43 protein-coding genes, 1 tRNA gene and 1 pseudogene are annotated in these 57,671 nt (G+C 41.4%); 29 read left to right on the top strand and 16 right to left on the bottom strand.

The features are described 5' to 3' along the window. Positions 1 to 524: 524 nt before the first annotated feature. Positions 525 to 1,025, top strand: coding sequence for a hypothetical protein (locus RMZ42_RS00390; protein WP_322669527.1), 501 nt, complete (start codon positions 525 to 527; stop codon positions 1,023 to 1,025). A gap of 557 nt (positions 1,026 to 1,582) precedes the next feature. Here RMZ42_RS00390 and RMZ42_RS00385 read toward each other — a convergent pair. The 5 genes from RMZ42_RS00385 to lepA form a co-directional block, all read right to left on the bottom strand. After that, positions 1,583 to 2,632, bottom strand: a complete 1,050-nt coding sequence (locus RMZ42_RS00385) for a cyanophycinase (protein ID WP_322669526.1) — start codon at positions 2,630 to 2,632, stop codon at positions 1,583 to 1,585. 331 nt (positions 2,633 to 2,963) lie between these two features. Continuing rightward, positions 2,964 to 4,829 (bottom strand): alpha-amylase family glycosyl hydrolase, encoded by a 1,866-nt coding sequence (locus RMZ42_RS00380; protein ID WP_322669525.1) that lies wholly within the window; start codon positions 4,827 to 4,829, stop codon positions 2,964 to 2,966. A 425-nt stretch (positions 4,830 to 5,254) separates the two neighbouring features. After that, a complete protein-coding gene (locus RMZ42_RS00375) occupies positions 5,255 to 6,442 on the bottom strand; it encodes a glycosyltransferase family 4 protein (protein ID WP_322669524.1) in 1,188 nt (395 codons plus the stop codon). A 216-nt stretch (positions 6,443 to 6,658) separates the two neighbouring features. Beyond that, positions 6,659 to 9,334, bottom strand: coding sequence for a PAS domain S-box protein (locus RMZ42_RS00370; protein ID WP_322669523.1), 2,676 nt, complete (start codon positions 9,332 to 9,334; stop codon positions 6,659 to 6,661). 342 nt (positions 9,335 to 9,676) lie between these two features. Beyond that, positions 9,677 to 11,488: a translation elongation factor 4 gene (gene lepA, locus RMZ42_RS00365; protein WP_322669522.1), complete on the bottom strand. Its 1,812-nt coding sequence runs from the start codon at positions 11,486 to 11,488 to the stop codon at positions 9,677 to 9,679. 627 nt (positions 11,489 to 12,115) lie between these two features. Between lepA and RMZ42_RS00360 the strand changes: the two genes are divergently transcribed. The 4 genes from RMZ42_RS00360 to RMZ42_RS00345 all read left to right on the top strand — a co-directional run bounded on the left by RMZ42_RS00360 (position 12,116) and on the right by RMZ42_RS00345 (position 17,290). After that, positions 12,116 to 12,352, top strand: a complete 237-nt coding sequence (locus tag RMZ42_RS00360; RefSeq protein ID WP_094353260.1) for a hypothetical protein — start codon at positions 12,116 to 12,118, stop codon at positions 12,350 to 12,352. Between the two features lie 179 nt (positions 12,353 to 12,531). Continuing rightward, entirely contained in the window at positions 12,532 to 14,307 is a 1,776-nt protein-coding gene (locus tag RMZ42_RS00355; protein WP_322669521.1) for a sensor histidine kinase, read from the top strand. 440 nt (positions 14,308 to 14,747) lie between these two features. Continuing rightward, entirely contained in the window at positions 14,748 to 14,978 is a 231-nt protein-coding gene (locus tag RMZ42_RS00350; protein WP_012408256.1) for a NifU family protein, read from the top strand. 77 nt (positions 14,979 to 15,055) lie between these two features. Continuing rightward, complete coding sequence (locus RMZ42_RS00345; RefSeq protein ID WP_322669520.1) at positions 15,056 to 17,290, top strand: glycoside hydrolase; 2,235 nt, start codon at positions 15,056 to 15,058, stop codon at positions 17,288 to 17,290. Positions 17,291 to 17,469: 179 nt separating this feature from the next. Here the strand turns inward: RMZ42_RS00345 and RMZ42_RS00340 are convergent. Continuing rightward, positions 17,470 to 17,554 (bottom strand) — tRNA-Ser (locus RMZ42_RS00340). 105 nt (positions 17,555 to 17,659) lie between these two features. On the opposite strand from RMZ42_RS00340, the gene RMZ42_RS00335 reads away from it, so the two are divergent. The 8 genes and pseudogenes from RMZ42_RS00335 to RMZ42_RS00300 all read left to right on the top strand — a co-directional run. After that, on the top strand, positions 17,660 to 18,028 hold the full coding sequence (locus RMZ42_RS00335) for a 2Fe-2S iron-sulfur cluster-binding protein (RefSeq protein WP_194041586.1): 369 nt from the start codon (positions 17,660 to 17,662) through the stop codon (positions 18,026 to 18,028). Positions 18,029 to 18,133: 105 nt separating this feature from the next. Further along, entirely contained in the window at positions 18,134 to 18,679 is a 546-nt protein-coding gene (locus RMZ42_RS00330; RefSeq protein ID WP_322669519.1) for a thermonuclease family protein, read from the top strand. Between the two features lie 112 nt (positions 18,680 to 18,791). Continuing rightward, the gene (locus tag RMZ42_RS00325; protein ID WP_322669518.1) at positions 18,792 to 19,604 is read left to right on the top strand and encodes an inositol monophosphatase family protein; all 813 of its coding nucleotides are present in this window, start codon (positions 18,792 to 18,794) and stop codon (positions 19,602 to 19,604) included. A gap of 74 nt (positions 19,605 to 19,678) precedes the next feature. Next, positions 19,679 to 20,635 carry a J domain-containing protein gene (locus RMZ42_RS00320; protein ID WP_322669517.1) on the top strand — a complete coding sequence of 319 codons (957 nt, stop codon included), beginning with the start codon at positions 19,679 to 19,681 and terminating at the stop codon, positions 20,633 to 20,635. Then, on the top strand, positions 20,635 to 21,849 hold the full coding sequence (locus RMZ42_RS00315) for an ATP phosphoribosyltransferase regulatory subunit (protein ID WP_322669516.1): 1,215 nt from the start codon (positions 20,635 to 20,637) through the stop codon (positions 21,847 to 21,849). Before RMZ42_RS00320 ends, RMZ42_RS00315 begins: the two co-directional genes overlap by 1 nt. A gap of 213 nt (positions 21,850 to 22,062) precedes the next feature. Then, positions 22,063 to 22,290 carry a ferredoxin family protein gene (locus RMZ42_RS00310; RefSeq protein WP_322660386.1) on the top strand — a complete coding sequence of 76 codons (228 nt, stop codon included), beginning with the start codon at positions 22,063 to 22,065 and terminating at the stop codon, positions 22,288 to 22,290. Positions 22,291 to 22,529: 239 nt separating this feature from the next. After that, the gene (locus tag RMZ42_RS00305) at positions 22,530 to 23,258 is read left to right on the top strand and encodes an ABC transporter ATP-binding protein (RefSeq protein WP_322669515.1); all 729 of its coding nucleotides are present in this window, start codon (positions 22,530 to 22,532) and stop codon (positions 23,256 to 23,258) included. 739 nt (positions 23,259 to 23,997) lie between these two features. Further along, positions 23,998 to 24,230: pseudogene (locus tag RMZ42_RS00300) on the top strand (IS4 family transposase); the annotation flags it as partial. Positions 24,231 to 24,296: 66 nt separating this feature from the next. Here the strand turns inward: RMZ42_RS00300 and RMZ42_RS00295 are convergent. After that, complete coding sequence (locus RMZ42_RS00295) at positions 24,297 to 25,829, bottom strand: SagB/ThcOx family dehydrogenase (protein WP_322669852.1); 1,533 nt, start codon at positions 25,827 to 25,829, stop codon at positions 24,297 to 24,299. A 374-nt stretch (positions 25,830 to 26,203) separates the two neighbouring features. On the opposite strand from RMZ42_RS00295, the gene RMZ42_RS00290 reads away from it, so the two are divergent. The 3 genes from RMZ42_RS00290 (at position 26,204) to RMZ42_RS00280 (ending at position 29,498) form a co-directional block, all read left to right on the top strand. Then, a complete protein-coding gene (locus RMZ42_RS00290; protein ID WP_322669851.1) occupies positions 26,204 to 27,040 on the top strand; it encodes an alpha/beta hydrolase in 837 nt (278 codons plus the stop codon). Positions 27,041 to 27,265: 225 nt separating this feature from the next. Beyond that, positions 27,266 to 28,984 carry a serine/threonine-protein kinase gene (locus RMZ42_RS00285; RefSeq protein WP_322669514.1) on the top strand — a complete coding sequence of 573 codons (1,719 nt, stop codon included), beginning with the start codon at positions 27,266 to 27,268 and terminating at the stop codon, positions 28,982 to 28,984. 193 nt (positions 28,985 to 29,177) lie between these two features. After that, positions 29,178 to 29,498, top strand: a complete 321-nt coding sequence (locus RMZ42_RS00280) for a YkvA family protein (protein WP_322669513.1) — start codon at positions 29,178 to 29,180, stop codon at positions 29,496 to 29,498. Between the two features lie 124 nt (positions 29,499 to 29,622). On the opposite strand, the gene RMZ42_RS00275 is transcribed toward RMZ42_RS00280, so the two are convergent. Beyond that, positions 29,623 to 30,000: a GxxExxY protein gene (locus RMZ42_RS00275; RefSeq protein ID WP_194047259.1), complete on the bottom strand. Its 378-nt coding sequence runs from the start codon at positions 29,998 to 30,000 to the stop codon at positions 29,623 to 29,625. Positions 30,001 to 30,041: 41 nt separating this feature from the next. Continuing rightward, positions 30,042 to 33,248 (bottom strand): glycoside hydrolase family 15 protein, encoded by a 3,207-nt coding sequence (locus tag RMZ42_RS00270; protein ID WP_322669512.1) that lies wholly within the window; start codon positions 33,246 to 33,248, stop codon positions 30,042 to 30,044. A gap of 975 nt (positions 33,249 to 34,223) precedes the next feature. On the opposite strand from RMZ42_RS00270, the gene RMZ42_RS00265 reads away from it, so the two are divergent. From RMZ42_RS00265 to RMZ42_RS00250, 4 genes are all read left to right on the top strand, one after another. Continuing rightward, positions 34,224 to 35,345: a glycosyltransferase gene (locus RMZ42_RS00265; protein ID WP_322669511.1), complete on the top strand. Its 1,122-nt coding sequence runs from the start codon at positions 34,224 to 34,226 to the stop codon at positions 35,343 to 35,345. A gap of 447 nt (positions 35,346 to 35,792) precedes the next feature. Next, positions 35,793 to 37,145, top strand: coding sequence for a magnesium transporter (gene mgtE / locus RMZ42_RS00260; protein ID WP_322669510.1), 1,353 nt, complete (start codon positions 35,793 to 35,795; stop codon positions 37,143 to 37,145). Between the two features lie 288 nt (positions 37,146 to 37,433). After that, positions 37,434 to 38,447 carry an aspartate carbamoyltransferase catalytic subunit gene (locus tag RMZ42_RS00255; protein WP_322669509.1) on the top strand — a complete coding sequence of 338 codons (1,014 nt, stop codon included), beginning with the start codon at positions 37,434 to 37,436 and terminating at the stop codon, positions 38,445 to 38,447. A 172-nt stretch (positions 38,448 to 38,619) separates the two neighbouring features. After that, positions 38,620 to 39,060 carry a pentapeptide repeat-containing protein gene (locus RMZ42_RS00250; RefSeq protein WP_322669508.1) on the top strand — a complete coding sequence of 147 codons (441 nt, stop codon included), beginning with the start codon at positions 38,620 to 38,622 and terminating at the stop codon, positions 39,058 to 39,060. A gap of 65 nt (positions 39,061 to 39,125) precedes the next feature. On the opposite strand, the gene RMZ42_RS00245 is transcribed toward RMZ42_RS00250, so the two are convergent. The 6 genes from RMZ42_RS00245 to RMZ42_RS00220 form a co-directional block, all read right to left on the bottom strand. Next, positions 39,126 to 40,466: a TldD/PmbA family protein gene (locus RMZ42_RS00245; RefSeq protein WP_322669507.1), complete on the bottom strand. Its 1,341-nt coding sequence runs from the start codon at positions 40,464 to 40,466 to the stop codon at positions 39,126 to 39,128. A 231-nt stretch (positions 40,467 to 40,697) separates the two neighbouring features. Continuing rightward, complete coding sequence (locus RMZ42_RS00240) at positions 40,698 to 42,170, bottom strand: TldD/PmbA family protein (protein ID WP_322669506.1); 1,473 nt, start codon at positions 42,168 to 42,170, stop codon at positions 40,698 to 40,700. A 309-nt stretch (positions 42,171 to 42,479) separates the two neighbouring features. Beyond that, entirely contained in the window at positions 42,480 to 43,304 is an 825-nt protein-coding gene (locus RMZ42_RS00235; protein WP_322669505.1) for a glycosyltransferase family 2 protein, read from the bottom strand. Between the two features lie 45 nt (positions 43,305 to 43,349). Then, positions 43,350 to 44,654 carry an NAD(P)/FAD-dependent oxidoreductase gene (locus RMZ42_RS00230; protein WP_322669504.1) on the bottom strand — a complete coding sequence of 435 codons (1,305 nt, stop codon included), beginning with the start codon at positions 44,652 to 44,654 and terminating at the stop codon, positions 43,350 to 43,352. A gap of 82 nt (positions 44,655 to 44,736) precedes the next feature. After that, positions 44,737 to 45,093, bottom strand: coding sequence for an EamA family transporter (locus RMZ42_RS00225; RefSeq protein WP_322669503.1), 357 nt, complete (start codon positions 45,091 to 45,093; stop codon positions 44,737 to 44,739). Between the two features lie 18 nt (positions 45,094 to 45,111). Then, positions 45,112 to 45,492: an EamA family transporter gene (locus tag RMZ42_RS00220; protein ID WP_322669850.1), complete on the bottom strand. Its 381-nt coding sequence runs from the start codon at positions 45,490 to 45,492 to the stop codon at positions 45,112 to 45,114. On the opposite strand from RMZ42_RS00220, the gene RMZ42_RS00215 reads away from it, so the two are divergent. The 5 genes from RMZ42_RS00215 to RMZ42_RS00195 all read left to right on the top strand — a co-directional run bounded on the left by RMZ42_RS00215 (position 45,491) and on the right by RMZ42_RS00195 (position 51,636). Then, on the top strand, positions 45,491 to 45,757 hold the full coding sequence (locus tag RMZ42_RS00215) for a hypothetical protein (protein WP_322669502.1): 267 nt from the start codon (positions 45,491 to 45,493) through the stop codon (positions 45,755 to 45,757). The two genes, RMZ42_RS00220 and RMZ42_RS00215, sit on opposite strands and share 2 nt — an antisense overlap. Before the next feature lie 2,302 nt (positions 45,758 to 48,059). Then, entirely contained in the window at positions 48,060 to 50,219 is a 2,160-nt protein-coding gene (locus RMZ42_RS00210) for a Tex family protein (protein ID WP_322669501.1), read from the top strand. A gap of 13 nt (positions 50,220 to 50,232) precedes the next feature. Continuing rightward, a complete protein-coding gene (locus RMZ42_RS00205) occupies positions 50,233 to 50,574 on the top strand; it encodes a 2Fe-2S iron-sulfur cluster-binding protein (protein WP_322669500.1) in 342 nt (113 codons plus the stop codon). Positions 50,575 to 50,916: 342 nt separating this feature from the next. Beyond that, a complete protein-coding gene (locus tag RMZ42_RS00200) occupies positions 50,917 to 51,318 on the top strand; it encodes a phage holin family protein (RefSeq protein WP_322669499.1) in 402 nt (133 codons plus the stop codon). Positions 51,319 to 51,444: 126 nt separating this feature from the next. Continuing rightward, positions 51,445 to 51,636 (top strand): YqaE/Pmp3 family membrane protein, encoded by a 192-nt coding sequence (locus RMZ42_RS00195; RefSeq protein ID WP_322669498.1) that lies wholly within the window; start codon positions 51,445 to 51,447, stop codon positions 51,634 to 51,636. Positions 51,637 to 51,837: 201 nt separating this feature from the next. Here RMZ42_RS00195 and RMZ42_RS00190 read toward each other — a convergent pair whose 3' ends face one another. Next, positions 51,838 to 52,638, bottom strand: a complete 801-nt coding sequence (locus RMZ42_RS00190; protein WP_322669497.1) for a histidine kinase — start codon at positions 52,636 to 52,638, stop codon at positions 51,838 to 51,840. Between the two features lie 191 nt (positions 52,639 to 52,829). Between RMZ42_RS00190 and RMZ42_RS00185 the strand changes: the two genes are divergently transcribed. The 4 genes from RMZ42_RS00185 to RMZ42_RS00170 form a co-directional block, all read left to right on the top strand. Further along, complete coding sequence (locus RMZ42_RS00185; RefSeq protein WP_322669496.1) at positions 52,830 to 53,054, top strand: hypothetical protein; 225 nt, start codon at positions 52,830 to 52,832, stop codon at positions 53,052 to 53,054. 55 nt (positions 53,055 to 53,109) lie between these two features. Continuing rightward, complete coding sequence (gene petJ, locus RMZ42_RS00180; protein ID WP_322669495.1) at positions 53,110 to 53,445, top strand: cytochrome c6 PetJ; 336 nt, start codon at positions 53,110 to 53,112, stop codon at positions 53,443 to 53,445. A gap of 111 nt (positions 53,446 to 53,556) precedes the next feature. Continuing rightward, complete coding sequence (locus tag RMZ42_RS00175) at positions 53,557 to 54,576, top strand: aldo/keto reductase (protein ID WP_322669494.1); 1,020 nt, start codon at positions 53,557 to 53,559, stop codon at positions 54,574 to 54,576. Between the two features lie 58 nt (positions 54,577 to 54,634). Next, positions 54,635 to 57,671 (top strand): tetratricopeptide repeat protein (locus tag RMZ42_RS00170; RefSeq protein ID WP_322669493.1); only part of this gene is annotated, 3,037 nt, incomplete at its 3' end.

The following is a 57,671-nucleotide window of genomic DNA, read 5'->3' as shown; positions in this document are numbered from 1 at the left end:
ATCCCTCCCCAAATGGCTGATTGAAAAGACATTGTGACGCGGTTAACTCTTGCTGTAGGGGGTTTACTGCTGTAGATAACTGGTGTTAGCGTGAAGCAAAGTTATAGGGCGATCGCAAAAGAAGGCTGACATGGAAAACCTAATGTTTAAGTAGGGGTGCATTTGAAAACTGTTATAACTTTTGCCACTTGCTAACATTTACTGTTAGACTTTTACTGAATATTTTTTTTACTATTAAATTAAAAAAATTACTTAATTGTTAGCAGAGGCAAAAATTTATGAAAATCCAGTGATAATGCAATTGTTAATTCTTCGTATGTCCCCTGTTGCAGACCTTGTGTTGATATTCTCTTTACATTCTCCCTAAATTGTGAACATGAGATAATGCACCATCTGCTTGTTCGTTATATAATGCTTAATATTACAGAAAAAGTCATCAAAGTTACCCAATTAACACTTTTGAATAAAAATTAATAGGGTAGAATCACTGAATATGCTTGAAAATCAAAAGAAGGGTGTTTTTCATGATCGGCTTAACCAATTCAGAAAACGGCACAGTTAGCAGCACAGCAGCTACTAAGAGACTGGCAAGGGCGATGATGGTTTCTGGCGGACAGTTTTCACTGTTATTGGCTTGTTGTAACTGTGTTCAAAAGCAGCAGCAAGTGTTGAATTTGCTAACAGAATTTTCATCAGCAGATATCCACGAAATTTTACTCTCCCCTACTGATGATAAATTATACACAGCTATTACAAGTGAAATTGGTACTACTCAACCCGAAGCTTTGATGGTACGAGGCTTAGAATCTGTAGTGGCAATTAACCAACTGATTATTAGTACCAATATCATGCGAGATGAGTTTCGGAAACAGTTTCAGTTTCCCTTGGTATTGTGGGTCAATGATGAAATTCTGCGTAAGCTAGTCTGGCTAGCACCCGATTTCAAAGACTGGGCAGCTAGTACTATTAGATTTGATGTACCGAATAATCAGTTAATTGAATCTGAACAACCTATCAGCGCTTAATATTGCCCGAAATTACTTTCAAAATCTTATATATGCTAAGTTGAGCCGAGCAAAACCGAAGCTCAAATTCTGTCAAATTATTTTCTAAAATTACTTTTATTTAACCTCTCTGACACAAGTCAGCTAAAAGCTGGTGGAAGCTATTTTCAAAATTAGAATATAGTAAAAATTAAGGGTTATAACAATTAAAAATTAGACCTCTTGCATAAATCAAAAATAAAGAACTCCACCCCGCATTTGCTAAGGCAACCCCTCCCCTGCCCAAAGCATCGGGGAAGGGTTGGGGCAATACAGTTCGGTTAAAGAGAAAAAGGAAAATGACCAATGACAACTCTCACGCTTAAATTGATGCGCGTCTAGATTGTACATTTTTGCATTCAGACTGTCCTAAGTCAATTGGTCATCTGTCCTTTGAAATACAAATGACTAATGACCAATGACCAATGACAACTCTCACGAGTAAATATACAAATTAAATGCGTAACAGCTTACTTACAATTTTCTCGCTAACCATTTTGACAAATCCTGTTTGAAATAGGCTGAATCAGCCCTCCCACTCAATAGGGATTTGAATCAATCCGTCCCCTTTTGACACTCCTGAGATAGTACCCAGAAGTTGGTCTATTTCTTAAGTTGAAGGTGTCGCCACTGCGGACTTTCCAAATTTTGTAATTGGAAAAGGTCAAAGGCTTTCGGGGTTCGCATACTTCTGGCAGATGATTGCCAAGTACAAAGTATGCCGCACCCCTACCCATAACTTTCACCAAACCGTTTTTATCCACAAGAACCGATGTACTTTCACTAACCGCTATACCTAAAACACTGCTAGATACACCATCCTTAATTTGACGGGCAATGAAAGTCATAATTCGACCCATTCTTTCCCGTCTGTCAAAGTGTGTATCTACGATAGTTCCCTTCAAATTACTCCAATTGAAAAAATTGTAAGTAAAAGTAATGTCTCGGTAGGGATCTTCGAGTGCGTCTCTAGTTTCAATGCCTTTTTCGGAAGAAGCGCAAGCATCATAGACACAATCGCTTTGGATCATTGCACCTGCACTAGTGCCACCAATACCACCCCCCTTAAGATAAACTGACTTAACAGCAGCCTCAAGCTTGGTATCTTTCCAGTTGCGGATATATTGACATTGATCCCCGCCAGCAAAGAAAACTACATCAGCATTTCGGATTTTTTCATAAATCTCAGCTTTGTTTGCCTCTTGTCTATCCCTAACCAGAAGAGTTTCCACAAAATTTACGCCCTTCATGGCATAAATTAGCCGATTGTAATCGTGATTACCATTAGTGCGGAGAACTACAACATTAACTTTAGTGCTGGAGTTACTACCTCCCCTAACTTGGTTAATCATCCACTGGATAGCATCATCGACATCAGGGCCTCCCCCACCCAAACTCAGAACTGGGCCCGCTAAGGAAGGACGGACATCAAAGGAGGGAGTGGAGGGGGGGTAAACATCAACAGTATCACCCAGGAAGAAGCGTTTCCAGCTTGCAATAAAACGGGTTATTAGGAAGGTTCCCATCTTCAACAACTTGATTCCTGTACTTTTCAAGCGCCTTGCTATGCTTGGGAATGCCTTTGTCATACTAAACTTCTAGAGCAAACTGCAATTATTGCTAGGCTGTGACGCATTTTAATTGCTTATTTATTCGTGAAATTTGTCCTTTGTCATTAGTCATTTATCAGTTGTTGTGAATAACCAATTGACTTAGGACAGTCTTAACGAAAAATGTGCAATTTAGACGCGCACTAGCTTAACTGTGGCACTAGATCGGGTAGAATTTCCAGCGTACAGGTCTTGTACTGTTTGTTAACGCAAAATAACGCAGAGCGATCGTTAATTCTCTGCGTTACTGTGCAAAAATCTCTACATTGCTTGTAGCGTTTAATTCTGGCCAGATCGAACCTAAAATAGATTAGGTATTGGTTGTCACTGTCCAGATCCTTCCGTAGTTACTGGGAATAGTTACCCAATATTCTGAATAACTGGGAACGTCGATTAAATTGTTTTCACCATTTAGTTCTTCCTGATAATTGCCAGCAATTGGGAACCAGAAGGGTACATTTCGATCGCGATCGCTAAAGTTAAGTGCTACTAGGCTAAACTTGTTACCATGTTTGCGCGAGAATAGCAGCACATTTTTGGAATGATAGCGGTCATAATCGTTGTAAAAGAAATGGTCGCCTTCCGTAAACTGCGGTTGCTGACTACGCAGTTTAATCAATTTGCGTACTAAGGAAAGTACGCTCTTACCAATGGGGTCATAAAAATAATCCCATCGTACAGGTCGAAGCAACATCACTCTACCAAAACCTTGTTCTGGCAGGAAATAGTTTTCACCAAATTCCTGACCTTGCCACAGTAGCGGAATCCCTTTACCAGTGAAAATCCCAATTAGGTAAGGCTGGACTTTATACCATAAGTCACGATTACCTTCTTTTAATAAATCATTCTCGCGGGCGATCGTATCAAAGTTACAAACAAAGCGGGAGTGGTCATGATTTTCTATATATTGCAGTGCTGTTTTAGCAATTTTGTCACCATTGTTTGTAATCTCTGAAGGATAGCCATCTAAACCAAGTTTAAAGCCAAGATTAGCTAAATCACCTTTATTTCCACGAGCTACACTTTCAGCTACACCAAAAGTTTCATTTTGCCAAGTAGAGTTGGTATAAGTTTGTTCGAGAATCTCTTTTGGGCCTTCTAATTGTTCAGCACACTGAATCAAATTGATCGTGTCATCGCTTGTGTCATTGTTAAAGAATCTCTGCCAATACTCGCCAGCTTGTCTCTTTTCTTTGACTGTTTTGTAAGTGTTAAAAACTAAGTTAGCGTAACCAACTCCTGTAGAACCATCCCAATAATTGGGTACGCAGTCATAGCGAAAACCATCGACATGATAAACATCTAGCCAGTGATAGTTGACTGTATAGAAAAAGTCTTGGGTAAACTTGCGATTATAGTCTGTGCTTTCGCCAAAATAATCTTTAGCAAATGCCCCCATAAAAGGATTCTCACGATACCCTAGTTTTCTGTAAACATAAGAGTATGGAAAACTATCGCCAGTGTGACCATAAACGGCATCTACAATTACAGCAATGTTGTTTTGATGTGCCGCATCAATTAAACCTTGTAAATCTTTTCTTTTACCAAATCGTTCATCTACACCAAAATAGCCAATTGGTAAAAAACCCCAATCTACTGTTAAGGCTACATTGGAAAGTGGCATAATTTCCAGACAATTAACTCCTAAATCGGCTAAATAGCCGAGTTTGTCAATTGTTCCATCAATATTGCCGCCGAATTCATCAATCATCAATTCGTAGAGAACAATATCTTTTAAGTTTGGAGTTTTCCAAGTTTTTTCCTTCTGGCTCCACTCATATTGTTGATAGCCGAGTGTGAAGGCTGATAATTTCCCTACACCAAATTCTCTGGCAAAAGGGTCAATAATCCAATCTATTTCTCCCCGATCGGGATTTTGCAAGCAATAGCGGTAAACATATCTACCTGGTTCTCCCCATGCAGATTTGGCACTGGGTTTTGATTGAGTTTTGATATCTATTTGAGTTGACCAATAATCACCATACTCTGAGTCGATAGAATGCTTGAGTTCAAATTCTAAGGGCTGAATATCTTGGAGAAATTGATCTTTTTCGTGGATAATTTTAATTATTAGCCGATTTCCATCCTTTTGAGAAACCCAAGGTAGAAATAGTCCAAAATCAACAATACCGTTGGCTTCTCTAGCTCCTAGTTTATCCAAAGGAAGCAGTTTCATATAGTCATCCTTGATGAATTAGCTTTTTCTCGTGTTATATCATGTCCGCCAAATTACCCATAATAAAAGAACCCCACCCCCAACCCCTCCCCGCCTGCGGGAAGGGGAGACAAAGCACAGCTTTGGCGGGGTGGGGTTCTTCGAGTTTAATAAGCAATCAAGCGGACATGATATTACTGATTTCGGAATTCCAAAAATACAGCATAGTTCAGGAGTAAAACATGCTTTATACCTGAGTAACAGATTTAGCTTGTGTACCTTACCAACTTGAACTATGCTGTAATATCTAAAACCAGATTAAATTTGCACTACTCCAGAAATTGCAGCAGTACCAGCTATAAACTTATCAAAGGTTGATTAAGGATTTATGCAAGTTCAAATAAAATTTTAGCTCCCCAACTTCTTAAAGAAATCGGGGAGCTATCTTACCACGATATTTGCGATCGCTCTTGCACAACTTGCTGATATACTTGCTCAGTTTGCTTGGCGAGTTTCGGCCAGCTAAAGCGGCGCTCTAAATCCTCATAAGCGTTATCCACCAGCCATTGACGATAACCTGGATTTTTCAACACTTCCAAAATTCCCCAAGCTAAAGAATCGGGATTATTCACCCAAGTCACAATGCCTGTTTTGGTATGTTGCACCACTTCTGGAAAACCACCAGTATCAGAAACTACTACAGGTACACGAGAAGCAAAGCTTTCTAAAGCCACAATTCCAAAGGGTTCGTAAAGACTCGGAAAAACTGCGCAGTCTGCGACAGTTTGAAATTTATCTAAGTATTCATCGGAGAGAAAACCGGTAAAATAGCAATGATGCCAAATTCCTAAATCCCAGGCTTGGCGCTTGAGATGGTCAGTATTGCCGCCACCAACAATTACAAATTTCACGTTACCTCCCATTTCTGAAAGGATTTTGGGTGCGGCATTAAGTAATATAGGTATACCTTTTTCGTAGGTCATACGACCGAGGTAGTAAACTATTTTCTCTTCGTCTGCGGCAAATTGGCGGCGAAAATCCAGAGCATGAAAATCTGTATGATGCTGTTTCTTTTCGGCTCGGATACCGTTATAAATGACATCGATTTTATCCCAAGGAGTGTAGAGCGCTCGTTCTACTTCTTGGCGCATATATTCGCTACAAACAATAATCCGCCAAGCATTGTAAGCTAGCAAGGTTTCTTTGCCATTTATATAACCTTGAATCTCTGTGTGAATACCGTTGTATCGTCCGTATTCAGTAGCATGAATTGTGGCAATTAGTGGTATTTTAAAATTATGCTTGAGAGCGATCGCCGCATCTCCGACTAACCAATCATGGGCATGAATTAAATCAAAGGGCCCTTCTTCTAAAATCAATTTACCACCGTGATCTCCCATACTCAAATTGAGATTCACTACCCAGTGGAAAAAGTCGTTACTGTATGCCACTGGCACTCGATGTATCTTTACTCCTTCAACAACCTCATACATCGATGCGTGACCAAACTCAGCTGTAATCAGGTGAATTTCATGTCCTAGCTTTACCAGCTCCGGGTACAACTCCGCCACATGTCGCGCAATTCCCCCAATAATCCTTGGTGGAAACTCCCAACTCAGTACCAGTATCTTCATCTACTAGACTCCCCAACACTTTATAAATATCTAACAAACTACATTTACCTAAAAATACAAGTCTGGCGAATGCAGTGAGTACTTTTACTAAAATTTTTAGATTTTTTAACAGTGATTTTGTTAAAGGTTATCAACTGTGTAGGCTAAGGAGAGAAAGCAAGGTATAGTAATAATTCGTAATCAGAACAATTGAGCCTCCCCTTCACAACTCACTTGTCAAGAAGGGGTAACGACGGAAACGGCATGAACTCGATCGCGTCCTTGCTGTTTGGCTACATAAAGTGCTTTGTCTGCTGCATTAATCAAGTCTGGCGGCGAAATTTCGGAATTTGGCACAATGCTAACAACACCTAGACTAACGGTAACACGATCGCACACGCGAGACTGAGCATGGGGAATGGCTAAGTCGCGCACTGCTTGTCGAATAGTTTGAGCTACATAGATTGCTCCTTGAATCTCTGTATTAGGCAGAATGATAGCAAATTCTTCTCCACCGTAACGAGCGACTAAATCGGCTGGACGCTTAACAATATTTTTGAGGGCATTTGCTAATTGCCGCAAACAATCATCCCCTCCTAAATGACCATAAGTATCATTGTAGAGTTTAAAAAAATCGACATCTAACAAAATTAAAGACAGTGAAAGTTGCTCGCGTTTGAGTCGTTGCCACTCAGCTTCCAGATATTGATCGAATCGGCGGCGATTGGCTATTTGAGTCAAGCCATCTAGAGTAGCTAATCTTTGTAATTCTTCATTGGCAGCTTGCACTTGCTGGTAAAGTACTGATTGATGAATTGCGATCGCTACTTGACTAGCCAATTGCTGCAACAAATTCACTTCAAACGCTTGCCAATAACGAGGTGCGGTACACTGGTGAACAATGAGTAAACCCCAGAGATGCTCTTCATTCAAAATCGGCACTATTATAGCCGCTTTAACTCGATAGAGTTGTAATAACTCAAAAACCTCGGCTGAAAAATCAGATTCCTGAATATTATGGAAGACTTTAGGTAATCCCTGGTAATAGTCGCTAAAATCTTGTTTGAGCGAAAATGGGTGCATTGTCAGTTCTAATCTCTGAGGATAGTTATCACCCACTGATTTTGCCGCAAAATTCCCACTTCCGTCAGATTGTAACTGGTAGATAGCTACGGAATCTGAACCTAAACACTGGCGAATACTATTTACTGTTGTATTCAGAACCTCCTCCAAATTCAGTGATTGCCGAATCTGTTGAGTGACTTCAGTAATTAACCGTTCTCCCTCTGCTTGCTGTCGCAACATCACTTCAGCTTCTTTACGAGTGCTAATGTCTTCTACCGAGCCAAGAATCTGCGTTGGAGTGCCGTTAGCATCTCTGGCAAATACGACTTCTCGTGTATTTAGCCAACGCCACTCTCCATTTTTGTGTCGGAATCGGTATTCAGTGGAAAGTACTTCATTGTCGTTCAGGTTGACAAAGCGATTCGGTATGTCATAGCAGAGGTATCGATCGTCTGGATGAAAGCAATTCATTAGCCACTGCGGATCTGCGTTACAAAATTCTTCTGGAGAGTAGCCTAAAATAGCCACACTTTTCTGATTAAGATAGATACTTGTTCCTTGTAAGAGGTCAAACAAATACAAAATATGCGGTATAGTATTAGCAACCTTTTGCAGAAAGTCTTGACTGGAGCGCAATGCCTCTTCAGCTTTGTGGCGTTTCTGAAGCGCGACTTTATATTCAGTAATATCTCGTCCTTCAAAGATCAGTAGGGTAATATGCCCGGTTCGATCGAGTATAGGACGCAGTGAGAAATCAATCGCGATCGCTTGACGATCTCGACCTAAAATCTCAACTTCATAGCGAATAGATTCACCCTTAGCAGCAGCTGCGATCGCAGTTTTTAATTGCTCTTGAGTATTTAGAGAAATTGTCCACCACTTTGCTTCCCAAAAAGGCTTGCCAACTACTTCTTCTCGATTAATCCCAGCAAAGTCTAGTGCTGTTTGGTTGGCTTCTAATACAATTCCATTCGGCTGAAGCAATCCGATAAACTGAATGGTTTGATTGAAAATCGCCCGGAATTTTTGTTCATTTTCACTTAAAGCTTGTTCTACCAGTTTGCGATCGGTAATATCTCGTCCAACAGATTGAAGTTCTACAATCGCACCTTGGTCATCAAATATCCCTCGAACAATCCACTGCGTCCACCGCACTCCTTGGCAAGCTACAACGCGATTTTCAATGGTGATAACGGGATTTTCTAAGCTAATGGAATTTACCAGACTAAAAACACGTTCTTGGTCTTCCTCAAACACAACAGGTTTGTAGTGCTGACCGATAATTTTGTCTCGCTCCAGTCCAAAAAATCGACAGTAAGCTTCATTGATAAAGGTAAAAGTGCCATCTGGTAAGCCTCTAGCAATCAATTCTGTTTGGTCTTCGAGGATGGTACGATAAAGTTCTTCGCTCTCTTGTGCTTGTTTGCGTAAACAAAATTCGTCATAGACATCGCTAATATCCAATACTAAACCCTGAAGTAGCTGAGTTTGTCCATCGGCACAAAAAACGAGATTGGCTTGGTTTCGTACCCAAATTGTTCTGCCATCGCGCCTAATCATCCGATACTCAATCCTCAAAGGCTCTCCGGTAGCGATTGTAGTGTTTACAGCTTGCCAAAGGCGATCGCGATCGTTTGGATGAGTGTAATCTAACCAACTATTGAATAAACCAGAATTCCAATCTTCGGGAGCAATGCCCAATAATTGTTGCAGTTGCGGACTAATATAGGCTTCATTTGCAGTGGTATTAATCGGTGAGATATATACAACGCCCGGAATTTGTTCTACGAGAGTGCGATATTTTCGCTCTGCCTCAGAGAGTTTTTCTTGGGCCTGGTTGCGACTCATGATATTTTGGGTAGTGGTATAAAAGTAGTGATTTTTCTCTTTTCAGTCCTTATATAGCAAGGGTTTCAGTTTCTGCTATCACTATATATTTACCACTACCTTAGAAAATATACCAACAGCAAGTTACCACTATTTCTGAAAAGATGCTGGAATTTTTCACTTTCTTTGTGGTCTGGGGAATGGGTTTGCGGGTAAAGGATGTATTCAAAACCTTTCCCCTTTACCCTTTCCCCTTTAACCGAAGCGTATTGAGGGTATTTTTCTCCTGAATTCTGCTGTATGTTTTTTCCGGTTGAGATGTAGGCGCAAGTAGCCAATTGTTTTTGGATAAACACTCTTAAATTAGCTTTGATCCAAGCGCAGTACTGCCATAAAGGCTTCCTGGGGTACATCTACAGTACCTACAGATTTCATCCGCTTTTTACCTTTTGCTTGCTTCTGCAAAAGTTTTTTCTTGCGACTGATGTCACCACCGTAGCATTTGGCTAACACATCTTTGCGCAAAGCAGGGATGTGTTCGCTGGCAATAACTTTACTGCCAATAGATGCCTGAATTGGCACTTTGAATTGATGGCGGGGAATTAGTTCCTTGAGTTTTTCTGCCATTGCCCGCCCGACGTTGTAAGCTTTATCTCGATGCACAATCATCGCCAAGGAATCGACGGGATCGCCGTTAATCATGATATCCAACTTCACCAGAGGATTTTCACGGTAGCCAATAATGTGATATTCCATACTGGCGTAACCGCGCGATCGCGATTTCATCTGGTCAAAAAAGTCAGTTACAACTTCCGCCAAAGGTAGCTCATAAGTGAGGGTGGTTCGTCCTTGGGCAAGATATTTCATATCTTTGAAGATGCCCCGACGATTTTGTGACAACTCCATCAAGGTGCCAACATAAGTTTCCGGGGTAATCATCTCTACTTGGACGTAGGGTTCTTCAATTCTTTCGCGATCGTTGGGAGAAGGTAAACGGCTAGGATTATCGATGTACAGTTCCTCACCTTTGATGGTAATCACCTTATAAACCACCGAGGGGGCTGTAATGATTAAATCCAGGTTATACTCCCGCTCTAGACGTTCTTGGACAATTTCCATGTGCAGCAAACCCAAGAACCCGCAACGGAAACCAAACCCCATCGCGCTCGAAGTTTCTGGTTCGTAATGCAGCGCTGCATCGTTGAGTTCCAGCTTTTCCAAGGCTTCCCGCAAATCTTCAAATTGATCGGCATCAATGGGGAACATCCCACAAAAAACCATCGGGTTCGCTTCTGCGTAACCTGGTAAGGGTGCCTCAGCTTTCGCTTTACTGAGGGTAATTGTGTCTCCTACCCGTGCATCAGCTACAGCTTTAATTGCCGCTCCCAAATAGCCTACTTCCCCAGCGTGCAGTTCATCAACTTGCTTTTGAGTGGGAGAAAGAACGCCTAACTCATCAATTTCAAATTCTTTACCCGATGCCATTAAATGGATGCGATCGCCTTTTTTCACGGTGCCATCCATCACCCGGAAATACACAATTACTCCCCGGTAACTGTCATAATAGCTATCAAATATTAACGCTCGTAAGCGTTCATTTATCGTATTTGGCGGTGGCGGTATCCGCTCGACAACTGCTTCTAAAATCTCATCAATCCCAATTCCTTCTTTAGCAGAAGCTAGAATTGCCCCACTGCAATCTAGACCGATAATTTCTTCAATTTCGCCAATTACCCGTTCTGGTTCAGCCCCCGGCAAATCAATTTTATTCAAAACCGGGATAATTTCCAGGTTATTCTCTAACGCTAAATATACATTAGCCAAAGTTTGCGCCTCCACACCTTGGGACGCATCTACTACCAATAGCGCTCCTTCACAAGCAACAAGAGAGCGGGAGACTTCATAAGAGAAATCCACGTGTCCCGGAGTATCAATCAAGTTCAGCACATACTGCTGACCATCCTTAGCTGTGTAGTTCATCCGGGCAGCTTGCAGCTTAATCGTAATGCCGCGCTCCCGTTCCAAATCCATATTGTCGAGAAACTGTTCCTTCATCTGTCGGTCTTCAACAGTGCCAGTAGCTTGTAGCAAGCGATCGGCGAGGGTTGATTTCCCGTGGTCGATGTGAGCAATAATACAAAAATTGCGAATGCGAACTGCGGGAACGTCAGTCATATACTATCTTTGCCTTAGCAGCAACCAAAGTTAAAAGGGCAATTTACTTAATGTATTTTAATGCTTTCTTTGCCAAGACGCTGCTTTTACTGGGGACTGGGGACTGGGGACTGGGTATTGGGTATTGGGTATTGGGTTTTGGGTATTGGGTATTGGGTTTTGGGGACTGGGGATTGGATAGTAGAAAAATTATTTCCCAGTTCCCAGTCCCCAGTTCCCAGTCCCCAATCCCCAGTCCCCTCTTCACCCCATCTTGAACTTTCGATCTAAATAGGTGGACATTTAAGAATATTATGAAGGTCTATTTGTCGCTGCTAGTATTCAACAGTTAGGAGCGTACAATAAATGTAAATAAGTACATCTAGGGATCGTGTCGGGAGCGTGGGCAATTGCGACTGCTAGTTGCCCGTAATCGCTGATTTATCAGCAAAATTTATAAAGCCATTGTCTAGTCAGTTATATGAAAAATGCGATTTAAAACTTAAAGCTGTTACTTTGGTGCTATTTCAGGGAATTATTGAACTGTGCCCTTGAAAATTTTTCAGCGAATTAGCCCAAATAATGAATATAACTACTTTACAAAGCTTTAGACAAAACCAATTCAAAGAATTCAGAGTATATAAACCTATGAATATGAGAGAGAAAACTACCAAAGCGGAAAATACACCAGCCGATAAGGTAGAAATTGCTGTCCGCCTAGACTCCGAGTTACTAGAGCAAATTCAGCATCTCACCAATGACCCAAGTAAAGTAATTGAGGTGGCGATTCGCCAGTGGTTACGGGGTGAACTCCTCAGAGATGACGAACTAACGCGCACGCCTGTGCGTACTCCTGTTCCTCCTCGCGGTGAATGGAACGATTAACGCCATTGCCATTATTTAACTGTCAATGCAAGTTAAAAAAAGTAAAGTTTGCCAATCTGGTTTTCAGAACAATAAAAAATACCCCATCAAACACAAAAAAGCTGTAAAAATTTATGTATAAATTTCAGCGGCTTTAGTAAAATTACGGTCGGATACCCTTTGTCTATCCAACTCAATTAATGACTATTACTGCCAATTCCCAATTGTCAAATGTATTTTCCCAAAATCTGGAATCTATTACCAGTAAGACTGATGGCTCATTACCAACTCTAGGAGCCGAGTTAGTTTATACGCAAGATGGGGCAGGGCGCTATCTGACCTTTTGTTGGCAGTACAGCGAACTCCTGGGGTTAAATACTGAAAAAATAGTTGACGAGCTGAACCAGACTCAAACCTTTGCCCCAGTGGATAAGGTTAGTTATTTGGAACGATTGCACCGAATTTTGACAAGTTTGGTGCCAGAAAGGTTTCAATGTTGGTTTAGCTATCAGAAAGAATTATTTGAGTTGGACTTAGCGATCAGTCCGATTATGCCGAGTTTGGGAACCACTGCCACTACCGTTTTAGTGATGGGACGCTTAATACAAGCGACACTCAACAAAAAACAACCGCGCGTGGCATCAAAAACGCCCACACAAATAGAGTTGGCTTTGCGATCGCAGCAACACCAAAAATTGGTAAATCGCATTACCAGAAATATTCGCCGGACATTAGATTTAGATATTATTTGGCAGCAAACAGTTGACAGTTTGGGGAAAGCACTGCGGCTAGAACGCTGCATTATTTGTCCTTATCAGCCCTCAAGCTCAAAAGTGCAGGTGAAGGCTGAGTATCGCCAGCCAGAACTCAAATCAATGCTTGGCTTGGATATAGATATAGCTTCTGAGCCTGCCTTTGCTCAAGCCTTGGCAACCCTAGAACCAGTTACGATGGAAGTGCCTGGATACAAAGAGTCTGGGCGGCAGAAAACTTTAGTAGTTGCGACTTGCTATCAAGACCAAGCCAATGGATTGGTTGCCTTGAATTGGCAGGATGAATGCTATACATTAACAGAATCGGAATTAGAACTGGCAAAAGAAGCAGCAGATCAATTGGGAACTGCGATCGCTCATGCTACTTTATATGAAGAATTAGAAATAGCGCGTCAAAAAGCCGAAGAAGCTTCCCGCCTCAAAAGTGAGTTTCTAGCTAATGTATCCCATGAAATTCGTACCCCCCTCAACGGTATGATTGGCTTTTTAAAGCTGATTTTGGAAGGGATGGCAGACGATCCAGAAGAACAAAATCAGTTTTTAGCAGAAGCTCACCACTTATCGATACATCTGCTGAATATCATCAACGATATTTTGGACATTGCCAAAATCGAAGCTGGTAAAATGGAGCTAGCTTACGCTCCAGTTAAGCTAGATGAGCTATTCAGTCATGTAGAAGGTTTCATGCGTCCCCAAGCAGAAATGAGAAACCTCAGCTTTCAGATGCAAATGCCTGCTACCTCTGATGAAATCATTGTCCAAAGCAACTACCAACGGTTGCTACAAGTGATGCTCAATTTGGTAGGTAATGCCATTAAATTTACTCATGAGGGTGGCGTCACTGTCAGCGCTGATTTAGTACTCAAAAAGGCGAATTTTCAGGTGAACTTTCAAGAGCAGCAATTTCCTGGCATGGTGAGAGTACGTGTGGCAGACACTGGTATTGGTGTTTCCTTAGATAAACAAGATAAATTGTTTCAATTATTCTCTCAGGTGGATGGCTCCCGGACTCGCCAGTACGGCGGCACAGGTTTGGGACTGGCAATATCCCAAAAGCTAGTGGAGGCTATGGGCGGTGAAGTACATTTTTATAGTTTGGGCGAAGGACTTGGCTCAACAGTCACATTCACCGTGCCACTATATCAACAACCAGTCATGGTTTCGTCTAATGATAGCGACTCAACAAGTAGTGCTGAATGTTAGTCATTGGTCATTAGTCATTTGGAAGATTACCAGTACTGGGTTTTGAGTTTTAAACTTGAAAGTTTTTTAGTAATTATTATTTAATAACCATATTGGGCATGGGGATTGGGAAAAAACCTTCCTTATCCGTCACCTCCTGGCGTTCTCTTCAGGACTTTAACCGCTAAAGTAGAGTAGGAGGGCTTGCACGACAAATTGTTCAGCTAATCTAATATCAAGTTGCTAAAATCAGCAGTGGTTTAGTCAAAAGTTATTAAAAACTGACACCTGACAATCTAGCGGCAATTAGATTTAGGATCGATTTAACAAAGCTGAAAAATAAAATTTTGGATAATGGTTAATGAGTAACCGCGCATCTGGCACAGAGATCATTAATGCCCCATGCCCCATGCCCAATCCCCCATCCCCAATGTCCATCATTAACTTAGCAGGTCTAAACTATGGAACTCACAATTGACAACGTTGAAACAGTCTTAGATGAAATGCGCCCTTATCTTATGTCTGATGGCGGCAATGTGGAACTAGTAGAACTCGATGGGCCTGTTGTAAAACTGCGCCTGCAAGGTGCGTGTGGTTCTTGCCCCAGTTCTGCAATGACCCTGAGAATGGGTATTGAGCGCCGCCTCAAGGAAATGATTCCCGAAATTGCAGAAATTGAGCAAGTGGTGTAAAAGTTAGGAGTTAGAAGTTAGGAGTTATGAGTTTGAATCAACTCCTAACTCCTCATTCTTAACTCCTAACTATTTCTATGTCCCATCCTCTCTACATCGCTTTTATCTGGCATCAACATCAGCCGCTGTACAAGTCCCCTGGCAGCGGCGTTTCGCTATCTCTGAGTCAGCAGTACCGTCTTCCCTGGGTACGTTTGCATGGAACTAAAGATTATCTGGATTTAGTATTGCTTTTAGAGCGGTATCCTAAGTTACACCAAACGGTAAATTTAGTTCCATCGCTGATATTGCAACTCGAAGATTATATTGCTGGTACTGCTTTTGACCCTTATCTCACAGCCAGTTTGACACCGGATGAGCAACTTACCCAGCAACAGCGCGAATTTATTATCCAACACTTTTTTGATGCTAATCACCATACCCTGATCGATCCGCATCCCCGCTATGCCGAGTTGTACCAGCAAAGACAGGATAAGGGGCAAGCTTGGTGTTTAGCAAATTGGGAATTGCCAGATTATGGCGATTTGCTAGCTTGGCACAATTTGGCTTGGATCGATCCGCTGTTTTGGGATGACCCGGAAATTGCTGCTTGGTTAAAACAGGGACGGAATTTTACTTTAAGCGATCGCCAGCGCATTTATTCCAAACAGCGAGAAATCTTGAGCCGGATTATCCCCCAACATCGGAAAATGCAGGAAGCGGGGCAGCTAGAAGTTACCACCACGCCTTATACTCACCCGATTTTACCCTTACTAGCTGATACTAACTCCGGTCGGGTAGCTGTGCCCAATATGACACTACCGAAGCAACGCTTTCAATGGGCAGAAGATATCCCCCGCCACTTGCGGAAAGCTTGGGACTTATATAAAGACCGCTTTGGGCAGATACCTCGTGGTTTATGGCCTTCAGAACAATCAGTAAGTCCAGCAATACTTCCAGATATTATTAACCAAGGATATAAGTGGATATGCTCAGATGAAGCCGTCTTAGGGTGGACGCTGAAACACCTTTTTCATCGAGATGGGGCGGGGAATGTGGAGCAACCAGAATTGTTGTATCGACCCTATCGCCTGCAAACCGCCGAGGGTGACTTGTCAATTGTGTTTCGCGACCACAGATTATCAGACTTGATTGGTTTTACTTATGGTGCAATGCCTGCAAAAAAGGCAGCAGCAGATTTAGTGGGACATTTGCAAGCGATCGCTAAAAAGCAAAGAGATAGTCATAGCGAACAACCTTGGCTAGTTACCATCGCCTTAGATGGAGAAAATTGCTGGGAATTTTATTCCCAAGATGGCAAACCATTCTTAGAAGCTTTATATCAAAGTTTGAGCGATGAACCCCACCTCAAACTCGTTACTGTCTCCGAATTTCTGGAAGAATTTCCAGCCACAGCCACTATTCCCGGAGGGCAACTACATAGCGGTTCTTGGGTAGATGGCAGTTTCACCACCTGGATCGGCGATCCCGCCAAAAATCGTGCTTGGGATTACTTGACAGAAGCAAGGAAAATGCTTGCAAGTCATCCCGAAGCGACGGAAGAAAATAACCCCGAAGCATGGGAAGCATTGTATGCCGCAGAGGGTTCCGACTGGTTTTGGTGGTTTGGTGCAGGACACTCCTCAAATCAGGATGCCATTTTTGATCGGTTGTTTCGAGAACATCTGTTTGGCATTTACAAGGCATTAAATGAACCTATACCGCCCTATCTCAAGCAACCAGTGGAAATCCATGCAGCACAAGCAAACCACACCCCACAAGGGTTTATTCACCCCGTCATTGATGGTAAGGGTGACGAACAAGATTGGGACAAAGCTGGACGCATAGAAATCGGCGGGGCGCGGGGGACGATGCATAACAGCAGTGTTATCCAGCGACTTTGGTATGGGGTAGATCACTTAAATTTCTATTTGCGGCTAGACTTTAAAAGTGGCGCTGCACCAGGACGGGATTTGCCAACAGAATTGAATTTGTTGTGGTTCTATCCAGAAAAAACAATGGTTAACAGCCCAATTCCGTTGGCAGATGTACCAGATGCAGCCCCACTTAATTACCATTTCCACCATCTTTTAGAAGTTAACTTGCTGACGCAATCGATTCAGTTTCGGGAAGCGGGAGACAATCATCAATGGCATCCCCGTTTCAGTCGCGCTCAAGTAGCAATAAATAGTTGTTTAGAGTTGGCAGTACCGTGGGCAGATTTGCAAGTTCCACCAGATTATCCTCTGCGTCTGATTTTGGTGCTTGCAGATGAAGGGCGTTTTTCCAACTATTTGCCAGAAAATGCTTTGATTCCCATTGAGGTGCCTTAACATTTAATATTTTTGGTGTTATACCATTTCACGAAATACCTATTAGGGGCGTACATCTGTATGCCTCTACAGAGGATTCATTGATGTTGCAAAGATTTTTGCAAATCATATTTAATTTTTTTAGTTTTAAATATATTTGGCTATATTACAAACTGTATATTTAGACTAAGCTTTGAAAACGGAGAGGGGGGGATTCGAACCCCCGTTAAGTTTCCCTAAACAGACTTTCCAGGTCTGCGCCTTAAACCACTCGGCCACCTCTCCAGGTGTCACAGGTTACGATCTTACTATAAAATCCCAGAAAATGCAAAGATAAGAAAGATATTTTAGATTGAATCTGATAGTCCTAATCCCAAAACGCAAATCCAGATGTCCCGTACATACACAATAAAAGTTCGCGATCGCGCCACTGGCAAAACACACACCCTACAAGTGCCAGAAGACCGCTACATCCTGCACACTGGCGAAAAACAAGGGGTAGAACTACCGTTTTCCTGTCGCAACGGGGCTTGCACTGCTTGTGCTGTGAGAGTGTTATCAGGAGAAATTTACCAACCAGAAGCGATCGGCTTGTCACCAGATTTACGTAAGCAAGGTTATGCCTTGTTGTGTGTGAGTTACCCCCGTTCTGACTTGGAAGTGGAGACGCAAGACGAAGATGAAGTCTACGAACTTCAGTTTGGACGCTATTTTGCTAAGGGGAGAGTTAAAGCGGGTTTACCCTTAGATGAGGAATAAACAATTGAATAAGGCCGGGGGCAGGGGGCAGGGGGCAGGGGGCAGGAGGCAGGAGGCAGGAGATTTTATTCAGTACGCGTAGCAGCGAACATAGAAGAATTTGTGATGGTTTTGAGTCTTGCTGATTGGTTACGAAAAATAGCTATTTTGGCTTGTTTATTGCTCTTGGTGAGTTGCCAAGGCAAGAACCAGCTGCCAAACAATGAAGCCCAAGTGAAAGTAGCGCGGGTAGTTAGTGGGCAAAGTTTGGAAGTTTTGGGCATGGCTGAACAACCAAATTTGATTTCCCAAGTGCGGTTAGTAGGAGTTGATGCACCAGATTTGCGACAGCGCCCTTGGGGGGAAGCAGCAAAAGAACAGTTAGAGAATCTAATTGGTGGTGTAGAAGAATCGGTAACGCTGGAGTTTGATTTAGAAGCAAAAGACAAAATCGGGCGAACTCTAGCTTATGTGTGGAAAAATAAGGTGTTATTGAATGAAGAATTAGTCAAACAAGGGAATGCAATGTTTGTAGGGCGATCGCCTAACCACAAATATGACCTGCGTTTAGAACGTGCCCAACAATGGGCTAGACTCATGGGGCAAGGAATCTGGAACCCAGAAAAACCCATGCGCCTCACTCCCGCCGAGTTTCGCCGCCAAAATCTTTGAGGACTGGGGACTGGGGACTGGGGATTGGGGACTAGGAACTAGGAACTAAAGGGAAATAAACCAATGCCCCATGCCCAATAATAAATGCCCAATGACAAATGACAAATGACAAATGACAAATTTACAAATTTTTCTAGATATTGCTACAGAAGCGGCCTTGGCTGCTGGTGCTATTTTGCAAGGTTACTTGGGTAAGTTAGAAGATGCAATTATTGAAAAAGGACGCCCTGGTGATTTAGTCACGGCTGCTGATAAAGCTTCAGAAGAGTTGATTTTAGAAATTTTGCGTGGCCACTTTCCCCAGCACTCGATCCTCGCTGAAGAATCAGGAAAATTAGGTAATCAACAGAATGAGTACCTCTGGGCAATAGATCCTCTTGATGGCACAACCAACTACGCTCATCAATACCCATTCTTCGCCGTTTCCATCGGGCTGTTAATTAATGGCGTTCCCCAAGTTGGTGTAATTTATGACCCATTTCACAATGAGCTATTCCGGGCTGCTGCTGGCTTAGGAGCAACGCGTAACCGTCAGCCGATCGAGGTTTCAGTAACATCTGAACTGAATAAAAGCCTACTAGTAACAGGATTTGCCTACGATCGCCGCGAAACCTCTGATAACAACTACGCAGAATTTACTCATCTTACCCATCTTACCCAAGGAGTTAGACGTAGCGGTTCGGCATCGCTAGATTTGGCGTATGTTGCCTGTGGACGTGTCGATGGTTACTGGGAACGGGGACTTTCTCCTTGGGATATTGCTGCTGGGATAATTTTGGTACAAGAAGCCGGAGGCAAAATCACCGCCTACGATGGCACTACTGTCAAAATTGAGTCTGGTAGAATTCTTGCTACAAATAGTTATATTCACGACTCCCTCAGTCACGAACTTTTACGGGTTCCACCACTGTCAGCTTGGGTGTAGCAGATGGGGGCTTTCTCTACGACTTTGGGTACACTAAAAGCAATCTAACTGCTCCTTTGGTGCAAAAACTCTATATGTCTTTCAAAATAGATCGTGGACTATTTAAATATGATTTCATAGATCATCACGCAGTGCTGTGCGTTCCAGTTGATGCCGATGTTAAAGAGATTCGCAAACGCTATCTCCAAGTCGCCCGCCGTTTGCATCCAGACAGTAGTCTTACTGAAACTGCTGCTCAAAAACATCTCGGTAACGAATTGTTATCAAAGCTGGTTAACCCGGCTTACGAAAAACTTGCTAGCGATCGCACTCGCACTGAATATATTCTAATTTTGTCGCAAATTGGCAAGCGTCTGGTACAAGAATCGACTTCGGTAACTCTAAATACTGACTTGGCTAAACAGTTAGTTGAGGCAGCTAATATCGATCATTTTTATAAAACTGCGATCGCAAAACTAGCCCAAACTCAATATGATTCTTTAGAACAAGCACTGCAAGTTATTGCCCAAGCTAGTGAGTTGAATTTAGTGTATTTAATGCGGAGTGCGGGTAAAGCATCCGCCGCGCCGCTACCTGCTCAACCCAAAGTCCAATCAAGTACACCTCAGCCAAATACACCAAAAAATACAGCACCAGCAGCAGCACCAGCGCCACCAAAAGAAGACTTGATTGTAGAACAGTATATTCGTCGCGCTCAATCTTTGATTGACAAAAACCAATTTGCCCCAGCCAAAGTAGAGTTGCAAGAGGCCCTGAAGCTAGAACCAAAAAATAGCCGCTGTCATAGCTTAATTGCAATGGTGTATTTGAAGCAAAATCAGCTAAAAATGGCCAAAATCCACTTTGACAACGCTCTAAAATTAGATCCCAGTGACGAAACGGCTCTGCAATGGAAACCTAAAATAGATAAGGCTTTAGGACAACAACCTAGCGATCAGAAGGTGACTTCATCCCCCAATAATGGAGATAAGCAACCAGATAAATCTGGTAGTGGTTTGTTCGGTGGTTTGTTTGGTGGGAAGAAAAAATAATGGTGTATCAACCAGCAGCGGGAGCCAGGGATTTATTGCCCTTGGATGTAGAGAAAAAACGCTGGATTGAAGATCGGTTACAACAGGTGTTTCATCGTTGGGGATATCACAGGATTATCACCTCGACTTTAGAGCGGATGGATACCCTGATGGCGGGGGAAGCAATCCAGCGTCAGATGGTGATTCAACTACAACAAAATGGCGAAGATGATGAATTGGGGCTACGCCCAGAATTAACAGCATCTATTGCTCGTACTGTTGTCACTCGGATGGCTGGTGTGACTTATCCCCAACGGTTGTATTACAACGCCAATGTGTTTCGTCGCACTTGGGAAAGTAGGCATAATCGCCAGCAAGAGTTTTATCAAGCTGGGGTGGAGTTGTTAGGTACTGGTGGATTGCTGGCGAATGCGGAAGTCCTGCTGTTAGTCGCAGATTGTTTAGCAGCACTGGGTTTGCAGGGATGGCATTTAATTTTGGGTGAAGCGGGAATTACCCGATCGCTCCTGAGTGCCTTTCCTGCTAATTTACAGGATCGAGTTCGCAGTGCGATCGCTCATCTTGACCGCATTACCATAGATAATTTACCTCTAAGTGACAAACTGCGCGATCGCGCCCAAATCATCATGGATTTGCGTGGATCAAGTGCAGACGTGTTGCAAAAAGTTAGTAGTCTGGATTTAGATGAAGAACAGCGAGAGGCAGTGAATAACCTCAAATCCCTAGTAGAATTACTAGAATCAGAGAAAAAATTTCCCTTAATCCTCGACCTCAGCCTGATCCAAACCATAGATTACTATACTGGTATCGTCTTTGAAGTTGTCAACGATACTGAATCCCAAACCAGAGTTTTAGGGCGTGGTGGTCGCTATGACCAGCTTTTGGGGCTATATCATCCTCAAGGAGAAAACATTCCCGGAATTGGTTTTGGACTAAGTATCGAAGATTTATACCAAGTTCTGTTGTCTACCCAGCAATTACCACAAGAAACTCCAGCAACTGACTGGTTGGTAGCACCAGAGACAGCTAGTGCTAACGCTGCCGCCTTTGTCTACGCACAAAAACTCCGAGATTCTACTGATTTGGTGCGAGTAGAAATTGACTTAGGAGGAAGAGATGCAGAGGAAATTCGCCAATATGCAAGCGATCGCCGCATTGCCCAAATTGCCTGGATCAAAGCTGATGGTTCACCAAAAATAGAACCATTGCATTAAGTGAGTGGGGGATTGGGCATGGGGCATTAGGAGTGCTGAGTGCTGAGTGCTGAGTTAGGAGTTAGGAGTTAGGAGTTAAAGAGTTAAGAGTTAGGAGTTTTGTTTATCTCCTTGTCCCCTTGTCTCCTTGTCTCCCCTGCCCCCCTGCCCCCCTGCTCCCCCCTCCCCTGCTAGGCTAGAAATAGCCGATACAGAAAAGAGGGAATCGAGAACATGCCGCATACAATTGTTACAGAAGTCTGTGAAGGCGTAGCTGACTGCGTAGATGCTTGTCCAGTAGCTTGTATTCATGATGGCCCAGGCAAAAACACCAAGGGAACTGATTGGTACTGGATTGACTTTGCCACTTGCATCGACTGTGGCATCTGTCTCCAAGTTTGCCCTGTAGAAGGGGCGATTCTTCCAGAAGAACGACCAGAGTTGCAAAAAACCCCACAATAGTCCATAGTCAACAGTCAATAGTGATGTATGACTTGACCGTGCCAATTTTAGATTTTAGATTTTAGATTTTAGATTTTAGATTACTCCGGTTCATGCCCCGTCCGAAGTCAAGCGGAACAAATCCAAAATCCAAAATTTAAAATCATTTTGCCCCGTACCCTACTTCGACTACGCTCAGTACAAGTTGTGGTCGGGGTCAATCCAAAATCCAAAATTTAAAATCCAAAATCGATTGACCAATGACTAATGACTATTTATTAGAAGTTCAAAATGTTCGCGCCGGATACATCAAAGATGTAGATATCCTGCAAGGTGTGAATTTTCAGGTTGCACCAGGAGAATTGGTGACAGTGATTGGCCCCAACGGTGCAGGTAAATCTACTTTGGCAAAAGCAATTTTTGGGCTTTTGATCCCCCACACAGGCACAATTACTTTCAAAGGTGAAAATATCGTGGGGCTAAAGTCCAATCAAATTGTCCAACGAGGAATGTGCTACGTACCGCAAATCGCCAATGTTTTCCCTTCTCTAAGTGTTGAAGAGAATTTGGAGATGGGTGCTTTTGTGCTTAACACTCCCCTGAAACCAATTAAAGATAAAATATTTACTATGTTTCCGAGATTAAGCGATCGCCGTCGTCAACGTGCTGGTACTCTCTCTGGAGGAGAACGCCAGATGCTAGCGATGGGCAAAGCTTTGATGTTGGAACCTGGTTTGCTGATTTTAGATGAGCCATCTGCTGCTTTGTCGCCGATTTTGGTGACACAAGTGTTCGAGCAGATTAAACAAATTAATCAGGCAGGTACTGCGATCGTATTAGTTGAACAAAATGCCCGTAAAGCTTTAGAGATGGCTAATCGTGGATATGTATTAGAATCGGGACGTGATGCGATCTCCGGCCCTGGTGAAGAATTGTTGAATGACCCGAAAGTGGGTGAGCTATATCTGGGAGCAGGTAAGAGACATTAACCCTTTTTTATCACTCTTGCCCCATTCAACATAACACCAGCTTAATATCGGAGCTTCACCAGTCTATAGCGATGACTAGGTTGGGCTGCGCCGACGCTATCTATAACTAATACAAAAGCCATAACATTACCTGCCACTGCCGCGACCGTCGTTTTCGATGCTCAAAGAATTCTCCCTAATAATCCGTTTCTGATCACATCTACAGCTAGTCGAGAGGCAAAACAGGACATTCATTCAGGAAAAACTGACTAAAATCTAAATTACCCGGATTTACCAAAATCCCATTCGCAATGACGCTCTCTACGAGACGCTAAAAGCGTAGCTTGCAACTCTTACAGAGTACGCAGACTCGCTAACGCAATTCTGAATTATGTCATGGATGGGTATTTAGACCTCAACCATAATAGGACTTACGCACTATACAAATCAACCAAAACGTGTATTACGGTATTTAGTCTTTTCAGAGGCTTCAGATAACCCTGATTTATTCCGACATTTGCGATCGCTGGATGCCAAAACATGCCTAAAATACCCAAATTGTGTTTAGTACTTATGTACGATGCGTAAGTCCTACATAAATTAACGTGAGTTCGATGAACCTCTCCCCAACCCCTCTCCGAGGCGGAGAGGGGCAGAAATATTTTTAGTTGACAACGAAAAAATTAGGGTTTCAAAGCCTCTCTCCCTGTGGGGGAGAGGAATGGAAGTGGGGTTTTTAGAGCCGTCGAACTCACATTAAATTAAATGTATAGGTATCCAAAAATATATCGGTGGAATTAAAGAATCTGGACGGACTATTCGCCGTCATAGCAGTTTTTATATTGGATTATATGGATGGATATAAAAGATTCCTACGAATTAGTTGCCGAATTATTTATACTAAGTACTAAAAATCACCAGTACTACCAACAAGGACAAAGGGCGATGAGGCTTCTTTTATCTTGCATCCTAGCCAAAGTTGTAGCCCCATAAGCTTGCACAGAGACGTAAAGGACAGAAAATAAACTTTCTAGATTCTCAGCGTCTCTGGGATTATTGTTATCTTGGGCGTCCCAATGTAGTGATATATAGAACAGCTTCATCAGCAGGAATACCTAAAACTTCATTTACTTGGTCGTCAAAGAATCCACCGATACCACTGACGCCGACATTCAGGTGCATTGCTGCTAAATTCAGGCGTTGTCCCAAATGACCGGCATCCATGTGTAAGTAACGGTAAACGCGATCGCCATATTGTGCGATCGCAGCTTTCAAATCGGCTGTGTGAAATAATACCGCTGCCGCATCCCGTCCTAATTCTTGTCCCAAACAGAGAAAATGTAATTCTCGCCGAAAGTTTTTAAACCGGATTTGGCGTAATTCTTGGGCTTTGGGCGCGTAATAGTAACAACCCGCCTCCAGTCCTTTGACTCCGCAAACAGCAATGAATGTTTCGATTAAATTTAGATCGAAGTAGTCTGGAGAAATATCTAAACTTTGGTCGATGTAATTTTGCGGTTGGTAAGTGAAATCGAGTAAACTTTTCAATTCATCGAAGCTTAAATCATCACCATTGTAAGCGCGGGTAGAGCGTCGCTTATACATAGTGGTTTCCAGTTCTGATAGTTTTTGTCCCCAGTTTATAGGTGCGGTGGTGGTGGGAATTTTTAAACAGAAAGGAAAATTGTATTTATCCTCTAAAGATTTTTCTTGTTTAATAGTTGGTAGATTAAGATTACCAGTTACACCTGATTGGATCTGGGTATGTTGATGGAAATATGTTAGTAGTTCGCCATCAGGGATTTGAGGATAACTGGTTTCAGTAGCCGAAGGTAAAGCAGTACATCCCAATGGTAAATTTTGATTAACATCTAACAAGTCTGCCAGAGGTAAGACAGCGATCGCACCTTCTTGTTGCGGATCGATATAAAGCAGATCGTTAACCGATTCATCGACAAAGCCACCGATTAAATGGGGGCGATAATCAGTAACCGCACCAGCTAACTCGATATTACCCAACAGATGTCCCGTATCCAGAAAAATCCGACGGTAAGCCCGATCCTCATAGCGCCACGCAGAACGATAGAATACCGCGGTCACAATAATTGCCAATTGGGTATTTTCTAAAGAAGGATGCCAGAAACAAGCTGCTTGCAAAGTTTGCCAAACATCACTTTCCCAATAATGCATGAGAGAATGAGTTCGACACTGGTAGTTATATAGACCAGGCGGTAATAACGATGTACCACGCGAAACCACATACACCTCGGCAGGGTATAGTCCGCCTGCACTCGGAGCAGCGCGTAGATACACTGCACTACCCATAGAAGGCATTCTTGCTGTCAATCCATAACTACGAAACAATAGCCGTGAAAGTCTTTGCCACCACTGAGTATCTGGGTTATTAGCAAATGCCTCTGTTTTTTCTTGGATATAGGGTTTGAGATCAAAAGTAGAGCCAATTTTGTACTCTTTAAAGGGTACTGGCTGTTTAGTCCAGTCTAATCGCTGGTTTTTAGAGGCGAGAGTATCAGGGTTGTATTTAGTTCGTTCGTGATAATGCTGGGCAATTGATTGGTGTAATTCTGGCATAGTACTTTTAATATCCTTGGGGCATCCTTTTATTGATCTTGGCATTCATTAGCCTCATTATTTCGTGTCAATTGGTACAATCCTCAGAGTCATAAAGTGGTAAATGATAACAATTGAATTGGGCATGGGGCATTGGGCATTGGGCATTGGGCATTGGGCATGGGGCATGGGGCATGGGGAAGAGACAAGGTAGACAAGAAAAAAGGAAAAGACTTGTTCAATAATTCCCCCTTGTCCCCTTGTCCCCTTGTCCCCTTGTCTCCCCTGCTCCCCTGCTCCCCTGCTCCTCGGTCACTGAGCGTAGCCGAAGTGCTGCTCCCCATCTTTCGCAGTACCATATAAACGCAAAACTATCTAAGCCTGGATGTGCAATGATGGCTGTACGTCAAACTTTATCAAAGCCTGATATCCAACTTTCTTATTTAGAATGGAATCAAGGTCAAGAACCTTTACTGCTGTTACATGGCTTAGGCGATCATGCTCTAGTGTGGTCTAGTTTAGGAGATTACTTGGCGGCGGATTACCACATAGTTGCGCCAGATATGCGCGGACATGGCCAAAGTAGTAAACCAGAGATAGATTATAGCTTTGAGAGTGCGATCGCAGACCTTGAAGCACTCATGGATAGTCTTGGATGGACTTTTGCCCATATTGTAAGTCACTCGTGGACAGGTAAATTAGCCGTCATCTGGGCAAGACAAAACCCAAAGCGTGTACGGAGTATAATTCTCGTCGATCCGATTTTTATCTGGAAAATGCCCAGTCTTTTCAGGGTAACTTTCCCAATGTTATATCGCTTTTTGCCTTTTCTTAAAAGTATGGGGCCTTTTCCCAGCCACGAAGAAGCCGAACAACAAGCACGGCAATTAAAGCAATATCAAGGATGGAGTTCCTTACAACAGCAAGTCTTCCAAGCAGGAATAGAACAAAAACCCGATGGGAGTTGGGGCAGCAAATTTACCATAGCCGCCCGCGACGGAATTTTTGAGGCAGTCATGCAAGTGCCTGGTTTTACAATTCCCCTTAACATTCCTGCTTTATTCGTCCAGCCACAACAAGGACTGAACCGCCAAAATTGGCAAATTCAACCTTACAAAACTTATCTTCAAAACTTACGTATCTGCCAAGTTCCCGGCAATCATTGGCCGTTTTTGACACAACCAGAAGCATTTAACCAAACTGTGGCAGCTTTCTTGGCTGAACACAAATAAAAAATCTCATGATTATTAGACGGGATTAGTCATACAGCAACAGAAGAATTAATAGGAGCGATGTTTAGGAGGATTGGGCATGGGGAATTGGGCATTGGGCATAAGAGGCAGAGGTGCAAAGGGGCGAAAAAACTTACTGCAATTTCTCCCCTGCTCCCCACTCCCCTGCCCCCCTGCCCCCCTGCTCCCCTGCTCCCCTGCTCCTCCACTCCCCACTCTCCTGTCATGAGCCTTTGTATCAATCCCGTTTGCCCTAAACCAAATCACCCGAATAATCAGCAAAACCGTTTTTGTCAAAGTTGTGGTTCCCATCTAGAATTGCTAGGGCGTTATCGGGTGACGTGCTTGTTAAATGACAAAACAGGTTTTAGTAAAGTTTATGAGGCATACGAGCAAGGTACCCCCAAAATTCTCAAAATACTCAAAGAAGATTTATCAGACAACGCCCAAGCAGTAGAATTATTTCAGCAAGAAGTAACGGTGTTGGGACAATTCAAGCATCCCGGAATTCCCAAAGAAGATAGTTACTTTCAGTATCAAACCCGAAATGGTTTAGTGTTGCATTGCATTGCAATGGAAAAAATCGATGGCTACAACTTAGAACAGTGGCTACAGCAAAATAGCCCCATATCTCAAGAACAAGCCACAGACTGGTTAAGACAGTTGATAGAAATTTTAGATGTAGTACATAGCAAACAGTACCTACATCGAGATATTAAGCCATCTAACATTATGATTAGATCCCCCCTTGAGGAGGGTTGGGGGAATCTAGTACTGATTGATTTTGGTACCGCCAATGAAATTAATAAAACCTACCAAGACCAACTAAGCAATGGCGACAAGATGACAGCACTTATGTCATCTGGCTACAGCGCCCCAGAACAAATGAATGGTCAAGCAGTACCGCAGTCAGATTTCTTTGCTTTGGGACGCACTTTTGTATTTTTGCTGACAGGATATCATCCTTTGGAGATGTATGATGTCCAGCAAAATTTGTTGCACTGGCAAAATCATGCGACCCATATTTCACCCTTACTATTGAATTTAATTGATTGGCTAACAGCATCAGATATAGAAAAACGTCCTGCCAGTACTCAAGAAATTTTGCATTCCTTAAAAGAAATAGAAACTCAATTAACAGACACGACTCCGACAAATAATAATATTTTAGAATCTTCTAAACTTGAGCATTTAACTGTAGATATTAATAGCAATTCATTACCTCAAAATCAGCAGTCGCAAAAAGTGCCGCTATTGACATTTTTTGCAGTTTTATTAGTAATATTAGGATTACTCAGTATAGTAACTTTAGCCACACGCAAATCAGATTTACCTGACACATCCTATTACAGACAATATCCAGAAAAAAAAGGTAATATCGATTACTTTTCTTATCAAGAAGGGAAGGATAGTCAGGGAAGGATAGCGGAATTTAATATAGCGGTTTTATCACTAAAATATAAATGGCTTTTAGGTAGCAACTTTCAACTTAAATCCAATGATGAAATTATTAGCGTTGACCTTTTAAAGTTGAATTTAGAACAAGAAGGTATAGAGAATATAATGGAAGCTCCCAATGAAATTATCTCTGTCGGCACGGCTTCTTGTAAAGGTGATAGATTAATTCAACAACGTGTGGCTTTAGAACGTTCTAAACAAATACAACTTTTGGTTCAAAAATTATTTATTAATACACCAAGTGTCAAAATTTATCGCTTATTGAATTTGGGTCAATTTCAACGAAGTGATTGTCAGGCAAATCGGGATTTAACGACATATCAAACAAGTGTGATAATTATTGGTGTTAAAAGAGAATCATCAGGTGTCATTCTTGACGAGGCTCTACGGAATAGGTTAGAAAAGAAGCCTTTTGCTGATTTTAAATTAGAAGATTATTCCTTGGGATCTGCACAGAAGTTTAAGACTATACCGAGCAATTTATAAAATCTTTAATAAAGTAAAATCAGTATATAGGCATATCTCTTATGGCTAGAGCAGCAGATATCAGCATCAAATACTGTATTTGTCTTTGTTGACAGATTACTAGTAGCATCTTCCCAACTAACTAGGACGGTTATTCGCACCGTGAATTTTTAGAATAATTTGTCAAAATAAATGATAACTGGAGGTTCAAAATATGAAATTTTCGATCCAATCACTTTATACCTGGTATCGCAGCGTACTTCGTAACCCCAAATATCGTTGGTGGGTAATTTTAGGAACGTTGGTTTATTTGGTCAGCCCATTTGATGTTCTCCCAGATTTTATACCAGTTGCGGGACAGATTGATGATGTTTTCCTCTTGACTCTGCTAGTTGGTGAGGTGTCTGGGCTAGTAATTGAAGGCTGGAAAGCTCGTAAGGGTGAGGTGGGTACTGAAGTACCTAATACTCCAGAGGGTTCTACCTCTAGCTCTAGTGGAAGCACCATTGATGTTGATGCTGTTTCTGTTAAGTAGTTTTAACAACAAAATAAAGTTGAATAAACCCCTGCTTTCTCTGCTTTTGGCGTCTTAGGTAGGGGATATTTTTTTAACGCAAAGGAACGCGAAGGGAAGCGCAGAGGAACGCAAAGAGGGGGAGTTAGAGGTTGTTAGCTACGCGTTTAATACCTTCTTTGAGGTGGAGGACGTTAAAGTTGAGGAGAAGACCTAGTTTGCAGTTTGCTAGTTTGAGATAGGTTAGGAGTTGAACGGAGTGAATTGGGTGGAAGGATTCTACAGATTTAATCTCTACAATTACTTGGTTTTCGACAATCAAATCTAATCGATAAACACATTCCAATTGCACATCTTGATAAACTAAGGGCAATGGAATTTGCTTACCAACATTCAATCCGGCTTTCTTCAACTCATAATCCAAGCACTCTTCATAAGCTGACTCCAATAAACCAGGCCCCAAAGCAGTATGCACCCTCATCGCACACCCAATAATCACCCCACTCAACTCATTCTCTCTCATCCTCTGCGTACCTCTGCGCTTCCCTCCGCGTCCCTTTGCGTTTAAAAATCTTTCACAAATTCCGTTAAGAACCTGAATGCCTTCAAAATATAACCAGCGCAATCTCTAGGAGAAGTATTGTAAAACGATCGCCACGCACTCGCCTTATCCTCATCATAGCGATCACTACGTTGACTATGATTCTCTAACCACGCCAATCGCACTGCATGACCGATTAATACATCCAACACAATATATTCTTCAATTTGCAGCTTGGGATTATTAGCCGCGATCGCTCCTAATTCAATTAATGCTTCAATATTAACTTGGCGATATTCTGGGGCTTCGATTTTATTCAGCAAATGCTCAACCAAGAGAGCAAAATTTCTTTCCCCCGCTGTCATTTCCGACAACATTATCTCACTATCTAAACGATTGCGCCGCTCTAGTTTATCGCCAATTACTAGACCCTTGCAATGTTGCATTAATAGCCAAACTTGTTTAAAAAATTCTTTTGGTACGCGTCCCGTCGCACCCTCGGCTTGGCGAAACCGCCGCCAACCACCTGGCGGAACTTCTATCCCTTCGGCGATTCCTGGTAATACCACCCAAGCAATATCACTTTCTTTTTGTTTGACGTGCAGCGATTCTTGCTGGCGCAACAGGTTACTCATACCAGTATATCCAGTTAATACCTGACGCAAGCGCATTTTCACTTCAAAGGGTGAAAGTTGCATTAAGCGATCGTAAGCTTCATCTTGAGTGACATGCAATTCCCGCGCTAGTTCGCTGGTGATTAATAAGATCAGATAGCCGACTCTCAGCGTTAGTAGTCCCTGAAATAGTTCGGGTTCTGAGCGAATTAAAATGCCAACATAGATTAAAATCTCTTGAGTAAGGACGCGATCGCGGATATCCTCACGACAAAAATGATTAATTTTATCGGCAATTTCATCGTGAGACATGGGTACGCTAATCAAGGACGCTTCACTGTAAGCTTTACCCACAGCAATTTGCTTACCCCGCACCAAAATACTCGTGACTGCATCTGATAGGCTGATATCAACCATTTGGCGCAACCCCGCAGCCCGACGCACCACTGCCCAAATGCCTAAATCTCCAGCTTTGGTGTAAACTTCATCTAGTAAATCGCCTACGGTGACAGGATATCCTGGGCCGCCATACCCTGTATCAAATTTCATTCCCTGCAAGCGAGTTAATGTTTGCAATAACTCGATTTGCTCGTAAATATTCTCTGATGAACGCAAGTAAGAAAGCAATAACCCCAAGTTAGTTTCGTACTCCATTTGAAATTCTTGGGTATGTCCTAAGCGCCAGTTTTTCTCAGGATGATAAGCTAAATAATAGCAACGTGGGCTAGCATTTTTCACTGGCGATCGCGCGAATTCTGCATTTGGTAGAAAATCAATTCTTTGGATTCCGGCTGTTAACATTAGCTGATTTAGCCGCCCTAATTTCACCTGCACGCCGTTACAAACACCATCTTTAAGTTCTTGCATCAGTTCTAGTAATGCTTCAGAACCACTTTCTAACATGGTGTGCGTCAACATTAAAGTTAAGGTAGGACGACCTAAATCGCTCCAATATTTTTGAATGTAAGCTAGTTCGCCTCTAATTTGATCCAGTAAAAAATGGTAATCAAGAGTTAAGTAAAACTGCTGGGAGTCTGAAAATGAAGGCAAAAATACAATTGTTTCACCGCTAATCCGAAAGATTCTCGATGTTGTCAAACTCCGCAACCGTCGCACTGGCCGCCCAGTTAAACCAAGTTTATCGTTACGTCCAATTTGGGTATAAATAGCTGAAAATTCTCCAGCTTTTCTCACTTGAATCGGTTCTACTTGAGTAGGCGTTTGCGCTTCAATTCCGTGAACTTCTAGTTTTGTTTGTAAATCTTCATCTTCTGCTAACAAGGCAATTTGTACCAATGCATCGCGCTGTTTTCCTACACACAAATGTCTTCCCAAAGGGTCGATATCACCAACTGCGATTAAACCTTCACTCAACATTTGACTGAGGAAGTATAAACTCTGCGCCCATACTAAGGGAATATTTTCATTGGGCAAACGTGGTTGCGTTTGAGGTGCTAATTTTTCTACCTCTATGTTTTCTGCGGAAATATAATAAAGTTCTGGCAGTAAACGCAAACCATTTTGTTCTATAAGTAATGATTCTAAAAGATTTTGGTATTTTTTAACTTGTTCTCGATCGCCGCGAAATAATCCATCTAGAACTAAATAAGTGAAAAATAACGGCCATTCGCATTCAATATGCTCAAATTGCTTGAGTTCCCACGGTTCGTAGTGTAAACGTTGATTATCTTCTAAAACCGTTTGGTGTCCATCACGCAGAAAGCGTTTGCAGCCGTATTTACCTGCGAGTTTATTGATAATATCGTTTAAGGTGCGATCGCGTAACTCCAAATCTTCCACTGCAAAGGCAGGATAACTAATAACACTCAACAGCGCCGCATCAATTTCTTTAGAACCAGATTCTCTCGGTAATAAGGATTCTAGGGTAATTCGGGCGCGGGCAATTTCATCTGGTAGCACATGAATTACCGATGCTTGACTACCACGCACACCAAACAAATCCAGTCCGTTGATAGCTTCTAAAGCAGCTTTTGCCATGCCTACAGAACTGGCATTTAATTCAGCATTACCCCGATTAATTTTATTACCGCGTTCCCAAATACCGTAATCTGGCGTGCGGTAAGCTCGTCCAATGTAGTAAACTAAATTTTGGACAAAATTAACTTCATCAATTGTATAAATTATTGGCAATCCCGCAGCCGTCATTTGCCCTAACATCAACAAAAATATAGATGTGGCATCAAGTTGCAAATGTCCCCATTCGTTATCCCCAACAACAATGTCACCAGTCGCGGTATTATATTTGGCGTGCAGTCCATCTAGTAGCGACTGAGTATGTTTAAATGTCTCTACTTTATGAGCCTGTCGCATCATCGCAAATAACAACCCACGCATCAGTTTGATGACACTGTGTTCTAGTTCATAAGTGCGTCCTTTGTCGTCGTCAATCTTGCGGTATGCAAGTCCTAAACCCCAAACTGCCAAAATGCTGTAAACGTTGTCTCGCACCCAGGCATCTGTATAATCGCCGTGGGCTGTAATCGCTGTGCTTGCAGGTAGTAAACCAGTAATCGGATTTTGCCGAGTCAGGATAATAGTCTTGATTTGCTGGTAATAATAGTCCAGACGAGTTAGCAATTCGGTAGATGTTTTCATGGTTGGGTTTGAAATACTTGCAAAATTTCACCCCTTAAAGGAATGGGTTTCTTGCACTTGGGCTATGGAGAATGGGACATTGAGATGGGATTATGTACCGTAGAGCATAGGGAAACGTAAATCTTCTTTAGAAATCTCGATCTCTGCGTGGGTGAAAAAATCCCTCCAAATAAGTCTTAGAAAGAGGAACTCTCAAGAGTTATTCAGTGCTGGGATGAGATTAAAAAATCAAGAGTGCCTAACTCCGAAGGATGAGCTTATGGTAGTCTAAACTAAATCACTACTTTGAGGTTATGCTTATGCCGATCTAAACTAAATCATTTTTGAACAAAAATCTTTATTAAATAAATATAATTTTAATGTAAATCTGTTTTAATATTGATGTGTTTGTGTTAAATATTCATTCAGCAAATAATTGCAGTCAACACAGGGAGGCTATCCTCAACCCAATCAAGTTTGATAAAAATAGGGTTTATGCACTTTACAAATAAATCATTTTGTGCATTTACATCAAGACTTCAGTTTTTTACAAAGTATATTTTATTAGTTGCGTAGACTAGCAAAAACCCAGACATCGCAAAAATCTACCTAGAAGCCTTGAAAAGCATAGTTGCTATTTTGCCTTTCCTGTCAATGCTTAAGTCATAAAAAATTAATCAGTTTGTTGACATAAATAAATATCCTAGTTTGCTTTATTAGACCCTAAGATATTTACTAAATAATAGTTTCAGAAAAACTTATTATTTCACTGACTAACATAAATAATTGAAGCCCTGATTTAGACTAGTATAGCTTTAAAAAACTAACAATTGTTATTGCTGTTTTGAATAAATCAGGTAATTACTATTTTATCCAAAATAGCAGCAGATAAAATCAAGGGCGTAAATATATAAAGAACTTAAAAGCTTTTTACCCAACATTTTGTTCATTTTTTGGAAAAAGAAATATTAATCTTAAATAAATAGGAGTAACACAATGAAAACAGTTGGAATGTATCGTCGAGCTTATCCAAGAGTATCAGAAACTTTTATCGGAGAACAAGCCCATAATTTACAAACATACAAACCGTTATTTCTGACTTGTAAACTATTGGCAGAAATTCCTTTTGACAGTATTGCTATTAGTAATAACGATCAATGGAAGATTAAACAATTATTTCATATAATTTCTGCTTCACCAAATATGTTTGGAAAAGAAGCTGAACTAAAAAATCTAAAATTAATTCACGGACATTTTGGGCCAGATGGTATTTATGCAATGCGATTGGCAGAGAAATTAAATATTCCTTTCCTCGTTACATTTTACGGTTTTGATATCACAGTTTCACGTCAATCTATGTGGCTGTCAGGTAATCCAGCATTTTATCAATTTCTTTTGCATGAAGAAGAATTAAAACAAAAAGCATCTAAATTTATCGCTTTTTCTAGTTTTTTGTATAAAAAGATGATTGAATATGGTTATCCTGAAGATAAAATTATTAAACTAAATAGTGGTATAGATTTAGAGAAATTTGCCCCAGCCAGTGAATCAAAAGATGAAAGATATATTTTATGTGTAGGCAGACATACTGAAAAAAAAGGAATTGATACCCTATTAAAAGCCTTTGCCCGGATTGCCAATAAACATCCAGATGTGTCAGTTATCCAAATTGGAAATGGCACAATGACTGAAAACTTTAAAAGTCTAGCAAATGAGCTTGGTATTAGTAATAGAGTCAACTTTATGGGGGCAAAACCTTATGAAGTGATTCAAAAAACTATGAGAAATGCAGAAATATTTTCTCTACCCAGTCAAACAGCAAAAAACGGTGATAGCGAAGGTTTACCGCTTTCAATATTGGAAGCCGCCGCTTCTGGTTTACCAATAGCTTCTACCTGGCATAGCGCTATCCCTGATGCTATTTTAGATGGAGAAACTGGCTTTTTAGTTGATGAAAAAGACGATCGCTCTCTCGCGGAAAAATTAGATATTCTTTTATCAGATCGGGCTTTAGCTAAAAGTATGGGTAAAAAAGGACGAGAGTTTATTTGCGAAAATTTTGATATTCGCAAGCAAACTGCCAAGCTAGAAGCTATTTATGATTTAGTAATTAGTTAACGACACTCAAGTAAGAGTATCTCAATTTAGATCGCTGAACCTCAAGCATTTGTTAATGAGCAGAAGTTTTCTAATGACTTATTTAGAGACAACTCCCCTTTTTTTAGCCATCCGTATACTTATTTATTCGCGATCGCCAGTTTCCACAGATTAGATCGGTGGAAAAGCTTACTCTGATTAGAGAATAATTCCTCAAAAATCAGGGTAGCAAGCTCAAAAATGCACATAAAGTTACTAAAAAAGCTACTAAAGATATAAAATTTTCTCTGTATCTACCGGAGAGCGCTGTTCCGGGTTAGGATGATGACTAGCAATGCTTTAATTTAGCTATCAATATTGATTTGTTGAAATTTTATGGACCATAGTCCACAAGATGGCAGTATCAACCTCCTCTGAGCTGTGGTGAGGAAGTCTCCCAGCGCGGGGGAGACTTAGGAGATATATATCATGCTCACAGAAGATATTCGTGATTTGTTGACTGATACTACCGATTTAAACCAGTTGAAATGGGATTTAAATCGCTTGCAACCTGTGGATGTGGGAGACTACATTACACAATTGCCCGAACAACAACGGGCGATCGCATTCCGTTTACTCAACAAAGCTCAGGCAATTGATGTATTTGAATATCTGCCGACAGAGGTGCAGGAAGAACTAATTAATTCTCTGCATGATGTCCAGGTAGTGCAACTTGTAGAAGCGATGAGTCCCGATGAACGGGCAGAATTGTTTGATGAACTACCGGCTGGAGTAATCAAACGGTTATTACAACAACTCAGTCTAGAAGAAAGGCAAGCAACAGCAACGATTCTCGGCTATCCAGAAGGTACGGCTGGGCGGGTGATGACAACCGAATATGTCCGGTTGCGGCAAGGATTAACTGTAGGTGAAGCTCTGAGTAAAATCCGCCGTCAGGATGAAGACAAGGAGACGATTTACTACGCCTACGTCACAGATGATAACCGGACGCTGGTGAGAGTAGTTTCACTGCGGCAATTGCTGTTTACTTTTCCCGATGTTTTCATTAAAGATATTGCTAGCGATCGCGTCATTAAAGTTAAAACTGAAACCCCTCAAGAAGAAGTGGCGCGAATTATGCAGCGCTACGACTTAATCGCGATCCCCGTAGTTGACCGAGAAGACCGATTGGTGGGCATTGTCACCATTGATGATGTCATGGATATTTTGGAAGAGGAAGCCACAGAAGATATCCAAAAACTGGGGGGTGTCAGTGGTGATGAAGCAGCTTTATCCTCTCCCTTACTCACCATTCGCAATCGCTTACCTTGGCTATTGGGGATCATGGCCATGTATATTGGTGCAGCCAGTGCGATCGCGCCTTTTCAATCTGTAATTGCCGCAGTGCCAGTTCTAGCCGTAATCATGCCGATATTTTCTAACACTGGCGGTACTGTCGGTATTCAATCATTAACGGTAACAATTCGTGGCTTGGGAGTGGGAGAGGTAACACCCAAAGATACCTTAAAAATTCTCCGCAAGGAACTTCTAGCTGGTTTAGGTACAGCTCTGGCTTTAGCCACAACGATGATCCTGCTTTCCTTGATTTGGGCGCGACCTCAAGAGCGATGGGTGGCTTTAATTGCCGGAATGGTAATGGCAACTAATACAATTGTGGCTGTTACACTCGGCACTTTACTACCAATGGCTTTGAAACGACTGAAGCTCGACCCTGCCTTGGTTAGTGGCCCGTTAGTGACTACAATGCTAGATACAATTGGGTTTTTAACATTCCTCAGCCTAATTTCTCTAGCTTTAAACGTTTTCCATTTACCAACTTGAAGGGATTGGAGATTGGGGATTGGGGACTGGGCATGGGGCATGGAGAAGAGACAAGGTAGACAAGGAAGAGGGGGGAGACTTGTCCCCTTGTCCCCTTGTCCCCTTGTCTCCATCATCTCCCCCAGTCCTCAAATATGAAGAGATAAGGTAGACAAGGAAGAGGGGGGAGACTTGTTCAATAATTCCCCCTTGTCCCCTTGTCCCCTTGTCCCCTTGTCCCCTTGTCCCCTTGTCTCCATCATCTCCCCCAGTCCCCAGTCCCCAGTCCCCAGCCCCCAGTCCCCAAATATGCCTACTACTACCTGGAATCGTCATCACATTCTTTCCCTGGCTGACTTTACTACTACCGAATACGATACAGTTTTGCAAACTGCTGCCAGTTTTCAAGAAGTGCTATCACGGCGGACAAAGAAAGTGCCAACTTTGCAGGGACAAGTGGTGGCGAATTTATTTTTTGAATCGTCTACCCGCACCCGCAGCAGTTTTGAACTAGCAGCCAAACGTTTAAGTGCGGATACGCTGAACTTCGCCGCCGCCACATCTTCTATGACTAAGGGAGAAACAATTCTCGATACGGCGAAAACCTATTTGGCAATGGGAACTGATATTATGGTAGTCCGCCATCGAGAGGCAGGAGTACCAAATGCGATCGCATCTGAAATGGATCGCCTCGGTGTACGAGTTAGCGTCCTCAATGCTGGTGATGGTCAACATGAACATCCTTCCCAAGCACTGCTAGATTTATTTACCATAACTACTCTAATTGACCCAGATCATCCGCGACTGGAACTTTTAAAGGGGAAAAAGATTGCCATTATTGGCGATATTCTCCATTCTCGTGTGGCGCGATCGAATATTTGGAGTTTAATTGCTAGTGGTGCCGAAGTGCATCTGGCAGCACCGCCAACCCTCTTACCTAAATTCTTTGCCGAGTTTATCTCGGAGGAAGTAGAAGGCAGAAATTATTCTCCCAATCCCCAACTATTTCTACATTGGCAGCTAGAACCAGCTTTGCAGAATGCAGATTTTGTCATGACTTTACGTCTGCAAAAGGAACGGATGACGGCTCATTTGCTGCCAAGTTTGCGAGAATATCACCAACTGTTTGGCATTACACGCACAAAACTGCAACTTTGTAAACCGAATGTCAAAGTTTTGCATCCAGGCCCAGTCAACCGTGGTGTTGAAATTAGTTCTGAATTGATGGATGACCCAGAATTTAGTCTCATTCAATCACAAGTTACCAGCGGTGTCGCTGTTCGGATGGCACTGTTGTACCTATTAGGTAGCGGCAAAGCTTAATATAATTTCAGTTGGAAATTTCCTCCCATCGGACTACCTAACGGAAGAATACCTAGTCTCATCGAAATTATATATTCCTCCGATCGCATGAGGACAGAATTCTCTAATCTTGGCACACTGGTGTCGTAGAAGTTCAGAATTCAATGACTTCTAGAAGTGTCCGAGGTAAATTATGAAACGAATTTTTTTGACGGCAGCAGCCTTACTCAGCACGCTATCCTTAGCTGCTCCCATTCCCGTCAAAGCAGAAAATTCCGCCCCTGTCCGCCGCTTGTTAGAAACTAGAGAATGTTCGGGATGCAATCTAGTAGGAGCTAACCTCAAAGGCGCTCATCTAATCGGTGTTGACTTGAGAAATGCAAATTTAAAAGGAGCTAATCTCGAAGGTGCTAACTTAGAAGGTGCCGATTTAACTGGAGCTAATTTAAAGTCTGCTAATCTCACACAAGCATTTGTTAGCGATACGATGTTAAATAATGCCAATCTTACCAACGTGAATTTGAGTAATTCCCGTTTATATAATAGTGACGTAGATGGCGCTGTTTTAGCTGGTGTTGACTTAAGTGGTGCTGATGTATTTAATACTGCCATTAGCATTGGTGGTGAATACTAATGGTTAGTCATGATTTCCAAGTTAAGAGTTAAGAGTTTAACTCTTAACTCTGCACTTACTAAGTTTTATTCGCCGGTAATCGATAGTTCATTAACCCAGATTTTCGGGCAAACCCCACCTGGCGTTAACTCTGGCTCTTTTTCTACATAAATAATTGACTTCAAAAGTTCCAAGAAATCACCAGCAACAGTTGCTGACTCAATACTCGTCCTCACTCCCTTATTAACTAGCCAACCATCAAACGGCAAAGAAAAGGAACCTTGCAAGGATTTAACTCCAGCATGGAGAGCTTGTAAATCATCGATAAAAATCACATTTTCAGCAGTTTCTAAGCTCAATTCTTGCTCAGGAGTTGCTGTTGAAAATACGTGATAAAAATTGGGGCTGACGCTGACTTTTGCACCAATACTAGCATTACCCGTTGGCTGGGCATTTAACCTTTTAGCGGTGCCTGCACTATGGAGAAATCCTGTTAAAACGCCATTTTCAATCAGCGAAATTTGACGAGTAGGAGTTCCTTCGCCATCAAAACTTTCCGCACCTACGTTAGCTGGGTGCAGTGCATCATCATAAACTGAAAGCAGAGGAGAAGCAATTTCCTTACCTAAATCATCAGGTGTAGATAGACTTTGATTGTCTAAAATACTTTGGGCATTGAATAAGTTAGAAAAAGCACCCAACAGACTTAAGAAAGCTTCTGGTGAGAAAACAACTCGATATTTACCAGTTTTGATTTTTTCATAATTCAAGTGACTGATAGTTTTATCGGCAGTTTCTTTAATGCAACCATGAATATCTAGATTATCTAAACTTTGGTTGATTCTATAAGCGCCTGCACTGCGCGGTTTCTTCCCATCTTCCTCAGTTTTACTATAAAGATAAACTGATGCCAAAGAGTGAGATTCAGTTCTTACTGCACCGTCGCTATTGAGATAAAATCTGTCAATATCTCTTTGAGACAAACCATTATAAGGTACACCTTTAATTGCTGGGTGAGCTGCCAATAATTCTTTTTCAGCTACCAACAATTTTTCTATAAGTTCAGCAACAGGTGCTTGAGGTGCTTTATGCAGAGGTTTACTTGGAATCGGAACAGTAGCCTCTGGACTAAAATCAGGAACATTCTCTTTAACACCAAAGAAACTGGCTTCGTAAGCAGTTTTCAAAGCTAATTCCAGTCCCTTGGGGTCTACATCTGTGGTGCTGGTCACACCCATTGTATTATCTTCATTCCAAACACGAACAGTAACACCAGAGCGGTTTGAAGCTTTAACTTGTTTTGGCTCACCTTGGTCTACTTGCACGTTAGTGTCATCTACTGTTGAGCCATAAATGTCAAATTTTTTAATGCCAAGTTTATCAGCATTATCCTTAGCAGAATTTGCAATTTCATTGATATTCGGCATAGTCAATTTTGGATTTTGGATTTTAGATTTTGGATTGGAAGCGATTCTATTTTGAATAATTAGATTTTGGATGTTATTGCTTGTACTTCTCTCATAGAGTTCTGACTGAAGGAATACTCAAGCAATTTTGGATTTTAGATTTTAGATTGAACTAACGGAACAATCAGGTAACTTGAGCATTTTGGATTTTGAATATTGTAATTCAAAATCCAAAATCTAAATCTAAAATTCTTATCTTCCACCAACGGTAATAGAATCAACCTTGATGTGGGGTTGTCCGACTGTGGTGTAAATACTGCCACTGACAGAGCCACAAAAGCCTGGTGCAATTTCCAAATCTTGGGAACACATGGAAATTTTATTCATAATTTCCTTAGCTTCACCAATGAGAATTGCTCCCTTCAGTGGTTTGGTGATTTTGCCATTTTCAATTAAATAAGCTTCATCAACACTAAAGTTAAATTGACCTGTAGCACCAACGCTACCACCACCCATCTTTTTACAGTAAATACCTTTATCAACAGAGGCAAATAATTCATCATTGCTATATTCGCCAGAATCAATATAAGTATTACGCATCCGGCTAGCAGCGGCATAGGTATAATTTTGGCGGCGTCCACTTCCAGTTCTGGGGTGTCCGGTGCGTGAGGAACCTGTTCTATCTGCTAAAAAGTTTTTCAGAACGCCTTTTTCAATTAAAAGGGTTCTTTGAGCAGGCATACCTTCGTCATCCATGTCAATAGTCCCGAAGGCATTTTCAGAGCGCCCTTCATCCCAGGCTGTCAAACTTTCGTGGGCAATTTTTTCGCCTTTTTTGTCAGCAAAGGGTGTGGTATTACGTTCAATTTGAGTGGTTTCTAGCAGGTGTCCGCAAGCTTCGTGGAAAATTACGCCGCCAAAGTGATTGGCCATAATGATGGGATAAGTACCCGACTCCACGTAATCTGCGTAGAGCATTTTTCCAGCCGATTCTGCTATTTTCTCGGCGGCTTGTTGAGAATCCCAAGTTCTCAAGAAGTTGGCATCACTAGTATTACCCGCGCGATCGCCAATTGAGGTACGATTAGCACCATCAGCACACAACAGGTTAAATCCGACTGATTGGGTGAGGCGAATATCACGGGCAAAAGTCCCGTCACTAGCAGCGATTAAAACTTCTTGCCAATCCCGGAAATAGCTAGCACGGCGCGATTGGACGTGGCTAGCTTTTTGCTTCAGGTGGGCTGTACCATCTAGGAGGATTTCTCCCATTTCTCGGATGGAGCTACACACTGGTAGCCATGCATCTTTACCTCTTTTGGTAGCGTAATCTCTAAATAATTCTAGGTTGATTTCGGGGATGAAAGCTTTAGCAGTGGGTAGTTGTAATCCTAAGATAGAAAGACCTTTTTCTAAGGCTGCTTTCAAACCGGAAAACGAAAGGTCATTAGTGCTAACGTAGCAGTCAGCTTTGCCACGAAATACCCTGACTCCTGCGCCTGTAGACAGACTGGGTGAAATACTCGTGATAGCGTCATCTTCTGCAAGAGAACTAATATAGTTGCGACGCTCTAAAAATAATTCGATGAAGTCAGCACCAGCGGCGCGTCCTAGTCCCAGAAGGGTAGCCAGGGGGGCTTCCCAGGTTTCATCGAAACGCTCTGGTGTGGAGGAATATTGAAGAGTAGGAAGTTGATTCGAGAGAAGTAGCGTACTTGTAAGCATGGGTAGCCTCGTCTGCTGGCGTAGTTCAGAGATTTGACTGAAAAATCCTAGTGTGTTCAGTCTAACAAATGAGTAAAAGCCACAGTTGCTAGAAAAACGTGTGGATTTCCCTCCCCTTTAACAACGCCTTGGCAAATCCGCCCACAGACTAGAAATTTAGAGCTATTTGACGAAAAATTCAGAAGTCAGAATACAAAAGCGGAGCAAGCAAAGCTCCGCTTTTGTATCAGTGTAGAATAAAATACAATTCTATTTATATATTTACTGACACTCTTCTCAAGTAAAGAATCCAGACTTTTCTTCTCAGGTTTATTTACGGTTTGCCATTCTTAGTGGAATTCTAACTGTTTCTTGCTGTTTGAAAGTCTGACCTAAATTAGAAGTTGGCTGTGTTGAGGCTAGATTCTTAAACAAGAGTTTTAGTGTTCGAGTAATAGTTTTAAGAATTTTCATTTTGCTAGCAGTCGGTTTTTCATCGTATCTCAAAACCATTGGAATTTCTACGATTTTTGGTTTGAGGGCTTTGGCTTTCAGCAGTAAATCTATCATGCAAGCAAATCCACTTTCAGTGAATAGATTGTCCCCATAATACATATCCAGTTTACTAAGGAAAGTACGGTTATACAGTCTGTAACCACAAGTGTAGTCTTTTACGCCTGGTACACGAGCGGCAATTCTGAAAAGCCAGCTGGCTCCGTAACTCAGCAGCTCTCTAAATTTTGATAAGCCTATGACTTTAGAACCTTTGCGATATCTAGACGCGATCGCAATATCATAGCTACCAGCTATCATAGTGTCATACATTTTTATTAGTAGCTCTGGTGGTTGAGTATTATCACAATCCATCGCAGCTAAAAAATCACCTTCATTGGAAATTTCCAAGAAAGTCGTAAAACCTGTTTTAATTGCTTGACCTAAACCAGCATTTTTGGGATGTTGGACTAATTTTAGTAATATACCTAGTGATTGAGATTCATCTATTGCAGTCTGAGCAGTTCTATCGCTACTGCCATCATCGACAAGAATCAGTTCTATCTCTATATTAAAAATTTGCTGCAATGTTTGAAACTTTTTGAACAAGGGTCGAATTGATTCTTGCTCGTTATATGCGGGTAAAAGAACAAAAAGACTCATAAAGACCTCGTGTGATTTTTAAAATAAAGTGTGATTACTCAAATTTCAAGAATTCAGGAATGCTGATTTTTTGAGAAATTCATCGACTTGTCGAACTACTGCGTTGTTGTTAACGCTATCATTAACCAACTGTGAGGTATTGACGACGAAAAAATCATCGTTTTCAGTACTCACTTTGGGAACAAGGCTGGAATAATTTAAAACTTGTAGTGGCTGTACTTTAATCGCTCGATTAATATGTGCCGCTACAATGTCATCTGCTTTGAGTTCGGGGAACATTAAACGTATACCTTGGAAAAATATTGGACGTAATTCGTCATCTGGTTGTTTTAACAACGGGTCAGTGGAAAGGATATATTTTGGTAGGAATGTAATGTGATACCCTGCTGTCTCTTGTAAAGAAACTAAGTTACTCATACCGATAACTCCAGTAAAAGGAATATTTTTATCGGCAATATTCACTACGTAATAAGGAACTAGAGGCTTACGAGTAATCAGTACCATGCAGATTACACCCAGGTATTCTACTGTTTTACTAGTGTCTGAAACCTTCACCAATTCCCTTGCAGCAACCTGTTGCAAGATATTAACTGGCCCAGTAAAGATGACTTTATCAAAATGCTCTTTTTTCCCCTGATATTCTACCCACATTCCACCCCCTGGATGAGGTGCGATATATTCAACCGCAACACCTTTGTGGATATGACCTCCAGCCGCGTAAATTAATTTTTCTATATGGTCAAAAACAGTTTTATAACCGCCTGATACATAACCGAGTTGTTCTTTATTTAATGAAGAATCGCGCGCTGAAAATAGTCTTTTGATATAAGCCCAAATAAAAACTGCTGATATTCGCTTATAGTTTTCTCCTAATTTGGATAAAAGCAAAGGTTTCCAGAGCTTTTCGTATGTGTTTTTACCACCAAGTTTCAATAGCCAATCTTCAACTAAAATCTTCTCTAAGCGCCGCCAGTTATTAAGGCGCGAACCATATAAAAGAGTAAAGGCTAATCTGATTTTACCTATAAGTCCAAATAGAGGAAAACGCAGGAATTCTATACTATTACTAATAGAATAAAACTTTTTATTGTCATAAAAGCCTGTTAAACTTCGATGCCAACGTAGCTTATCTCCAAGACCAATATCTCTAAGAAAATTTATTAAGTGAGTATCAGAAGGTAGGATAACGTGATAAAAGCGATCCCAGGTAAATAATCCGTAATCATGATAGGTAGTAAGTCCACCAAGCTGCTTATTACTATCAAAGACAGTGACTTTATGTCCTTGATGTGAAAGACGTTGAGCTAATACTAGCCCAGTGATGCCTCCGCCAACGATACCTATATTCATAAATTAAATTTAGATTTTGTGAAAATGTTTTAGAGGATGATGTTCGGAAACTGTTAATATTAATAATCTGAATCATAAAAGATTAATGTACAACTAGAATTACGCCAGTTATAATAACGGAAATCCCTAACCATTGGCTAAACAGAACCTCTTCTTTTAAAAGATAGTGAGAAGCAATGGGTACAAATGCATACATTAATCCTAAAACTGGAAAGGCTTGACTTAAAGGAATTGTCCGCAATACATAAAGCCACAATATAGTCATAAATGTATAGCAGATAAACCAAATTAAAAAATAACGAGATAATAAGAGATTTTTGAGAGAGCCGCTTTCTCCTTTATTAGAGTTAGAGATGTAAAGTCCATACTTGAGTGAGAGTTGAGCAGTTGTTCCAAATAAAACAACAAGCATTAAATTTAGCCAAGTAAAAATACTCATTTTTAACTTTTCAAGTAATTATCTAAATTTGAGCTTTTTTATGGGGTTAACTACTAAAAGAACACCCAAGAATATAGTGATGACTCCTACTATTCGAGTTAACGTAATCACCTCATTAAAAAAGTAGTATGAGCCGAAAAGTATCCCGACATAATTTAAACTTGTCAGTGGATAAGCAATACTCAATTTTACAGATCGCAGAGCCAATATCCAATTTACTATACCTAAACAATAGACAGTAATAGCTAATGATAATTTTTGAAGAAAATCCCAAGTAAATACTCCTTCATTTGTATAAATCATGGCATTTTTCATTAGCAGTTGTCCACAGATACTAAGTAAAATACTTACAAATAAAATAATATAAGGGATTATTTTAAAGTTTGAACCTTGCGACATGGATTTCATAGTACTTTGCCTTAATCAAGATAGTAGGTATGAACCGGATAGTAAACAACCAGTTGTTTTAAAGGTTTCATATCTCGGCAACACTTCAGTAAAGACAACAAAATTAAAAGGCTATGTTGAAGTGATTGATATCAAAATGATCTTTGAAGCTCATGCCTTAGAGTTAAAAACTAAATACTATGCAATATTCCAAGATGGTTGCTGTATCATGGCGGCGTTCGATATGATTGCTAGTAAAACACGCTTAATTGCTTGACTGGATTATACTCCCAACCAAACCAGTTTATTGCTTGGCAATTAGCACAATCAATTTAGAGTTTGCCTAACTGTGAATTACAGATATTTTCTGTGCTACCCAGGTTTGCTTAACACTATTTTTAGCGCGATCGCGATAATCTAATAGTGGATGCAGACATAGAGAAATTTGAGAAGTTTGTCACAAATTCTCTATACATACACAAAGTTTGCAGTGTGCGTAGGTGTAGCCAGTCGTAGACATCGCTGATGTTGAACTCTGATTCCACCCACATATTCAACAGATGCACCTAAATCAAAATGGATTACCAGAATTTTTGATTAATCCATTCATTAACTTTCTATCAGTGGTATCCTGCTGTAGAAATCTTTTGAAGATACTATTGATATTCTCAAGCTATAAAACCTAGCTGGATTGAGAAATATTTTCTATTTGCTCCAAAAAAGTGGATTAATGTACTGACATATGATAAAATTTATCCCGGCTCACAGACTATATCTGTAATCTTGGCTGGCAATTAAGCCGATTTATAAAAGTAATGGTTTTTACTCAAATGGAGTATGTATACGTGCTCTTTTTGGGCATGGGAACACAAGAATTAATACAAGTCTGACTAGCTGCGTAAATAATAGAGAGATAAATCAACCTACACTACAGTAATACGCTTTACAGATTTATCGGGAATTTTACTGGATGTCCAAACGGAGCTTTTTTACAAAACAACTAATGCAAACTAAAGTTGGCTAATCAACTTTCAATTGAGATTGCATTGAATTTGAGATATTTCTACACCATCTAATATTAGGTTTGCTTGACTTTTCCACGTGATTTTATTTAAATAGGCTTTTTCCTCCAAATTTATTGTTACATGTAATTACTTACTAGAATACCATGAGAAAAGCATGTTGCAAATTTATCGCTGTACTTTATCAAAAATTTATCTACTGACAAATACACTTAAACAAAAACTTCATAAAATAAAAATCTTCCTCTATTAGGAATTATTGCCTAGGAAATTTGTACATTTATGAAGTAATTTATGGTATTAAAGTTCTATAACTAAAGAGTTAGTATTAGACTCGATAAATGCAAAGCTAAAAAGCCAAAAGTTGACCCAAGGAAAATTCAAACTTGAACAAGACTACTTGCGGTGACCGGATCGCACAACGTTACACTAAATTACAACCTGAATTTTTAGATGACAATCGAGAGTTGGAATTATTTTTTATCTATTCACAAAAATATTCATCTAAATTTACATATTTCAGATAGAGTTAGTAGTCTGCCAATTTTCCTTCGCTGGGTAGAGGTTTTTTTATTATTTGGACTGATTATTTTCATCAAAGTCTGTTGATAATAATGATTAACAATCGAAACTGATGTCAGGATATTAATGCTTGAGATAAAATCAAGCTAATAGCTCCAAAGTAGGCAATTTCATTAGTACTCTTTTTGAACAAGTAGGCAGTAGCTCAAACAGGACATAATGGTATAAAGAGAAACAACGCTAAGTTTCCTTAGTTGGATAGAGGTTTCTCTAGGTTGTTTTCCTATTGCTTGGACTCATTATTTTCCAAAAGTCTGTTGGTAATGACGAAGACAATTATTAATAGTCCAAACTGAATCTGCCAAGGTGCTAATATTAAACTTAAGATCAAGCTAATCGCTGCGAATACACCTGCAAGATATGCTATTTCATCAGTACTCTTTTTGAACAAGTAGCCTGTAGCTAAAGCAGTACATAGTGGTATCAAGAAAAACAAAAGCATTTTACTAACCTCTGAACTAAAGGTTGTAGTGTTTTTAGAACAAATTTTTTGGAAGTGTGGTTAATCTTACATCCAATATGGTTTTGGCTACAACAGTCGAGCGAAATAAATATTATAGAAAATCAAGATTATGCAAGGTTGTATTTTATGCCAATTGGAATAATTATTGCAATAGATGAAGCGCCAAAAGCTTGACAACTCTTATTCTGTGTTCGAGTGTGCGTAGCAAGATTTAAAATTTGGTACGAGATGCTACGCGAGATTGCGTGGTGTTTAGTAACAGACAATTCCTGTGGGTGATGCTACTTTTGTCCTTCTCGTGACTTAGCCAAGCTGGGTTGTGCTAGACAAATTCTCATTCATCTACGCAAATTGGAAGGGTTATAAAACTTGCGTAGCTGGGTTTTGTCTATTTGGCCAATTACACTCTTGCGAACAATCATCTGGTAAATTAACTTAAAACTTTGGACTTGCGCCAGGATAAGGATCTAGCATATTACCTTTAGAAGTAGCATTTTCATTTTAGACACCTAATGCTGAACATTCCTCAAATACTGGCAACTGAAATCAACCTCAAATCCCATCAGGTGCAAAACGCGCTGGAACTTTTGGCGGAGGGTGCAACAATTCCCTTTATTGCACGTTACCGCAAAGAACGCACCGATGAGATGAATGAAGTGCAACTACGCGAACTGGCCGATCGCTATACTTATTTAACAGAACTGGAAGAACGAAAATCGGTTATTTTAAGTGCGATCGCCCAACAAGGTAAACTTACAGATGAACTCAAAGCCAAAATCTCATCCTGCTTACAAAAAACCGAACTTGAGGATTTATATCTACCCTATCGCCCAAAGCGCCGCACCCGCGCCACTATCGCCAGAGAAAAAGGACTCGAACCACTGGCGGAATTCATCAAGTCGCTAAATATCAAAAATGCTGCAATTGCATCCTTGGAGTCAGAAGCAGCTAAGTATATTTCACAAACCCAGGGAGTAAAAACAGCAGAAGAAGCACTCAAGGGTGCTGCCGATATTTTGGCGGAAGAAGTAGCTGAAAAAGCTGAGTTACGCGCATATATCCGCGACTATCTTTTAGAGGAAGGGGTATTTGTCTCCCGCATCAAAGATGATTATCCCGAAGGTACAACCAAATTTGAGATGTACCGTAACTATCAAATTAAGGTAAAAAATATTGCACCACACAATATGCTGGCGTTGTGTCGGGGTGAAACTGAAAAAATATTAAGCTTTGAAATTGCTTTCGATGAGGATGCGGTACTTTACTATCTTGAGTCGAAAGAGATCAAAGCCAAAGTAAGGACAATTCGAGATTTTTATCAGGCGATGCTGAAGGATGCATTCAATCGTTTGATGAAAGTCTCTCTTATGGGAGAGGTTATTGCTGAGAAAAAAGTTTATGCAGACATAGAATCAATTAAGACATTTGAAACTAATCTGCGGGAGTTGCTGCTATCTGCACCAGCAGGGATGAAACCAACCCTAGCGATAGACCCTGGATTTAGAACTGGGTGTAAGGTTGCTGTCCTCGACCAAACTGGACAATTTTTGGAATACCAAGCGGTTTTTCCCCACCAAGCGACTGAACAGCGACTCAAAGCTGCACAAACTGTCAAAAATCTGATTGAAAAGTACAAAATTGAGTTAATCGCCATCGGTAACGGTACAGCATCCCGCGAGACAGAGGAATTTGTCACGCAAGTATTGCAAAATATAGAACGCAAACCAGTTAAAGTGATGGTGAATGAGTCTGGCGCATCTATATATTCTGCTAGTATTGTAGCGCTAGAAGAGTTTCCCAATTTAGATGTTACTGTGCGCGGTGCGATTAGTATCGGCCGCCGTTTGCAAGACCCCTTAGCAGAACTGGTGAAAATCGATCCCAAATCCATTGGTGTGGGACAATATCAGCACGATGTCGATCAGAAATTGTTGAAAAAGAAATTGGATGACACTGTAGAAAGCTGCGTTAACTACGTTGGCGTAGACTTAAACACCGCCTCCAAAGAACTTCTGACATCCGTCTCTGGGATTACTACAACAGTTGCCAATAATATTGTCGCCTATCGCAACCAGCATGGAGCCTTTAAAAATCGTCGACAACTGTTGAAAGTTCCGAAGCTGGGGCCAAAAGCTTTTGAACAAGCAGCGGGTTTTCTGCGGATTCGCGGCGGCGATAACCCTTTGGATAATACAGCAGTGCATCCAGAGAGTTATTCTGTAGTAGAAGCGATCGCATCCGATCTAAATGTGCCATTAAATCAGGTAACACAAATTGCTGAAAAACTCAAAAAGACTAACCTGAAAAAATACGTTACCGATAGCGTCGGCGAACCCACACTGCGCGACATTCTCAACGAACTCGAAAAACCAGGTAGAGATCCTCGGGCTGAGTTTAAGTATGCCACCTTCAGAGAAGGAATTAACGAAATCAGGGACTTAAAGGTGGGAATGGAACTAGAGGGAATCGTGACGAACGTCGCCAACTTCGGTGCTTTTGTCGATATCGGCGTACATCAAGATGGCTTGGTGCATATATCCCAACTTGCTGATAGATTTGTAGACGATCCCAATAAAATTGTCAAAGTTGGACAAGTAGTGAAAGTGCAGGTGTTAGAAATCAACGAGAAACTCAAACGGATTAGTTTGTCGATGAAAGCAGTTAAACAATAATTAGAAACAGTAGATGGCAGTTTATCAAGTTCGATTTATCAATCCTACACTTGGATTAGATCGCACCATTCCAGTACCAGACGATCAATATATTCTAGATATGGCGGAAGAAGCTGGTATCCGCTTACCATCTGGGTGTAAACAAGGCGAATGTTCTGCGTGTATTGCTAAACTTATTAGTGGTGAAATCGATCAAAGCGAGCAAAAATTTCTGCGTCCAAGTGAAATACAGGCTGGTTATGTTGTTACTTGTGTAACTTACCCTTTGTCTGATTGCACTTTAGAAACCCATCAAGAACAAGTCTTATATAAATCAGCCCTTTACTATAAGCCTGAGTCGGGAAAACCTGAGTGATTTTTGCCTTGTGACATTAAATTAATCTTAAATTTCTAGGGTGTGTTAAGTTTGTTTAACGCACCCTTCAAAGCATTGCAATATGTTAGACATCTTCAGAAATTAATATGGGTTATCCACAATCCTTATAGAGAGGTAGTACTGCTATGTCTTTACTCCTATGTCTAATGTATAGGCGTACAGATGCGCCGATAAAATGTATTTAGAACCGCTACATTTTTCTCAACGATAGGCCTAATGGTAGAAAGAAATTCTATCTTGCAAGGGAGGTGAAACCCTAGCAAATAGTTAAAGATGATATAAGAAGTCGCAAAAAAAATCTCTAGTTATTAGGTAAAAACAATGTTGACTCCATTTTTAACCGCGCTAGCTACAGCTTTGAGCTTGTTGATTGTTGATATCGTTGTTCCAGGCGTTAATATTGCTAATTTCCCCGCCGCTATAATTGCTGCTTTAGTAATTGGTCTAATTAACGGTTCGGTTAAACCAGTTTTGTCTGCTCTTTCTCTACCACTTAACTTTCTCTCATTTGGAGCATTTTCGCTCGTTGTCAACGGTTTATGTTTCTGGTTAGCAGCAGTGCTAGTTCCTGGGTTCGCAGTTCGCGGAATTATTGGTTTCTTGCTTGGGCCAGTAATTTTAACTTTTGCGAACACCTTTATTAACAACTACTTTGTTGAAAGAAACCTTTTAACCAGCAGTGGTGATGTAAAGAATCAAGCTGAATTACCTTCTTCTAGATAAGTTTAGAACGAATAGAAACGCCAGTTAAATCACGTTTCTCACCTACATAAAATCTCCGAAGGTGGATTTCCTAATTCGGCATCCTCAAATGAATGTAATTAAACAAAATCACAAAGTTGTAAAATCATGAAATTAGTTCGTTTTCTTCTAGGTTTGTTAGTTCCTCCTTTAGGTGTTTTCTTGACAGTTGGAGTTGGCCCGACGCTGATTATTAATATTTTGCTCACAGTTTTAGGTTGGCTTCCTGGTAGTATTCATGCAATTTGGGTTATAGCCAAGCATGACGAACAACTTAATCAAGAAGGGCGTATTTACTAATACGCAATATTAAAGGGAGCATCCCCTAACACCTTCTCCCAAATTGGGAGAAGGGGGAGTCAATTTTAAAGTCCCTCTTCCAAGCTTGGGAGAGGGACTTTAATTCATGTGATAAGTCTAATGAAAAATGCTATTTCAACAAAAAATAGGGTGAGAATTTACCACCCTATTTTTTCTAAGTCAATTAAATACCAAAGCAGTCTATTTATGAATAGTCTCGCGTTCTTTATCAGCAGGTTGCTTATCTTTGAACAAGTCAGCCGCCGTTAAGAGTAACTGCCTCAACGTTTGTTTTATTTGGCGCTCTTTTCTTGCTAAAGATGTACCAGCTTCACCTAATTGCTCTTCTAACTGCGATCGCTTCTGTTCTACCTGTACAGCCATTGATTCTGCTTGGGGACGAGCTTTATCATACCAGTGTTTCGCCTCGTCTAGATAATCTTGAACTTCCATATTCCGCCCACCATAGCGTGCAGCCATATTAGCTCGGACAATGGCTAGCTGCGCTTGCAGTTGCGCGTAACGTTTCTTTAACAATCCGACTTCTTCACTATCTTTAATAGCATTGACAGCAGAATCAATCGCAGTTTTGGTACTTGCAGGTTTTTCCTTACCCGTCTCTTCAATTTCTGCCAGAATTACATCAACCTCTTGTTGGAGTTGTTCTTCTTCACCGTCAAGTTGAGCCTGTAGGCGCTTGATATCTGTCTGAGTTTGAGCAATACTTTCGTGTCTTTTGCTATTAATCCCTTCCAACGCTCCTTCAATGGAAGCTGTCACTTCATCTTTGAGTTCGCTACCTTTTTCTTGGAAGTTTTCAATTACAGCAGAAACAGCATCTTTCACAATGCTACGAACTTCAGTAGAACCTTGTTTAAACTCAGAAGCTACTTGAGAAACTGCGGATTTCACAATTTCTCGAATCCGCTCAGTTCTTAATTGTCCAGTTTCTTTTGCTTGTTGCAAGTCGGCTTGAATTTGTTGTTTGATATTGTTAGGCATTTTCAACTCGGATAATTTAACTAATTGGGATAATATTTTCTCTTAATGTTCCTACATCCATATTATGGCGTAGCCCAAACTGACTTGGTACTTCCTTTAGATATAAAATTGCAGTCCCAAAGAGGTGATGTGTAAGATGTTGCCCATTTGTGAGATGATGAATATTTAGTGGTAGTAATTGGAAGTGAAATATGTGGCAAGTAAATATTACTTGTTCGGATGATGCCTGGAAAATCTATGGTGTTGATTTTAAAGCGATCGCAGCGAAATATCAAGGTGAATTAATTAGTTCCAAAAAAATGCCAAATGGTACGCGCATCATGTCTTATAAAATTGAAGATGTGAGCGATGCAGAAGCCTTTCAAGAAGATTGTGCAAATTTTGCTGGATTTACAACTGACTTTGAATCCCTCTAATATTGGTTTTAATACTTATGCCTACAACTAGTATGTTCAAATCTGGAGAAATTAATTGAAGAAACTACTTACATTAGTATTAGTAACGTTTTTGTTATTAATCAGTACTTTTACTTTGCCTGTTAGGGCAGCAGACACAGTTAACGGCGAACAAATATTTAGCGTTCATTGTGCTGGTTGTCATATCAACGGTAGCAATATTATCAGGCGAGGTAAAAATCTCAAAAAGTCAGCCCTGAAAAAGTATGGTATGGATTCAATAGAGGCAATTACATCTATAGTTACCAATGGTAAAAATAATATGTCAGCCTACAAAGAGCGTCTCACCGAACAGCAAATTCAAGACGTTGCTGCTTACGTTCTCGAACAAGCTGAAAAAGGCTGGCGTTAAAAAGTTAGGAGTTGGGAGTGGGGAGTTAGGAATTAAGAATTATCAGTTATGATTTATTTATTAGTAATTGTTAAGTATTCCCATTCCTAACTTTTCACTCATAAATTGAAAATGAACTTACCCGCAGCTAGTCGTCTCCAATTTACCCCCGATTTGAACATCTGCCGCATATTAAATGGGATGTGGCAAGTCTCCGGCGCACACGGGCAGATCAATCCCCAAGCCGCTATTGAGACTATGTTCAAATATTTAGATGCAGGTTTTACTACTTGGGATTTAGCAGATCATTATGGCCCTGCGGAAGACTTTATTGGTGAGTTTCGTTGCCAACTAATTGATACTCGTGGGAAAGATGCTTTATCTCAAGTACAAGCTTTTACGAAATGGGTACCTCGTCCAGGCAAAATGACCAAGAAACTGGTCGAGGAAAATATTAATATTTCCTTGAGAAGGATGAATGTGCAATCGTTAGATTTGATGCAATTCCACTGGTGGGAATATCAGGATAAAAATTACCTGGATGCCCTCAAATATATGGCAGAGCTTCAGACTGAGGGTAAAATTAAGCATTTAGGTTTAACTAATTTTGACACGGAAAACTTGAAGCTTATTACTGAAGCAGGTATCAAAATTGTTTCTAACCAAGTGCAATTTTCCCTGGTTGACCGCCGTCCTGAAGTTAATATGGTGGAGTTTTGTCAGCAGCATAACATAAAGCTTTTTACTTATGGTACGCTGTGCGGCGGTTTGTTATCAGAAAACTATTTGGGTAAACCGGAACCGCGAGGATTTGATTTGTCCACTGCTAGTTTGAAAAAATATAAAAATATGATCGATGCTTGGGGTGGTTGGCGATTATTTCAAGAGTTGCTGGCTATCCTGAAGGAAATTGCTAATAAGCATGGCGTCAGCATTTCCAACGTGGCAGTGCGTTACATTTTAGATCGGCCAACTGTGGGCGGTGTGATAGTTGGTGCCAGACTTGGAGTATCTGAACATATAGAAGATAACGCCAAAGTATTTAGTTTTAGTTTAGATGAAGACGATCGCGATCGCATCAATGCAGTATCTCGTCAATCACGCGATTTGTACCAGCTTATCGGCGATTGCGGCGACGAATATCGGCGATAATTTCGGGAAAAAGGTGATAATACGGTGAAGGTTACTGTGGAAACTATTGCTGTCAGCCATGCCCCTAAACTTCACCTTCGCCCTCAGTCAACAGCAAACTTTTGAATTACGCTGTGACTATGGCTCACGTCGCCTGGATAAAACGGAGTTGGCAGCACTAATTGATTTGTGTGAGCAAAATTACTATGCTCAACAAAGAGATCATCTACCCTATCTCACCCAGTTGGGACGGCAACTTTATCAATGGCTGGATGGTAAAGAAGGATGGCTGAGAAAGGCGCTGGATGAGGCGGATGAGCAAACGATTCTTCTAGATTTGATTAAAACCAGCGAAGCAAAGGGGTTGAATCCCGAAACAGAACGGGTGGCTTTGGGATTGGCACATATGCCTTGGGAATTGCTGCATGATGGTGCAGGGTTTTTAATCGAACGCCAGAATCTTTCCGTTTTACCAGTGCGTTCTGTACAGCAGCGTCAAACCCAAATCATTGGCGTGCAAAATCGTCCATTGCGGTTGCTGTTCATGGCGACTTCTCCTGAAGATCCCAGAGTTCCACCACTAGGGTTTGAGCAGGAAGAAGCCAACATTTTGCAAGCAACTAAAGATCAGCCATTGGCGTTGATTGTTGAGGAAAGCGGCTCGGTTGCAGAGTTAGCCAATTTGGTGAAATCCTACCCCGAAGACTATTTTGATGTCTTTCACCTCACGGGACACGGGATAATTTATACCAAAAAAGACTACGGCTATTTGCTGCCAAAAGGTGTAACGCTGGCAGACAATACCCCCTGCTTCATCACTGAGGATGAGGTGGGAAATATGCAACTGACTACCGTCAATGACTTAGCTAAAGCCTTTCGGGGACGCTGGCCCCGTGTAACTTTTCTCTCTGGCTGTCATACGGGACAGGTTGCTAACAAGGGGACAGTACCCTCAATGGCGCAGGCGTTGGTGAAAGCGGGGGCAGGTATCGTTTTAGGCTGGGCGCGTCCGGTGTATGACCGCACGGGTATTGTAGCAGCACAGGCACTTTATCAAGCATTGGCAACAGGGGCAACTGTTGAGGAAGCAGTCAAAGCAGCGCAGCAGGAGATGATTGAGAAAGAATGCACCGACTGGCATCTGTTGCGGATGTATCGGGATACGCGCCCCATTGCCGAACTGGTGACACCTCTGAGAACAAGAAATCGTGAAAAGCTGAAGTTTACAGCGCCAGAGCAAGAATTTCTCGATGAGAATAATCTAGTTAAAGTTGCCAGTCGGTTTGAGTTTGTCGGACGCAGACGACCTTTGCAACGGTGTCTCAGGGCATTGCGGGAAACTAGCGACCAAATCGGGGTGTTTATTGCCGGGATGGGGGGACTGGGAAAAAGTACCCTGGCGGCGCGGTTATGTACGCGGGTGCAGACGCAGCGTGATAATTTTGCGCGAGTCGTTTTGATTGGCCCTTTGGATGAGTGGGGTTTGCTGAATAAGCTTTCTAATAAGTTTGACCGGTTTGCAGATGTGCCGGCACTTTTGAATGAACCAAAGGTGTCTCTGAAAGGGCGGTTGCAAAACTTTTTTGAGGCAATTGAAAAGGAACACAACCAACCTTTGCTGCTGGTGCTGGATGACTTTGAGCAGAATATCCCCACAGCTAATATTGAAGATGGTTCACTGCGGATGACGGCAGATGCTTATGAAATTTTAGGGGCGATTTGTGCGGCATTGGCGGAGAACGGGGGAGAAAGTCGGCTGATTGTCACCTGTCGCTATTTGAAATCAGACACCTTGCCACCTCATCACCTGCACCTGGAACGACTGGAACAGATGAGCAGCAGTGATATTGATAAAATTTGCTTTCCATTAGATAAAGAAGTTAGACAGCAGTTAAGAACTCAGCGAATTATTCACATTGCTGATGGTAATCCCCGGTTGTTGAAGTGGCTATTGGAGGTGATTCAGCAGGCGGGATTAGCGGCGGATGAATTATTGAATCGTCTGGAGGCGACTGAGCAGAAATTCCGCGAAGATATTTTGGCACAAACTCTGCTGGATGCTTTGGAACCGGAAGAACAAAAGTTTCTTGCACGATTGAGTGTGTTTCATCTGCCAGTGATGGAGGATATTGTGAGGGCAATTTCTACCGCAGGGGAATTGGCAGTTTTAGGCAAGCTAACCAGCCTTAGCCTAGTCGAGTCTGCCACCGCTCACCCCAACCAGCCAGCTAATTATCGAGTGACGACAATTTTAGAACCGTTGTTAGAACCAGTATTGAGTGAGGAAGAATGGCAAGCAACGCGACAGCAAGCGGTGAGGAAAATCCATCAAGCTTGGTGCGAGGAGAATGAAAACCCCACGGAAGCAGAAGGACTGGAAATTGTGCGGTTGGGACTGTTGGCAAAAGAGCAGGAAATTGCAATCAGCATTGGGGATAGGATTGCAAACTATTGGGTGAACAATTCCCGCTTTGTGGAAGCTTTTGATTTGTGTGAGCAAGTGCTGGCAGTTTTTTTAGATTATCGCATCTTGGGAACAGTCGCCCGTGCGGAAGAGGTTTTGGGTTTTGTGCAAGAAGCTGCTACCCATTATCAGCAAGCTTTAGACCTTTGCCCTGAAGAGGAATTAACAAGAAAAGCCGCTACCCTCAACAACATGGCACTGGTAATCGCCGACCAAGGATTGCTCCCAGAAGCGATTGCACTTTGGGAGCAATCCTTGGAAATAATTGAGCAGATTGGCGATGTCAAAGGTAAAGCCGCAACCCTCAACAACATGGCACTGGTATTCGCCGACCAAGGGGACATCGCAAGAGCGATCGCACTTTGGGAGCAATCCTTGGAAATAATTGAGCAGATTGGCGATGTCAAAGGTAAAGCCGCAACCCTCAACAACATGGCACTGGTATTCGCCGACCAAGGGGACATCGCAAGAGCGATCGCACTTTGGGAGCAATCCTTGGAAATAATTGAGCAGATTGGCGATGTCAAAGGTAAAGCCGCAACCCTCAACAACATGGCACTGGTATTCGCCGACCAAGGGGACATCGCAAGAGCGATCGCACTTTGGGAGCAATCCTTGGAAATAATTGAGCAGATTGGCGATGTCAAAGGTA

The sequence above is a fragment of the Nostoc sp. DedQUE05 genome (genome assembly GCF_034530955.1).
Lineage (GTDB): Bacteria > Cyanobacteriota > Cyanobacteriia > Cyanobacteriales > Nostocaceae > Nostoc.
Note: the sequence above shows the minus strand (reverse complement) of the source record. Positions and strands in the feature narration are given on the sequence as shown.

Bases quoted from the DNA above. Each gene is read 5' to 3' on its own strand.
- RMZ42_RS00390 (WP_322669527.1), top strand. From the start codon at position 525: ATGATCGGCTTAACCAATTCAGAAAACGGCACAGTTAGCAGCACAGCA.
- RMZ42_RS00385 (WP_322669526.1), bottom strand. From the start codon at position 2,632: ATGACAAAGGCATTCCCAAGCATAGCAAGGCGCTTGAAAAGTACAGGA.
- RMZ42_RS00380 (WP_322669525.1), bottom strand. From the start codon at position 4,829: ATGAAACTGCTTCCTTTGGATAAACTAGGAGCTAGAGAAGCCAACGGT.
- RMZ42_RS00375 (WP_322669524.1), bottom strand. From the start codon at position 6,442: ATGAAGATACTGGTACTGAGTTGGGAGTTTCCACCAAGGATTATTGGG.
- RMZ42_RS00370 (WP_322669523.1), bottom strand. From the start codon at position 9,334: ATGAGTCGCAACCAGGCCCAAGAAAAACTCTCTGAGGCAGAGCGAAAA.
- lepA (WP_322669522.1), bottom strand. From the start codon at position 11,488: ATGACTGACGTTCCCGCAGTTCGCATTCGCAATTTTTGTATTATTGCT.
- RMZ42_RS00360 (WP_094353260.1), top strand. From the start codon at position 12,116: ATGAATATGAGAGAGAAAACTACCAAAGCGGAAAATACACCAGCCGAT.
- RMZ42_RS00355 (WP_322669521.1), top strand. From the start codon at position 12,532: ATGACTATTACTGCCAATTCCCAATTGTCAAATGTATTTTCCCAAAAT.
- RMZ42_RS00350 (WP_012408256.1), top strand. From the start codon at position 14,748: ATGGAACTCACAATTGACAACGTTGAAACAGTCTTAGATGAAATGCGC.
- RMZ42_RS00345 (WP_322669520.1), top strand. From the start codon at position 15,056: ATGTCCCATCCTCTCTACATCGCTTTTATCTGGCATCAACATCAGCCG.
- RMZ42_RS00335 (WP_194041586.1), top strand. From the start codon at position 17,660: ATGTCCCGTACATACACAATAAAAGTTCGCGATCGCGCCACTGGCAAA.
- RMZ42_RS00330 (WP_322669519.1), top strand. From the start codon at position 18,134: ATGGTTTTGAGTCTTGCTGATTGGTTACGAAAAATAGCTATTTTGGCT.
- RMZ42_RS00325 (WP_322669518.1), top strand. From the start codon at position 18,792: ATGACAAATTTACAAATTTTTCTAGATATTGCTACAGAAGCGGCCTTG.
- RMZ42_RS00320 (WP_322669517.1), top strand. From the start codon at position 19,679: ATGTCTTTCAAAATAGATCGTGGACTATTTAAATATGATTTCATAGAT.
- RMZ42_RS00315 (WP_322669516.1), top strand. From the start codon at position 20,635: ATGGTGTATCAACCAGCAGCGGGAGCCAGGGATTTATTGCCCTTGGAT.
- RMZ42_RS00310 (WP_322660386.1), top strand. From the start codon at position 22,063: ATGCCGCATACAATTGTTACAGAAGTCTGTGAAGGCGTAGCTGACTGC.
- RMZ42_RS00305 (WP_322669515.1), top strand. From the start codon at position 22,530: ATGACTAATGACTATTTATTAGAAGTTCAAAATGTTCGCGCCGGATAC.
- RMZ42_RS00295 (WP_322669852.1), bottom strand. From the start codon at position 25,829: ATGCCAGAATTACACCAATCAATTGCCCAGCATTATCACGAACGAACT.
- RMZ42_RS00290 (WP_322669851.1), top strand. From the start codon at position 26,204: ATGGCTGTACGTCAAACTTTATCAAAGCCTGATATCCAACTTTCTTAT.
- RMZ42_RS00285 (WP_322669514.1), top strand. From the start codon at position 27,266: ATGAGCCTTTGTATCAATCCCGTTTGCCCTAAACCAAATCACCCGAAT.
- RMZ42_RS00280 (WP_322669513.1), top strand. From the start codon at position 29,178: ATGAAATTTTCGATCCAATCACTTTATACCTGGTATCGCAGCGTACTT.
- RMZ42_RS00275 (WP_194047259.1), bottom strand. From the start codon at position 30,000: ATGAGAGAGAATGAGTTGAGTGGGGTGATTATTGGGTGTGCGATGAGG.
- RMZ42_RS00270 (WP_322669512.1), bottom strand. From the start codon at position 33,248: ATGAAAACATCTACCGAATTGCTAACTCGTCTGGACTATTATTACCAG.
- RMZ42_RS00265 (WP_322669511.1), top strand. From the start codon at position 34,224: ATGAAAACAGTTGGAATGTATCGTCGAGCTTATCCAAGAGTATCAGAA.
- mgtE (WP_322669510.1), top strand. From the start codon at position 35,793: ATGCTCACAGAAGATATTCGTGATTTGTTGACTGATACTACCGATTTA.
- RMZ42_RS00255 (WP_322669509.1), top strand. From the start codon at position 37,434: ATGCCTACTACTACCTGGAATCGTCATCACATTCTTTCCCTGGCTGAC.
- RMZ42_RS00250 (WP_322669508.1), top strand. From the start codon at position 38,620: ATGAAACGAATTTTTTTGACGGCAGCAGCCTTACTCAGCACGCTATCC.
- RMZ42_RS00245 (WP_322669507.1), bottom strand. From the start codon at position 40,466: ATGCCGAATATCAATGAAATTGCAAATTCTGCTAAGGATAATGCTGAT.
- RMZ42_RS00240 (WP_322669506.1), bottom strand. From the start codon at position 42,170: ATGCTTACAAGTACGCTACTTCTCTCGAATCAACTTCCTACTCTTCAA.
- RMZ42_RS00235 (WP_322669505.1), bottom strand. From the start codon at position 43,304: ATGAGTCTTTTTGTTCTTTTACCCGCATATAACGAGCAAGAATCAATT.
- RMZ42_RS00230 (WP_322669504.1), bottom strand. From the start codon at position 44,654: ATGAATATAGGTATCGTTGGCGGAGGCATCACTGGGCTAGTATTAGCT.
- RMZ42_RS00225 (WP_322669503.1), bottom strand. From the start codon at position 45,093: ATGAGTATTTTTACTTGGCTAAATTTAATGCTTGTTGTTTTATTTGGA.
- RMZ42_RS00215 (WP_322669502.1), top strand. From the start codon at position 45,491: ATGGATTTCATAGTACTTTGCCTTAATCAAGATAGTAGGTATGAACCG.
- RMZ42_RS00220 (WP_322669850.1), bottom strand. From the start codon at position 45,492: ATGTCGCAAGGTTCAAACTTTAAAATAATCCCTTATATTATTTTATTT.
- RMZ42_RS00210 (WP_322669501.1), top strand. From the start codon at position 48,060: ATGCTGAACATTCCTCAAATACTGGCAACTGAAATCAACCTCAAATCC.
- RMZ42_RS00205 (WP_322669500.1), top strand. From the start codon at position 50,233: ATGGCAGTTTATCAAGTTCGATTTATCAATCCTACACTTGGATTAGAT.
- RMZ42_RS00200 (WP_322669499.1), top strand. From the start codon at position 50,917: ATGTTGACTCCATTTTTAACCGCGCTAGCTACAGCTTTGAGCTTGTTG.
- RMZ42_RS00195 (WP_322669498.1), top strand. From the start codon at position 51,445: ATGAAATTAGTTCGTTTTCTTCTAGGTTTGTTAGTTCCTCCTTTAGGT.
- RMZ42_RS00190 (WP_322669497.1), bottom strand. From the start codon at position 52,638: ATGCCTAACAATATCAAACAACAAATTCAAGCCGACTTGCAACAAGCA.
- RMZ42_RS00185 (WP_322669496.1), top strand. From the start codon at position 52,830: ATGTGGCAAGTAAATATTACTTGTTCGGATGATGCCTGGAAAATCTAT.
- RMZ42_RS00175 (WP_322669494.1), top strand. From the start codon at position 53,557: ATGAACTTACCCGCAGCTAGTCGTCTCCAATTTACCCCCGATTTGAAC.